This window comes from Chryseobacterium sp. MYb328, from assembly GCF_037572595.1.
Taxonomy (GTDB): Bacteria; Bacteroidota; Bacteroidia; order Flavobacteriales; family Weeksellaceae; genus Chryseobacterium; species Chryseobacterium pennae.
Map to the genome: position 1 here is coordinate 230687 of NZ_JBBGZQ010000002.1, position 57671 is coordinate 288357.

The 57671-nt window shown below is 34.6% G+C and carries 47 protein-coding genes and 1 pseudogene (1 of these 48 cut by a window edge); 13 read left to right on the forward strand and 35 right to left on the reverse strand.

Annotated features, from left to right (window positions below; genetic code table 11):
- From WH267_RS03110 to WH267_RS03140, 7 genes are all read right to left on the reverse strand, one after another.
- Positions 1-445 carry the 5' portion of a hypothetical protein gene (locus tag WH267_RS03110; RefSeq protein WP_340005585.1) on the reverse strand. It extends 170 nt beyond the left edge of the window, so 445 of the gene's 615 nt are visible here — the first part of the coding sequence; the start codon lies at positions 443-445; the stop codon falls past the left edge of the window.
- Entirely contained in the window at positions 430-1932 is a 1503-nt protein-coding gene (locus WH267_RS03115) for a hypothetical protein (RefSeq protein WP_340005587.1), read from the reverse strand. The genes WH267_RS03110 and WH267_RS03115 overlap by 16 nt, the downstream gene beginning before the upstream one ends.
- A gap of 20 nt (positions 1933-1952) precedes the next feature.
- On the reverse strand, positions 1953-2528 hold the full coding sequence (locus tag WH267_RS03120) for a hypothetical protein (protein ID WP_340005589.1): 576 nt from the start codon (positions 2526-2528) through the stop codon (positions 1953-1955).
- Positions 2509-4188 (reverse strand): PAAR-like protein, encoded by a 1680-nt coding sequence (locus WH267_RS03125; RefSeq protein ID WP_340005592.1) that lies wholly within the window; start codon positions 4186-4188, stop codon positions 2509-2511. The genes WH267_RS03120 and WH267_RS03125 overlap by 20 nt, the downstream gene beginning before the upstream one ends.
- Before the next feature lie 92 nt (positions 4189-4280).
- On the reverse strand, positions 4281-6164 hold the full coding sequence (locus tag WH267_RS03130; RefSeq protein ID WP_340005594.1) for a type VI secretion system Vgr family protein: 1884 nt from the start codon (positions 6162-6164) through the stop codon (positions 4281-4283).
- Between the two features lie 132 nt (positions 6165-6296).
- Positions 6297-6527: a hypothetical protein gene (locus WH267_RS03135; protein ID WP_340005596.1), complete on the reverse strand. Its 231-nt coding sequence runs from the start codon at positions 6525-6527 to the stop codon at positions 6297-6299.
- Positions 6520-6975, reverse strand: coding sequence for a hypothetical protein (locus tag WH267_RS03140; RefSeq protein WP_340005598.1), 456 nt, complete (start codon positions 6973-6975; stop codon positions 6520-6522). Before WH267_RS03140 ends, WH267_RS03135 begins: the two co-directional genes overlap by 8 nt.
- A 320-nt stretch (positions 6976-7295) precedes the next feature.
- On the opposite strand from WH267_RS03140, the gene WH267_RS03145 reads away from it, so the two are divergent.
- Positions 7296-7718, forward strand: coding sequence for a transposase (locus WH267_RS03145; RefSeq protein ID WP_340005599.1), 423 nt, complete (start codon positions 7296-7298; stop codon positions 7716-7718).
- A gap of 194 nt (positions 7719-7912) precedes the next feature.
- Here the strand turns inward: WH267_RS03145 and WH267_RS03150 are convergent, their stop codons facing one another.
- The 7 genes from WH267_RS03150 to WH267_RS03180 form a co-directional block, all read right to left on the reverse strand.
- Positions 7913-8392 (reverse strand): hypothetical protein, encoded by a 480-nt coding sequence (locus tag WH267_RS03150; RefSeq protein ID WP_340005602.1) that lies wholly within the window; start codon positions 8390-8392, stop codon positions 7913-7915.
- A gap of 545 nt (positions 8393-8937) precedes the next feature.
- Positions 8938-11334, reverse strand: coding sequence for a hypothetical protein (locus WH267_RS03155; RefSeq protein ID WP_340005604.1), 2397 nt, complete (start codon positions 11332-11334; stop codon positions 8938-8940).
- A 135-nt stretch (positions 11335-11469) separates the two neighbouring features.
- Entirely contained in the window at positions 11470-12078 is a 609-nt protein-coding gene (locus tag WH267_RS03160; protein WP_340005606.1) for a hypothetical protein, read from the reverse strand.
- 143 nt (positions 12079-12221) lie between these two features.
- Positions 12222-13112: a hypothetical protein gene (locus WH267_RS03165; protein WP_340005608.1), complete on the reverse strand. Its 891-nt coding sequence runs from the start codon at positions 13110-13112 to the stop codon at positions 12222-12224.
- 184 nt (positions 13113-13296) lie between these two features.
- Positions 13297-15693: a hypothetical protein gene (locus tag WH267_RS03170; protein WP_340005610.1), complete on the reverse strand. Its 2397-nt coding sequence runs from the start codon at positions 15691-15693 to the stop codon at positions 13297-13299.
- Positions 15694-15816: 123 nt separating this feature from the next.
- Positions 15817-16605 carry a PhzF family phenazine biosynthesis protein gene (locus WH267_RS03175; protein ID WP_340005612.1) on the reverse strand — a complete coding sequence of 263 codons (789 nt, stop codon included), beginning with the start codon at positions 16603-16605 and terminating at the stop codon, positions 15817-15819.
- Between the two features lie 682 nt (positions 16606-17287).
- Positions 17288-18346, reverse strand: coding sequence for a serine hydrolase domain-containing protein (locus WH267_RS03180; RefSeq protein ID WP_115970730.1), 1059 nt, complete (start codon positions 18344-18346; stop codon positions 17288-17290).
- Between the two features lie 336 nt (positions 18347-18682).
- On the opposite strand from WH267_RS03180, the gene WH267_RS03185 reads away from it, so the two are divergent.
- From WH267_RS03185 to WH267_RS03215, 7 genes are all read left to right on the forward strand, one after another.
- A complete protein-coding gene (locus WH267_RS03185) occupies positions 18683-19624 on the forward strand; it encodes an alpha/beta fold hydrolase (protein WP_340005614.1) in 942 nt (313 codons plus the stop codon).
- 733 nt (positions 19625-20357) lie between these two features.
- Positions 20358-21140, forward strand: a complete 783-nt coding sequence (locus tag WH267_RS03190; RefSeq protein ID WP_340005616.1) for a helix-turn-helix domain-containing protein — start codon at positions 20358-20360, stop codon at positions 21138-21140.
- 138 nt (positions 21141-21278) lie between these two features.
- Positions 21279-22739 (forward strand): serine hydrolase domain-containing protein, encoded by a 1461-nt coding sequence (locus WH267_RS03195; protein ID WP_340005618.1) that lies wholly within the window; start codon positions 21279-21281, stop codon positions 22737-22739.
- A gap of 43 nt (positions 22740-22782) precedes the next feature.
- Complete coding sequence (locus WH267_RS03200) at positions 22783-23481, forward strand: hypothetical protein (RefSeq protein ID WP_340005620.1); 699 nt, start codon at positions 22783-22785, stop codon at positions 23479-23481.
- 6 nt (positions 23482-23487) lie between these two features.
- On the forward strand, positions 23488-24201 hold the full coding sequence (locus WH267_RS03205; protein ID WP_340005621.1) for a DUF1266 domain-containing protein: 714 nt from the start codon (positions 23488-23490) through the stop codon (positions 24199-24201).
- Between the two features lie 60 nt (positions 24202-24261).
- Entirely contained in the window at positions 24262-25086 is an 825-nt protein-coding gene (locus WH267_RS03210; RefSeq protein WP_340005622.1) for a helix-turn-helix domain-containing protein, read from the forward strand.
- Positions 25087-25162: 76 nt separating this feature from the next.
- A complete protein-coding gene (locus WH267_RS03215; protein WP_340005624.1) occupies positions 25163-26461 on the forward strand; it encodes a serine hydrolase in 1299 nt (432 codons plus the stop codon).
- 414 nt (positions 26462-26875) lie between these two features.
- On the opposite strand, the gene WH267_RS03220 is transcribed toward WH267_RS03215, so the two are convergent.
- From WH267_RS03220 to WH267_RS03230, 3 genes are all read right to left on the reverse strand, one after another.
- Positions 26876-28168, reverse strand: a complete 1293-nt coding sequence (locus tag WH267_RS03220; protein ID WP_340005626.1) for a serine hydrolase — start codon at positions 28166-28168, stop codon at positions 26876-26878.
- A 122-nt stretch (positions 28169-28290) separates the two neighbouring features.
- The gene (locus WH267_RS03225; protein WP_340005629.1) at positions 28291-28431 is read right to left on the reverse strand and encodes a hypothetical protein; all 141 of its coding nucleotides are present in this window, start codon (positions 28429-28431) and stop codon (positions 28291-28293) included.
- 268 nt (positions 28432-28699) lie between these two features.
- Positions 28700-29836: a helix-turn-helix domain-containing protein gene (locus tag WH267_RS03230; protein WP_340005631.1), complete on the reverse strand. Its 1137-nt coding sequence runs from the start codon at positions 29834-29836 to the stop codon at positions 28700-28702.
- A gap of 214 nt (positions 29837-30050) precedes the next feature.
- On the opposite strand from WH267_RS03230, the gene WH267_RS03235 reads away from it, so the two are divergent.
- A complete protein-coding gene (locus tag WH267_RS03235) occupies positions 30051-30722 on the forward strand; it encodes a hypothetical protein (RefSeq protein ID WP_340005633.1) in 672 nt (223 codons plus the stop codon).
- 172 nt (positions 30723-30894) lie between these two features.
- Positions 30895-31809 carry a hypothetical protein gene (locus WH267_RS03240; RefSeq protein ID WP_340005635.1) on the forward strand — a complete coding sequence of 305 codons (915 nt, stop codon included), beginning with the start codon at positions 30895-30897 and terminating at the stop codon, positions 31807-31809.
- A gap of 427 nt (positions 31810-32236) precedes the next feature.
- Here the strand turns inward: WH267_RS03240 and WH267_RS03245 are convergent, their stop codons facing one another.
- Positions 32237-33199 (reverse strand): alpha/beta fold hydrolase, encoded by a 963-nt coding sequence (locus WH267_RS03245; protein ID WP_340005637.1) that lies wholly within the window; start codon positions 33197-33199, stop codon positions 32237-32239.
- Positions 33200-33493: 294 nt separating this feature from the next.
- On the opposite strand from WH267_RS03245, the gene WH267_RS03250 reads away from it, so the two are divergent.
- Entirely contained in the window at positions 33494-34612 is a 1119-nt protein-coding gene (locus WH267_RS03250; RefSeq protein WP_340005639.1) for a serine hydrolase domain-containing protein, read from the forward strand.
- 8 nt (positions 34613-34620) lie between these two features.
- Here the strand turns inward: WH267_RS03250 and WH267_RS03255 are convergent, their stop codons facing one another.
- The 12 genes and pseudogenes from WH267_RS03255 to WH267_RS03310 form a co-directional block, all read right to left on the reverse strand.
- Positions 34621-34767 carry a hypothetical protein gene (locus tag WH267_RS03255; protein WP_340005641.1) on the reverse strand — a complete coding sequence of 49 codons (147 nt, stop codon included), beginning with the start codon at positions 34765-34767 and terminating at the stop codon, positions 34621-34623.
- A gap of 156 nt (positions 34768-34923) precedes the next feature.
- Positions 34924-36410, reverse strand: a pseudogene (locus tag WH267_RS03260) (serine hydrolase domain-containing protein).
- 468 nt (positions 36411-36878) lie between these two features.
- Positions 36879-37376, reverse strand: a complete 498-nt coding sequence (locus WH267_RS03265; protein ID WP_340005643.1) for a tetratricopeptide repeat protein — start codon at positions 37374-37376, stop codon at positions 36879-36881.
- 96 nt (positions 37377-37472) lie between these two features.
- Positions 37473-38318: a serine hydrolase domain-containing protein gene (locus WH267_RS03270; protein ID WP_340005645.1), complete on the reverse strand. Its 846-nt coding sequence runs from the start codon at positions 38316-38318 to the stop codon at positions 37473-37475.
- Between the two features lie 300 nt (positions 38319-38618).
- Positions 38619-39671 (reverse strand): serine hydrolase domain-containing protein, encoded by a 1053-nt coding sequence (locus WH267_RS03275; protein ID WP_340005647.1) that lies wholly within the window; start codon positions 39669-39671, stop codon positions 38619-38621.
- A gap of 155 nt (positions 39672-39826) precedes the next feature.
- On the reverse strand, positions 39827-40951 hold the full coding sequence (locus WH267_RS03280; RefSeq protein ID WP_340005649.1) for a helix-turn-helix domain-containing protein: 1125 nt from the start codon (positions 40949-40951) through the stop codon (positions 39827-39829).
- A 363-nt stretch (positions 40952-41314) separates the two neighbouring features.
- Entirely contained in the window at positions 41315-42775 is a 1461-nt protein-coding gene (locus WH267_RS03285; RefSeq protein ID WP_340005651.1) for a hypothetical protein, read from the reverse strand.
- Positions 42776-42801: 26 nt separating this feature from the next.
- Positions 42802-43608, reverse strand: a complete 807-nt coding sequence (locus WH267_RS03290; protein ID WP_340005653.1) for a hypothetical protein — start codon at positions 43606-43608, stop codon at positions 42802-42804.
- Positions 43609-43687: 79 nt separating this feature from the next.
- Positions 43688-45244: a peroxidase, FMP-type gene (locus WH267_RS03295; protein ID WP_228438627.1), complete on the reverse strand. Its 1557-nt coding sequence runs from the start codon at positions 45242-45244 to the stop codon at positions 43688-43690.
- Between the two features lie 14 nt (positions 45245-45258).
- Positions 45259-46719 (reverse strand): ferritin-like domain-containing protein, encoded by a 1461-nt coding sequence (locus tag WH267_RS03300; RefSeq protein ID WP_115970747.1) that lies wholly within the window; start codon positions 46717-46719, stop codon positions 45259-45261.
- Positions 46720-46725: 6 nt separating this feature from the next.
- The gene (locus WH267_RS03305) at positions 46726-48789 is read right to left on the reverse strand and encodes a GMC family oxidoreductase (protein WP_340005657.1); all 2064 of its coding nucleotides are present in this window, start codon (positions 48787-48789) and stop codon (positions 46726-46728) included.
- Positions 48786-49232 carry a hypothetical protein gene (locus WH267_RS03310; protein ID WP_340005659.1) on the reverse strand — a complete coding sequence of 149 codons (447 nt, stop codon included), beginning with the start codon at positions 49230-49232 and terminating at the stop codon, positions 48786-48788. The genes WH267_RS03305 and WH267_RS03310 overlap by 4 nt, the downstream gene beginning before the upstream one ends.
- 462 nt (positions 49233-49694) lie before the next feature.
- Between WH267_RS03310 and WH267_RS03315 the strand changes: the two genes are divergently transcribed.
- On the forward strand, positions 49695-50615 hold the full coding sequence (locus WH267_RS03315) for a patatin-like phospholipase family protein (RefSeq protein WP_340005661.1): 921 nt from the start codon (positions 49695-49697) through the stop codon (positions 50613-50615).
- A gap of 122 nt (positions 50616-50737) precedes the next feature.
- Here WH267_RS03315 and WH267_RS03320 read toward each other — a convergent pair whose 3' ends face one another.
- The 4 genes from WH267_RS03320 to WH267_RS03335 form a co-directional block, all read right to left on the reverse strand.
- Positions 50738-51325: a hypothetical protein gene (locus WH267_RS03320; protein WP_340005663.1), complete on the reverse strand. Its 588-nt coding sequence runs from the start codon at positions 51323-51325 to the stop codon at positions 50738-50740.
- A 70-nt stretch (positions 51326-51395) separates the two neighbouring features.
- Positions 51396-53873 carry a tetratricopeptide repeat protein gene (locus WH267_RS03325; RefSeq protein ID WP_340005665.1) on the reverse strand — a complete coding sequence of 826 codons (2478 nt, stop codon included), beginning with the start codon at positions 53871-53873 and terminating at the stop codon, positions 51396-51398.
- A 79-nt stretch (positions 53874-53952) separates the two neighbouring features.
- Entirely contained in the window at positions 53953-54957 is a 1005-nt protein-coding gene (locus WH267_RS03330; RefSeq protein WP_340005667.1) for a hypothetical protein, read from the reverse strand.
- Positions 54958-55121: 164 nt separating this feature from the next.
- Positions 55122-55355 (reverse strand): helix-turn-helix domain-containing protein, encoded by a 234-nt coding sequence (locus tag WH267_RS03335; RefSeq protein ID WP_047486272.1) that lies wholly within the window; start codon positions 55353-55355, stop codon positions 55122-55124.
- A gap of 91 nt (positions 55356-55446) precedes the next feature.
- On the opposite strand from WH267_RS03335, the gene WH267_RS03340 reads away from it, so the two are divergent.
- Positions 55447-55992, forward strand: a complete 546-nt coding sequence (locus WH267_RS03340) for a hypothetical protein (RefSeq protein WP_340005675.1) — start codon at positions 55447-55449, stop codon at positions 55990-55992.
- Between the two features lie 322 nt (positions 55993-56314).
- Here WH267_RS03340 and WH267_RS03345 read toward each other — a convergent pair whose 3' ends face one another.
- Entirely contained in the window at positions 56315-57532 is a 1218-nt protein-coding gene (locus tag WH267_RS03345) for a hypothetical protein (RefSeq protein WP_340005677.1), read from the reverse strand.
- Between the last annotated feature and the right edge of the window lie 139 nt (positions 57533-57671).

Consider the following 57671-nt stretch of genomic DNA (forward strand, 5'->3'; position numbering starts at 1 on the left):
TAGCAGGATAATCCACATAGTCATCTTTGGCTATTTTATGATGATTAACAGTGGAACTCACTTTGCTTACCCCGGTAATAACAACATTATTTTTAATTTTTTTAATCTTAAAAACGTGCGAATCAGAAGTATTGAGACTATTGTATTTGATCGACAGATCTTTGGCAGACTGATCCAATATAAGCTCATAATCTTCCTGAAAGATGTTCTTGCTATCAATATTATTTAAAGAAACGGGTACTCTGAAGGTAAAATCCCTGCCATCTATTTTCACCGTTCTCAAAGCATAACAGCTGTCACACTTTATATCACTTGTCTGATTTATAAATCCTACTTTTTTCCTGTTCTGCAAAACCGCAATATTGTCATTGCTTCCTGAAATACTCTGGCAGCTGTTCAGCGAATAAAAAAGGAGGAAAAACAGGTATATTATTTGTTTACGCATTCTGTATCGTATTTAAAAAATTCTTTAGTCCACTTGGTGTAATTTTTTCTTTCCGCTATATTGGTTTGACCTCCATTAATAGCTTGTGTTACCTTCTCAACATCTGAGTCCGCCAATCCATTATCCATCGCAGCAATAGTATCGGTCTTATGAATGGTGGAAAACCAGCCGGCAGAATTAAAGGCATGGAATAAATTTTCAGAAATGTTTTTGGCATAAGTCTTTAAATCTTCATAAAAAGCTTCATCCAGACCTTTTTCCCGTGCTTTTGGTCTGTTTGTTACACATTCTCCAACGCCCTCATAGCCGGATCTGAACTTTATATAAGTGTCATAATGTTTAGTACCATTCACATAATCATAATAGGCCAGATAATTATAATCATGGGTTATCTGTTTCATTCCTCTTCCCTGGAAAGGAACACCGCCTTTATAATTGGCAGGAACAGAGTCCCGGCTTTCATAAGTATAGGTGAAACTGATGGTTTCTAAATACATCTGTCCCAGAAAATGAATTTTTCTTCTGCAGGTTTTAATGCTGAATTTCTTAAACATCGCATTCATTTCATCAGTAAACAGCTTTATCTTATCCCTGTTTTCAGAGATCTTTCCGCTGGTAATACCAATAGCCGTTATTTTTTCTTTGCCTCCATTAAAAAATGCATCTCTTTTCGATTTGTAATTCTGCTCATCTCTTAAATGGTAAATTAAATCGATCATTTCATCCACTGTGATATCTCTGTTACAGTAGCAAGGCGTTCCGGCAATTTCAAACCTTTCGCCGTCTTTATTTAAAAACTCATGGGTTTCATCCGGAAATATAATCTTATCCTGTGTATCTTTTACTTCAGCTTTAAAATATAAGAAAGCATTTACATCCGCTCTTTTTGCAAATTTTTCTACCAATTTCTTTACATCCTGATCACTTTTAGGACGTAGCGTTATTTCTTTAGAATACTCCAGCTTTCCGTTGATCGGGAATTCAATCGTGGTTTTTTCCGTATCACCATCCAAAAATTTTACAGGATTATCATATACGTTTTCCGGATTGGTTAATTTATTTTCATGGATTTCCACAGAGAGCTTTCCACTGAATCCCTGGCATTCTGCGACCACCCAGACTTTCTTTTTAATAACGCTTTTATCAAGTTTTTCGAAATTAAAAACAGGTTGGCCATCCTTCGTTTCCTGTACTTCTTCTTCCCAGGTAATTTTTACCGATTCTTTGGCTTTTAATTTTACCGAATCTTCTTTATCAGCCTGTATGTTTCTTCTTCCTTTTTGTTCATACTTCTTTTTGACATCAGATACCAGCCCGCCGCTTTTTACAGGATACGTTTCTTCTTTGGGTACCCAGGTCATTTTAGGAATCTTCTTAGCAAAATATATTTTCACCACATGTACCTCATGATCTTTCTGGCTTTGCTTATCATAAGCTATTTGACGGGGATTTGCTGTATAACTGTCTTTTTCTTGTTCGTCACTCATATCATTACATTTTGAGCTGATTAGTAAAAATCCTTTGAGTTTTTATACTTTGTTTTCAGGTCTTTGATCACTTTCGACTTTAATTGGGAAGGCAAATCTTTTAAGGTGACATTCAGATCATCTTTGATTTTGCAGGTATTGTCTTCTCCACAATAGTATTTGATATGATGCAGATACTTTTTATGCTTATAAAACGTAATGTATGAGACCTGTGTGTCATTATCCATATTTCCGCAATAGGTAAAAGGGATTAAGACAGCCTGATGTTTATCTATTGTAAAATTGGAGATATTTCCTGTTTTTAAATTGATTAAACCAGATTGTGCATACGGATAATTGTAAGTTACATTATCTGTATAATGTTTATTTTGAACCGTAGCATTGATGAGGGTTACCGCACCGTCAAACCTGTTTTTTTCAGCATTACAGGGGTTTATGACTTTTACGGTCAGTTTATTGGACACCGTTCCGTCTTTAAAATTTTTACTGACCATCAATGAATCCTGATAATATACTTTCAAACTGTCATGCACAGATTTTTGCCCGAACACAGGAACGAAGAAAAATAATATCAGACTAGTAACTAAGCTTTTCATTTTTTGTATAATAAATAGGTAATTCATCATCTTCAGTCTTTTTAGTGTATTCTGTAGGATACATGGATGAGGTTCTGTCTGAATAAGATCCTACACAAACTTTGTTTCCCTGATTTCCTCCGAGATAATATATGGTTTTACCGTCACTGCTTTTTCCAACAGCCATACTTACGTGATGTTTATTGGATAAAACACATATTGAACCCAGCAAAGGTTTATTCCCTGCGATCAGTTTTCCCCATACCGGATCATCAAATTCTTCTTTTTCCAATCCTTTTTTATCGGTTGGATTTTTCTTAAACCCTTGTCTGTATCTGGTCTTTTCTTCACCGTATGAATAAGCTCCCGGATCTAATTGGGCAGAATATCCGCTCTTGTTCAGACACCAGCCTACAAATGAGGCGCACCAGGAACTGTTACCCGTATCAGCACAGGCTTTGGGTTTATTTTGTCGGTTGATGGCGTGATATTCATCCACGATCTTGGAACAGTGGGTAGCTTCAGATATGCCAAGCTCCTGTTCTTCACGGGCTTTCACAATCCACGGCTGTTCAAAGTATTTGATTTTAAAATACTGACCGCCTTCATTTAAAAAAGTGTTTTTTAAACTGCCGCTTCCTTGTTTCCCCAGATATTCAACTTTGGGTTCATCAGAAGTTACTTCAATATAGACTGATGCTTCTTTATCAGGACTTGCAGCAATGAGTTTGGCTAAATTAAATGACAAATCATCAGCACGCTGATTGAGCATCAGCTTAACCACTGCTTTGTTTTTAAACTGACTTGCATTTTCTATCGTGGAGTCATTGGCCAGATTATCAACCTCTACTTCAAATTCAGTTTTTGCTTTTATGCCTGCATATTTTGAAGCATCTGTAATTTTTTCTACCTCTTTTAAGTCAATTAAACCTACCTCAGTATTGACGTCTGATAAGACTTTATTCTTACCACTTTTAACCTTAACTTTTATTTTCTTTCCTGTGAGTCCTTCAGTCTCAACGACTAAAGCAACCTGGTAACTCAATCCCCGTTCAGATATTTTTTCTGCAGTTATTTTAGTGGTATCCACTTTCTTTTTAACTGTAACTTTCTTGCCCAGTTTTTTGTTGAATACTTCTTCTTCTTTTTCAACAGCAGCTCCTTTCTCAGCAGTCCATTTTACGAAATAAGCATCAAGGATTTTAGGAGCATTACTATTCTGGATTTCACTTTTTATACTTTCCGCTTTCGGAATTGGAGATGGAGACGCAGAATTAAATTCAGGGTCACAATTAATATAAGACTCTTTTACCAAAACGGTTTGTTCCTGTATATTAGTGGTTCCTGGATTTTGCCATGGCGTTAATTTGATAACGCTCATACAGGGTGGGGGAGACATGTTTCTTGCCGGCCATTTGGGATGTCCGCAGGTTCCTTTAAACTGAAGGTTAACCATATTGTTCCCATCACCTACTGTCGCAAATGGCTGATCCTGAAGGTTGATATCGTTGGAGGTCACTTTCAGCTCTCCTGGCCCCTGAGCATAGGGACACTTCAGCGTAGCTCCGTTCATTACCATTTCTCTTTTTTCGGTAGGAGAAGGTTCGCTGGATTTTTTCTGTTGTTCTGCTCTTTTTTCAGAAAGCTTTTGATCGTGCGCTGAAGTTTTCTGATCTTCCATGTGTTACTATTTTGGATTGGATTCAATGGTTGAGGTTGTCATCATGTTCTTGAGGGTGCCAATGAAAATTGACTTTCATGCCTCATATAGATTTAACCCTTACTTACTTTAACGTCTTTTCCGCCCTGGAATACAGCCAGTGAAGTTCCTCTCAGTTTTAAATCACCTTTTGAAGTCTGTATATCAGCTTCTCCGGAAATGCTTTTAAATTTACTTCCAGTACTTTCTGTCTGATCCTGTTTTACGGTAACCGTTTTATTTTCAGAGGTCTGAGTATATCTTTTTGTTATAGATTCGGTATGATCATTTCCTATGTTGAGAGTGCTGTCCTGTCCAATTTTGGTGGTCATATTCCTTCCCACGGAAATATGCATATCTTCTCCTGCTGTAAAAGTCATATTCTTCGGTGCGGTAACATTGATATTGCCCTGGCCATCCATAAAATAAGTGTTTCCACTTGGATCTTTAATGGTAACACTTCTATCTGCATCATTCATTAATACCTTAATACCGCTTCTGGTCTGTATAGATTTCAGGTGATTGTCAAGTCCTCCGCCCAGACCTACCTGCCCATGGAACATTCCTCCCATGGCAAATGGGAAATCGGGGTTATGGTATTCAAATCCTACCATGACCTGATCACCAATTTCAGGAACGGCTACAAACCCTCTGTTTTGGGTAATTGCATCGGTTCCTCCTGCATCCGGGCTCATCATTCTGATAAAGTGAGTGGTATCATTTAACTGCCAGTCAAACCTTACCTGTATTCTTCCCTGATTCAATGGATCTACATTGGAGATCACAGTGGCTACCTGTGGTTCTGCTTTCGGCATTTCAAAATCAGGTTTTGGCATAAAGCCGGTTCCTTCAGCAATGGCTTCAAAGCTTCCTTTATAATATCCTCTTGCATCCACTTCATGGATTACTTCTGTAATCATCAGTGTTGTAAAATGAGACGTTTCATTGCTGTCGGTCTTTCTCATTGCCAAATCCGCTACACAACCAATATAAAGGAACGGAACGGTGGTCTTTCCCGAAACGGTAAAAACCTCTACTGCTTTACTTCCTCTTGCACTTTTCTGGGAATCATCCACATCAAGGAATACGTTGGGATTGATAGGAGTAGGAGTTAATGAACGGGTGGTAAAAATAGTATCATTCAGCTCATACGCTTTGGAAGATAATTCTCCCAAATGGTTTATTCTGTCATCAGCACCTACCATTTTGGTATGTCTGCTGCTGTTATAACCGAAATATTCAGGTTTGGTATGAACTGCTCTCAGCTCAACGTTTACATCAATAACGTTACTACCATATACCAGTAGGATAGGTTTCTCAGAAGGAGGAAGCTTTCCAAAATGAAGAACTTCACCATCATAATAAAACTGCTCGCCATAGGCTTCTGCAATCCTTGTCAGGTAATTGTAATGCGTTTCGTTATATTGTGCGCTGTAACTGATATAGCTTTTGTTCTGGGTATCTACCCTAAAGTCAAATTTACTTGTTCCTAAAGTCTCTTTGATAATCCGGTCTGCAATAATATTGGTATTTACAGACTGGTTGCCGCCGAAGCTTTGGGTATGAGGAGCTGCATCCATCAGAATCGTAGGGCTCATTCCTTTTAGGATAATATTTCCCAGACTCATTTTTTCCTGACTGAAGGCTACTTTGGTAATGATGCCCACAAATGTTCTTTCAGGGGTTTCATTTTCGTAATCTTTATATCTAAAAACAATGGTGATTCTTTTTCCTAAAAACTTTTGGGCCTGCTGAAGGTTGTGGTTTTGTACCTCCCCTAAAGAGTCATGAGCCAATACCAGTTCAAAATCATGGTGCTTTCTTGCACTCTGCTGCAAACGAAAGTGTTTAAAGTGATTGATAGTCTTGCCCTCAACCACAATTTCCAGCTTTACCACCCGGTTGATCCCCGAAATGTGGTTTTCTGAAACTTTCTCAGAATTTGAGGTGTTTTTCATAATATTTAGTGCATTTTTTTAGCGGTCTTATGTCACCGAAGTTAGATAAAAAAAATAGTATGAAATGTAAATTTTCGTTAAATCTGAAAAATTGTAGTAAAACTACGATTGTTTTATTTAAATGACTTTAAATTAGACGTTTGTAGAAAGTATTGGGAATTGAGGAGTTTTGGTCTGGAAACTAGGTTTTGGAGTATTGTTTTTGTTGGATTGAAATAGAATCTCCGAAGTCGGGAGACTTCGGAGAGTGGGAGTTCTGGTTTGGAAAGTAGGTTTTGGAGTACTGTTTTTGTTGGATTGAAATAGAATCTCCGAAGTTGGGAGACTTCGGAGAGTGGAGGCAAGAGAATTTTGTTTAAACATTTAGAGAATATTTATTATTCCACTCCTTTAAAGTATTTATAAACTTATCTACAATTTCATTTTCGGATGAAATTCCACTTCCATTATAATATTCGGATGATGATACAATCTCCATAGTAGCTTTATAGACTTTTACTTCAGCCTCATTGAAAAGCCTATTTTCTTGACCATATTTTTCTTTATTACTATAATGACACAATATTTCAATGAACTTTGTTATAGATTTAGCCAGTAAATTTTTAGCCGATTTGATATTTGTTTCACGTTTATATTGTTCGATTAATAAATCTAAATCAGATTGATTACTGGTGTTATCAATATCAGAAAGACCAATAGAATTTAAATCTTTAACTATTTTATTCATTTGATCTTCTGAAAAGAAACTTTTTAATTCATTGTTGTTATTTAATTTTTGTTTTAATAGTGTAGCTATGTTTCCTACTTGCATGGTATTAATTTTTTGTTCAGTTCGAAGATACAAATTAATCTGAATCCGCAATTACGGTTTTCTGTAGTAATATAACTATATCATATCCGTAAATTCTCCACTATATGTATTATTGTAACATATAGTTTTTTATGTGTCATAGTTACAAATCCTACAATCCAAGGATTATATTTCCCTCGCTGCCGCACGATTGTATCATGTGGTTTTATCTCAACCATTTTCTCACAAAGTTTTTATCTTTATAAAAGCATAATTGATGAGTCGTAATTACAAATTCCACAATCCTGAAGGATTATATTTCATAAGTTTTAGAGTAAAGAATGGAAATACATTCATGGTGCATTATGTCAAGCCATGTACACTTAATTTTCAGAAGTATAAATGGGCAGAAACCAGAAACTTTGATTGGTGATTTAAAAAGATTTATAAGCAAAGCAATTGTGACAGCAATTAAGGAAAATCCTACAGAAAGCAGAAAAGAGTTTTTATTAGATTTCTTCCTTAAAGAAGCTTCAAAAACTTCAAATGTAACTCAATATCAATTTTGGAGACATGATAATAAGCCTATTGAGTTGTGGAGTAATAGGTTGATTAACCAGAAGATTAACTATATACATCAAAATCCTGTGGAAGCAGGTCTAGTTTTTCGCGCGGAAGATTATGGATACAGCAGTGCTGTAGATTATTCTGACGAAAAAGGACTTTTAGATGATATTGTTGTTTTCAGAATGTTTGACTTGTAATACAGAAACCACACGATGCAATCGTGCAGTAGCAGCGAAAGACATTTTTTCTGAAACAAACAGATAAGCTTTGAGTAGATAAAATACTGTTGCTTTTGCGTGAAGAGGATTTGTTGGATATCCTTGTCAAGGTTTTAAACCTTGACAAGGATCAAGGATGTTATTTTTTTCGCTAACGTTTTTCTACAATATTCTTAGCGCACAAGATACCAGATTGCAGCAGCAATTCCGGCATAAGCAGTAACGGTAATAATATCAGCTATAGGCTGTGAAAAGCGTTTTTCTGCAATTTTATCAGCATTGATCTGATTCTTATGGAATTTCAGTGTTTTTTTAGCGTTATGAACCGGGTGTGCCACCAGACTGTCGCTTTCCCATCGGTCAACAATTACTTTATAGCTTTTGCCATCAACATCAATTCTAACATTTTTATTAGGAGCAAGTTTCTCCTGAATACTGGCCGGCGCAGCTGGCTGTTGTTGCGAGGGCAGGCTTTGGGCTTGAGGTTCAGCTATTGCACTTTTCGTTTGCATTAAAGCATTATTAGCAGGAGCCGAACTCTTTTTAGATTCTTGCTTATTGTCGGTAACAGGGGCTGCAGGCTTTTTTACCTGATAAGTATAGCAGCTTGTAAGAGAAAATAATATAATGATGAGATAAAGATTCTTTCGCATTAGCCAAATTTAAGAATTAAACGGAATATTTGGTATTTTCTTTTGAAAGATCCTGTTTTTTTGGAGAAGGGGTAATCCTTTGTTTATATTTTTAGAGCTTATATTACTTCTTTCGGTCTGTTATGATTGAATTCAATCTATCACTGGTTTGTGGCTCACTTGAATTGAAAGTAAGGGTAGGGAGTTTGAAGATAATAACCCAGAAACCACTGTTAGTTATGATTAGTAAAATTAGCGTACAACTAAACTATCATAAAAAACAAATAATTATTCTTTATCCCTTTATAAATTCCATCTTCTATCTTCCAGTCTCATTATTTATCTCTAGATGATTTCATTATACAATTGCAATATTTTGCTATATTCGTGTCTATTTCATTGTTGAACAGTGAGATAGATTTGACGTTCGGTTTTATGAAAAAAAGGAAATACAATTATGTGGCAATATTATATGATTCGATATCATTACAAATTAACGAGGCTTAATTTAAAATACTAAAAAAGCCTTTCAAGAAAACTGAAAGGCTTTTTAATATGTAGAAATATTATTTAAAGATTTGCTGATCATACAGTAGATGGTCGTCTTCATCAAAGCTTATGATCAATACTTTATATTGTTTTGCACTGTCATTATTGAAAAATTTGATTCTTGGCGGAACATAATCGCTGTCAAATAAATTAGGATTCCAGTATAAGGTTTCACGGGTATCCTTTTCAATTTTTGCATTGTCATCTATCATTTCAATAAGGAATTCTGAAGGTTTATCATAGCCTTTTATCATAGATGAATTGTTCTTTTGAAGAGCTGGCTTTTCATTACTTTTAGATTGCATATTACCTCTCATCGTATAAATGGCTACTGCTTCACCTACTAACCCTGCTCCTTTAATAATCTTTACCATAGCAATATTGTTTACGGGAAGGGAGGAAATCATTGAAGCATCAGTAGGAACTTCATCCAAATATATTTTAGCCGGCTGGTTACGAATGTAAGGGACATTATTCCCGGAACTGTCTTTTTGAAATGTTAAACCGGCAGCTTTTCCCTGAAGCCAGTCAAATATATTAGTGAATCCTGCAACATATTGGTTTTCATTGACGAAGTCAAATATGGTAGCATTTATAGAACTGAACATCCCGCTGGAGAGTTGTTTGTCCAATTCTTGTTTTGGGTCTTTCTTTTTTCCTACTAATTTTACCTGTTCAATTTCTACTTCGGAATTCTCTATTTTTTTATTGTTTTTCTGGGTATTGATGGCTTTGGAAATTGTTGCTGGAAGAGTCTTCTTGTCTCCGTTTTTTACCAGTTTATATTTTGTACCCGGGAAATTTCCATTAAACTGTACAGGGTTTACCAGTGGTTCTATTGTAACGAATATATTATCAGCATTGGATTCTTTACTCTTATCAGCATTTGCAAATACTGAAACCTCCAAAGGTTCATCGTTGTTGATATTATTCAAATAGATATATCCGTTTTGATCCGTTTTAACGGGAGTGACAGTGGGTTGGTTTTTACCTAGCCTCAATACTAAAATCACAGTGCTGTTGATCATAAGAGCATTGTCTTTAATAGGCTTTACTCTGTAAGAAAGAAATTTCTGAGAATTGGTATTATGAGCCGGTACATTTCCGCTAAGTACAGAATTCCAGTCAAATCTTTTCCAGTTTTCAGATATAAGCAGGGCATCCAATGCTTCACTATTGGCATTTTTAGAGAAATATTGTGCCGGGCTGTCTATCCTGGTCGTAAAATCCCCTGTTAACCAAAGTCCGCTCAGGATATTTTCCTCTTCAGGTTTATTGCTGCCATCATCCTCGCTTACTAAGACAGTATAGTTTTTAAAATAAGATTCCGGAGAAAGGTCAATACTGTTGAAAGATCTTGGGGTTTGTTTTATGCTCTGGCCTATAATTTCAGCCTTCTCAATCTTTAAATCATTGGGTTTTATAAAACAAAGTCTTTTGGCTACCAGGTTGTCCTGCTCATCAAAAATGGCTAATTGTAAAACTCCGTTAGCTCCGTTACTTATTTTGGTAGGAATAAGGCTTGATACTTCATTCGTTGATTGTTTAATCTGTGCTTTATAAGCAAGATGGTTATTAATTGTTCCTACAATTTTATAATCCTGAAGCTTTTGTTTTAGGTTAACCCCTTTTAAAGCATATTTAATTCCTTCTTTAGAACTGTTGATTTCTAAATGGAGACCATTGTCTGAAACTGACGGAAGGTCTATTGTTTTACTTTTTCCCGCATTATCCTGAATAATAGCCTGGTATTTTTTTCCTGAAGCCGGAGTTATAGTAAAGGATGCAACGTTTTTGTCAAAAGATTTAAAGGTTGCTAAAGATACATTGGGGCTTTGTGTATCTATTATTTTTCCGGTCCAGGTTTCCGGCAGAGAAGTATCGCTTGATAATCTTACGGCAAATTTCGTAGGCATTCCATTAATGAAAGTTCCACCTTCCGGAAAGGCTTTTGCAGACCAGTCAGAACTTTTAGAAACCACCAGTGATTCTGTGGAATTTGGATTGTAAACCGGAATCGTTTTAATAATCTGGTAATCCTCATTAAAACCGGTCATATAAGGCGTATAAGCTCTTACAAAGTACACCTGTTCAGGAAGGTCTTCTTTCAGTTGAAAATCCCCGCTGCCTTCACCATTGGTAAGAAGTACAGTTTTCCAGTCTATTAATTTTTTATCAGCATTGTAGAGTTCAACAAATAGAGTAGTGGATAATTCGGAACGGTTATACCCATCAAAGACAAAACTTTTAAACCACATTTTGTCGCCAGCTGCATATTGTAATTTATCGGTAAGTAAATATACTTTTTCGTGTTCGTAATTATCCTCAAGATTGGTTATTGCTTTTTCTAATTTAGTTTGTGCCAGTATAGGTTGCACCATTGAAATAAGCAATACGCAGAATATATTTTTCATAAAAGTCTTAGCGCATTTTAATTCAGTGCTAATTTAATCATTTAAAGACTTCAAAAATTGATATTGATCTCTTATTTCAGAAGAAAAGAACATAAAACTTCAAATTGAGTTTAAAAAAAGAGAAAACGTAAGATTCTAATACTGTTCCAGGTCAGAAAAACTTAAATCCTGTATTTTGGGCAAAGATTTGATTTTTAATTTCTTTTCCTTTTTGTTTAAGATTTTATCTGAACCTAATTCCTGGTCAAACTCTACTTTCGTTTGGGCTAATAAGTCGATTTCCGTTTCAGTAGTGGTGTTTTTGCCATCCCAGATGACCCGTGAAATTTTATTCAGTTCACAGTCATTCTGTTTACATTTGAATTCATAGCTGCTTTTCCGGTCATTAATATCTGTAAGCATTTTTAAATTACCTTCTTCAATGAAGAAGTCCGGGATCGGATTACCATTGTGTTCTCCTTTTTTATAGGTTGGGTATTGGCTTTCAATGAGTTTTGTAGAAGAAACTATAAGTTGAAGCTTTTTATCTGGCTGAGAAAGGAATATCTGTACTCTCAATGGTCTGGTATTATCCTTTAGATCCATTTCTACCATCACTTTGTCTGTGCGTTTATCATGATTCATATCTCCCAGTTCTTTTTGTACCAGGAAAGTGAAACTACCTTTATCAGCCGTGTTTTGGGAATATACGTTCACCTTTGCTAAAAGAAGAAATAAGCCAATATACAGGGATAGGTTTTTCATAATTTATTTTCTAGTATGAATGTATCAAATTTTTCAATACAAACCTTATCGGCTTATCTTTCTTTTATAACATGATCAAGTACAGACTCCTTCTAACCATTTATTCACTATGCTTCTTCTCAGATGCTGGATGGTATGAATTCTTATACTTCTATTAACGTATTTAAGCGCTTCCGTATCGCTTCCGGAAGTTTTTCCATATAGTCCTCATCCGCATATTCGCAGCCCTTTTCCTCATATCCCAAAGCGATTACCGAATCAATATCTGTATGTTGATTATCTTTCAGCAGGGATTCAAGCTTGCTGTAATCTTGTGTTTCTACCATGTTTTCCAGTTCAGGATATACTTCATGTTGACTGGAAAAATACAACCCCTTAGAGCGGCATTCTACCGAGAAAAATGTAGAAAGTGCATATTCCATATAAATAACAAAATCGCAGGCATGAGGTGCATCATATGAAGCGCTGTAATCATCACCAAAAGCTATTGATGGATTACCGTTGTACAAAGTTATGCAGGCGTCGTAGTAAAAGTTGAAGCCGTCAAAATAATTAAATAATACTCCGCTTTTATCCAGATCCTCTGCCCATGTGGTGTATCGGGGATCTCCAGACAGGTCGAAATTGATTGGATTTGCTAAGCCTTCTATTGGGAGGATGGATATCCAGCCCTCTTTAAAATCATCTTCATCTTTTGCTATCGGGAACTTGCTTTTATAGTTTTCTTCTCTTTCTTCCTCCTGAAAAATAACGGAATGCCAGGATATATGCAGGCCATTGCTGATCTTGTAGAACTCCCTCAGGTATTCATTGAAGGTAAATGGTTCTTGCGGGGCTTCGGTACCATGATTTTCGGTGACCTCTATTTGTTCTGCGTAAATTTTTGCCTCAGCGTCAGCGATCTGTTGTTCAGTTGCGCCGGGGGACTGAAGGAATTCGACACTCTTTACAAGATCATGGTTCTGTAATGCTTCAATCGTGTTTTTCAGTCTGCTGAAATAGCTTTCAGCCCACTCTTTGGGTTTGATGCTCATAAGTTTCTATGGTTTTAGTTATCATTTGAAATGCTGTAAAAGAAAGCAGATAATGCTGATCATTCTTTCGTACGGCAGTAAAGGGTATTAATTCCTGTAAAGATATTGTTTAAATTGAGATATGAAAACGTAAATTTTGAATGTTAAATAGTGGTCTCTTAAAGTGAGTTGTACAGAAAATATGCTATTTAAAAATATTGTTCTGATAAAGTAGGCGGTCATCTTCATCAAAGCTTATGATCGTTACTTTAAATTGTTTTGCCGTGTCATTATTGAAAAATTTGATTCTTGGCGGAGTATCATTGCTGCCCAATAAATTAGGATTCCAGTACAGGGTTTCACGGGTGTCTTTTTCAATTTTCACATTGTCATTAATCATTTCAACAGGGAATTCTGAAGGTTTGTCATAGCCTTTTACGATAGTAGAACTGATCTTTTGGTTCTTCTGATCCTGTTGAGTACTCTTAGAAGCCATACTGCCTCTCAGGGTGTAGATCAGTATAGAGTTATTAATCAATCCTGATTGTTTTATGACTTTTACCATAGCAATTTCGCTTACAGGAACAGACGTAATCATACCGGGCTCAACCTCTATTTCATCTAAATATAGCTTAGCCTTACCGCCACGGATATAGGGAACATTTTCTCCCACTTCATTTCTTTTAAACACAACACCGGCTACTCTCCCTTGCAGCCAGTCTAATATATCAAATGATCCTAAGATATGCTGCTCTTCGTTGACAAAGTCAAATATATTAGCATTCATGGTGTTGAACATTCCACTGGACAGTTGATTGTTTAGTTCCTTTGTAGGATATTTCTTTTTTCCGGTTAGTTTTACTTCAGCAATCTGAACATTATTATCCTGTTTTTTTTTGTTATTTTTCTGAGTGTTGATGGCTCTGGAAATAGAAACCGGAAGTTCCTTATTTTCAGTCTGAGTCACCAATTGATAAGCCGTGTTGGGAAGGGCACCATTAAACTTTGTGGGTTTAATCTGTGGTTCTACGGTGAAGGATAATTGATCAGCATTGGGTCTTTGATCTTTTTCAGGATTTAAAAATAATGAAACATTAAAGGGTTGATTGAAATTAATATTATCCAAATAAATATACCCGTTCTGATCTGTTTTTGATGCATTTATAATGGGTGGATTTTTACCTGATTTTAACGCTAAAGTTACCTCAGTGTTTTTTAACAGAGCATTATTCTTAAGAGGTTTTAACTTATAGGAGAGGAATTGCTGTGCGTTCGTTCTAAGAGTGGGAACAGGCCCGCTGAGTATTGAATTCCAGTCGAATCTTTTCCAGGTTTCAGAAATTAACAGAGCATCTAAAGCTTCATTATTCGCGTTGTTAGAAAAATATTGTGCAGGACAGTCTATTTTCGAAGTGAAATCTCCTGTTAGCCAAAGTCTGCTTAGAATATTTTCTTCTTCAGGTTTATTGCTGTCATCATCACTCACTAAAACCGTATAATTTTTAAAGTAAGAGTTCGGAGAAAGATCAATACTGTTGAGAGATCTGGAGGTTTGCCTGATGTTCTGGTCTGTGATTTCCGCTTTCTCAATACTTAAATTGTCGGATTTTATAAAGCAGAGCCTTTGGGCAATCAGTTTGTCCTGATCGTCAAAAATGGCTAATTGTAAAACGCCATTCGCGCCATTGCTTATTTTATTAGGAATAAGGCTTGAAACCACATTAGTCAGCGGGTTGATATCAGCTTTGTAGGCAAGCTGGTTATTGATGGTTCCTACAATCTTATAATTTTGAAGCGGTTTGGGTAAATTAATTCCTTTTAAAGTATATTTAATCCCTTCTTTAGCACTGTTAATTTCTACATGAAGCCCGCTGTCCGCAACTTGTGGAAGATCTATTGTATTGCTTTTTCCGGTATTATCTTGAACGATAACCTGATATTTTTTACCTGAAGCCGGAGTTAAGGTAAAAGAGGCTACATTTTTATCAAAAGATTTAAATGTAGTGATGGGAATATTGGGATTTTGAGTATCTATAACTTTTCCAGTCCAGCTTTCCGGGAAAGAAGAACTGCCGGATATTCTTACTGCAAATTTTGTAGGAGTACCGTTAATGAAAGTTCCGCCTTCCGGAAAAGCTTTTGCAGACCATTCTGAGTTTTTGGAAATCTCTAATGATTTAGGGGAATTTGGATTGTAAACCGGAAGAGTTTTAACGATCTGAAAGTCCTCATTAAAGTTGGTCATATAAGGGGTGTAAGCTCTTATAAAATAAACCTGCTCGGGAAGATCCTCTTTCAGTAGAAAATCACCGTTACCCTCACCATTGGTTAGAAGAATTGTTTTCCAGTCTATTAGTTTTTTATCAGCATCGTACAATTCTACAAATAGGGTAGTAGATAGTGTAGAACGGCTATAGCCTTCAAATACAAAGCTTTTAAACCATATTGGGTCACCGGCTGCATATTGAGACTTGTCTGTCAGTAAGTACACTTTTTCCTGAACATAATTATTCTCAAGATTGGTTATTGCTTTTTCCAATTTAGTTTGTGCCAGTACGGAGGGTACCATTGCAATAAGCAATACACAGAATATATTTTTCATAAAAATTTTACATCATTTTAATTCAGTGTTAATTTAATCATTTAAAAGCTTTAAAAATTGATATCTAATTTTTCTTCTGAAGAAAATAAGCTGAAATTGTAAATTTCAGCTTATACAGACTGATCATCCTATTGATAGATGTCCCACAGAATAAGTTCTGGCTTTACCTGCGACGATCACTCTTTCATTTTTGTTTTCACAATAGAGTTCGCCACCTCTTTCTGATAACTGGCGGGCGAAAAGGTTATCTTTTCCTAATCTTGATGCCCAGAACGGAATGAGCGAGCAGTGTGCAGAGCCGGTTACAGGATCTTCAAGAATTGATGACTGTGGTGTAAAATATCTTGAAACAAAATCACTGTCAGTACCAGCTGCAGTCACCACAACACCTCCCGGATCCAGATTGATAAGGTCAAAAACAGATCTTTCAACGGTAATCTTTTTGATATCTTCCTCAGAATCATATACCAACACATAGTCTCTTGATTTGAAGACCTCCTTAGGCTGTATATTGAGAGACCTGATGATATTATCCGGAAGAGTGGATGGTTCAGGCATTCTTGACGGGAAATCCATATAATAAACACCATCTTTTACATCAACAGTTAATTCACCGCTTTTAGTTTCAAAAATAATTCTGCTATGCTGGTAGTTTAAGATAGAAACCAGGCAATGAGCCGTAGCAAGGGTAGCATGACCACATAAGTCCATCTCAATCTCAGGAGTAAACCATCTCAGGTGAACGGTATTGCCATTATCAATAAAGAAGGCTGTTTCTGCAACAGCATTTTCACGGGCTATTTTTAAAAGTATTTCATCTGGTAACCAGTTTTTCAATGGGACAACACACGCAGGGTTTCCCTGGAAAATCTCTTCTGTAAATGCATCTATCTGATATAATTCTAACTTCATGATTGAGAAAATTTAGGTTTGTAATAAAGTATGATAAAAATAATTTTTGTTTGACGTTGGTTTTTTATGATTGCTTCTGCTTTTTAAACGCAGAAAACCCATCTGACAATTCACTTTTTTCTTTTGTTTTTAAAGAGAAGAGGGATGACTATTCAATGTTTTCAAGGCTGGTGATTTGCCTTTTCAGTTCTTTTTTTTATCCAGGAAATAAAAAATAATACCATCATTGGTTTTAATTTCGATCCGAAAATTTGTTCAAAGTATTTCTTACAGGTATATAGATCATCTATTTTATAAAAATACAAAAGTTTATAGAAATATTAGCTTTATCCGCAAAAAAGCAGCAGACTAAAGCGTTTCTGTAGTGATGTCTTTTCCAAAATAGCAGTCCATGTTTTTATAAAAATCTGCCCTACCTTATTGTAAATCTAACATCTATATTTAGACAGACGTTCGTAAAAAGGGGTAAGAAATATTCTTTAATACACGATAGAGATCAGTTCATTGATTATTAAATACAACAATAAGTGCCTATTTTCTGAATTGGCGCTTATTGCTGTTCATGTCTATTGTTTGGGGAGATTACTGATTCCTAGACTCATTTCTTTTAGAATTCCATTGAATTTATCTGATGTGAAAATTATTTTTGAGATTAATAATCTTCATCGTTTCTTTTGTTGCCTTATTTCAGCACCTTTTCATAAATTTTATTCAGTAAATCCTGTCTCATTTTTGAATTTCTTTGATTTAAAAGAATGATGATTCCCCAATTTTTTGCTCTGTTGTAACATATAATGGAAGATTGTCCCATAGAATCGCCAGATTTCAGGTAAATCGTATTCTGATCATCAGTACTGATGTTGGTACCCAGTCCCATTTCTCTTTTTTCATCTTTATAGCAGATCTTTTCGGTCAGTAATGCTGCTTCATATATTGGGTTTCCTTTGGTTAGCACTGCTTTCAGATAGGAGATCATATCAGCAGCATTTGATTTTACCAATCCTGCAGATGCAGTAATATTCCATTTGAAGAATTCCTGAGTTCCGCCATTAGGATTATAACCTGTCGTTCTATTTTTTACATTGAACTCTGTTGTAAAGGTATTGGTCATTTGCAAAGGATCAATTATTCTTTCATGAATGATGGCATCATAAGTTTTACCATATACCTTTTCCAAAATCTGTCCCAGCAAAGTATACCCAACCGTAGAATAACGATATTTTCCATAGTCAAGAAGCTCTCCGCAATTGTTGATGATTTCCGTCAATGTTTTTTCAGTGACATTGCTCACAGGCTGTTGTGGGTTCAGTTCTATCAGCTTACCAAAATCTATGTCAGGTAACCCCGATTGATGAGAGGCCAGATCTGAAATCTTTATTTTGTTCTTAAGGTTTTTTTGCAGTACATATCCTTTAGGCAGATAGCTGTCGATATAATCATCCAGTTTTAGCTTTTTCTCGATAGCTGCCTGTGCAATTAAATTCGAGGTCAGGATTTTAGTAATAGAAGCAATTTCAAATACAGAATTTTTATTGATGTCAACAGGGCTTTCTTTGCTCAGTTTTCCGTAAGCCGTATAAAATTCATCATCATTATGAATGAAACCAACACTGATGGCTACATCCGGATTTTTTTGATAATTGTCCCCAATGATTGAATCTATCTTTTTGGAAATATCTTGTCCAAAAGAAAAACTGCTGATGAATAACAGTACTGCAAAGAAGGTGAATGAAGTTTTCATTGTATCGTTGTTTTAAGGTTAAAAATTATTTCGATACAAAGATGTGGAAGACATTAAAGCTGTGCGACCGAATGAAAGTATTCGGACTCATTTGTTCCGGGAAAATGGGTTCGAATAGATTAATACAGGAGTACGGGTAATTACAACGTTTTGTTTTGTAATGTGTTATGTTTTTAAGATAGTGCATTTTCTGTATGTTTTTTTTAATTGTACATTAAAGTATATTGGCACCTGAAAATTCATTAATATTGTTTAAAGTATTCAGAATGCACATCGTGTGTATTTCTTAGTTAACAGTAATTTTAAAGCCTGACCCTTATACCAAATCAAAAAAAGATGAAATCTATAATAATATCTGTATGTATTACCTTTTTTTCAATAACGTTAGTTTTTTCTCAGACTTCTGAAAGAAAATTTGTATCCGTTAACAATAAACAAATAGCATATAAAACTTTTGGACTTGATGAAAGAAAAGCTAATGAACCCGTAGTCATCTTTGAAAGTGGTCTCGGTTCAGGAGGTGGAGGCTATGGAAGTTTGTTTCCTTTCATTCAAAAAAGTTTTGCAGGGATAGTGTATGACAGAAATGGAATTGGAGAGTCAGAAATTGATACATCTATAAAAACAGATGAAGATGTGATCAAAAGACTTCACGATTTGCTGGCAGCTTTAAAAATAAGTCCGCCTTATCTATTGGCAGGACACTCTATAGGTGGGCCGTTTATACGTTTGTATGCTTCAATGTATCCCAATGAAACGTGCGGCCTGTTTTTCATAGATCCCACAGATTTTATGCTTACTAAAGACGAAGACAGTAAGGTGAAAATAAATACATCAAGCTCCACTGGCTATCAGGAATTATTTATGATAAACCTTAAAAATATTATAAATGATCCCTTAACATCGGAAGGTTTTCGAAATGAGGCAAAGAGAGAGCTGAATGAAAGTTCACCGGAATTCTTTAAAAAATATAAATCCTTACAACCTCTTAAAGACATCCCTGTAACCGTAATGATTTCATACAACAAGCATATTGAGCATTATGAAACTGAAATGAACGAAAAACTGAAATTAGGGATCAATTTAATTCCGTGGTGGAAGGAGTTGGATGAATTAAGAATAAACCATTACGCAGAGATGATAAAAAATAACAGTAATAGCCGGCTTATCTTGTTGCCGCGTTACAGTCATGGAATCCACCAGCAAGATCCCAAAATTGTAGCAGAAGCTTTAATTGATACATACAAAAAGTGTCACACTTCCTTAAAAAACAAGTAGAAAGAATTGTTTTGTATCAGATTTTGGAGATTATACTGCTTCAAAACCAATCAGTAATAGTTATGATGTTTTTCTGACTTTTGTGAAGGAGAATCGGATGAGTGAGACTGTTTTAAACGTAAAGTGTAAAACGGATAATCTCGATTTTAAAAGTGTTTTAAATTTATATTGTTGAAAATCATTAATTTGTATCTTGTTCGCCTGTTAGGTAATCATTTAATATACTTTTGATGAAAAAAACTCAAACAAAAGTCAATCTAATTTTTATATTTGCACCTGTTGGATTCTTAACCTTAATAGGCTTTCGGAATTCCAGTGAAAATTTGAAAATAAAATAGCAATAAACAAATAAGAGTAAAGAATGGATAATATTAGTCTATTAATTGTTGTAAATATAATCTCTTTATTCATCTCGTTGTTTCTGGCATTTTTCCTGATTACCCTTAAAACAAAGTACAAAATAAGTAATTCTTTATTTGCTTTTTTTCTAATATTAAATGCAATAGATATTAGTGAGCCTTTGTTTAGCATGGTAACCGATGGTCCGTCCAACCTGGGAATGTTTAGGACCACTTTCGCTTTCCTGCAAATTCCTGTTTTTTATCTTTATGTAATATCAGTCTGTTACTCTGATTTTAAGATAAAACCAAAATATTTGCTGCATCTGCTCCCGTTTTTAATTGTTAATCTGGTTTTACTGCCCCGTTTTTATACTGTGGATGCAGCATCAAAAATGAGTTTTATTCAGAATCGTCAGAATATGATAGAGTTTCAGTTCATTCATATTTTAATACATCTGCAGATCGTTCTTTATATCATTGCAGTTTTTAGAATACTAAGAAAAACAAAGAAACTATATCTTGAAAACTACGCAGGAAAAAACATCAGTTCCTATAACTGGCTGTTCCAGTTTACCGTTGTACTGAGCATTTTATATGCGGTAGCTCTTTTAAAAAACATTTTTAAATTTTCTGACTATCAGCAGGTTTCTGAATTTATCAAGATCGGACTTTTCGTATCATCTCTTTTTATTTTCTGTTGGTATCTGTTCAAAGCGTTAAATAACCCTGATCTTTTTAGGAATATTGATTCAAAACTAAAACTTGTTTCTGAGCTCGTTTCAGAAGAAAAAAGCAGTAAGGAATCAATAGAAGATGAAAGAGAATATAATGAAGAGCTTTTGAAGCTAAAAAAATATATGGTTGAGAAAAGACCTTATCTAAACTCCTCGCTAACCATTCAGGATGTTTCCAGTGATATTGAAATTCCTGTCCGGGATTTATCTCTTTTAATCAATCATCAATTAGGACAGCATTTTTATGATTTCGTAAACGCCTATCGGATAGAAAGTGCTAAGGATATTTTAAAAGATACTTCAAAAAGTAAGGTAACTGTTTTAGAAATTCTATACGAAGTTGGTTTTAATTCAAAATCTTCCTTTAATACTGCTTTTAAAAAACACACGGGCAATACGCCGACTTCCTATCGCAAAAACCTGCAAGACAGTGTTTTGTAATTATTCGTACTCTTTTTTATAAAGATTCATACTTATTTTTTATACAAATCCGACCGATTACATTTACTCGGTCGCACAGCTTTAATGTCTTCCACATCTTTGTATCGAAATAATTTTTAACATAAAAAAATCGATACCATGAAAAGCTCCTTTTATTTACTAATTCTTATAGCGTTGCTTTCAAGCTGCCAAACAAGTAAAAAAGTTTTTTCGGAAAAAAGAGATTACAGCTTTCTTACTGATAGTTTAAATATTGAACCCCAATTAGAAAAGTATAAGCTTCCGGGATTTAGCCTTGTTGTTTTTGAAAATTATAAGATTGTATACTCAAGCCAGGTGGGAGTAAAATCAATGGATTCTAAAGAAAAGTTAGATGAAAACACGGCTTTTTCTACAGCATCTATTGCAAAACCAATCACCGCACTTCTTTGCCATATACTTGAAGAAAAAGGTTTAATTAATCTGAATGATCCAATAGATAAATACTTAAAGCGCTGGCATTTGCCAAAAAGTAAGTTTACTGAAAATAATAGCCCAACCTGGAAACAGTTTTTAAATCATACGGCTGGTACAAGTCAGGGTGGATTTGAAGATCATTATGAAGGAGAAACCATTCCAACGATCACGCAAAGCCTTTTGGGGCAGATTCCCAGATACGATAAGGAAATTGAATTTTTGTTCACACCGGGAACCAGCTTTGAATATAGCGGTGGCGGCTATGTAATCATCCAGATGGCATTAGAAGACACTTTGAATAAACCTATTGCAGAATTGGCACAAGAATATATCTTTTCCCCTCTTGGAATGAAAAATACCACAATGATTCAGCCTAACGAAAAAGGATTCCTAAAGAATGTAGCTTTTGTACATGATAAAGAAGGAAAAGTGATAAAAACAGGTCTACCCATCACGCCTCAGGTTGCCCCATCAGGGTTATGGTCTACTCCTACAGATTTAGCTAAGCTTTCCATTGAGATCCAAAATGCGTTACGCAATAAAAACAATAAGGTGATTTCTCATAAGGTAGCAAAAGAAGTAACAAAAGTGACTGCTTTGAAAAATGCGGTTGGAGGATGGAGCTATGGCTGGCAAAAATCTTTTGGATATAGTAATTATGACTGGTTCTCGTGTAATGGTTCCAATACTGGAGTTGGGGGGAACGTTTTGGCTTCTATGACAGATGGTAACGGGATGGTATATCTTGCCAATGGTGAAAAGCCGAATCGTTTTCCTGTCATGAATCATACCAGAACAAAGATTCTTACAGTAATGGATTGGAATAAAGAAACTCATGAAGATATTCAGGAACTTCCATTAAGCCTTAAAAAACAACTCATCGGAACCTATGACGATTTTCTGTATGGACAGGGAATGGAAACAAAAATTCTTGAAAAGAATAACCGCCTGTATGTAGAGTCTCCAATTTTGGAACATTTTAAAGGGAAAAATGAGTATGAATTACTCTATCTGAAAAATGGAACCTTCAGAATTGTAGATTATCCGAACCTGTTAAAGTTCGATTTCAGTAATGGAAAGGTAAACGCTGTCATTTTAACAAGAGATTCCCTGAAAACAGAAGTTAAGATGATTAAAAAATAAATCGAACAAATATTTAAAAAACAAAAACTTAAACCTAAAAAGTATGAACCCATTATTTTTAATTCCAGTCGTAGTAATAATTGCAGGTGTAGCTTTCATGATCATTATGAATAATAAACACAAAGCTGCAAAATCAGAAATTGATTTAGATTCTGAAAGAACTAAATATGACCAATACAAACAAGAGCTTCTGGCTCAGGATTTTTCAAAATTAAAACAGTGGATGGAAGGTAAGCCCATTGATGCTTTTACTTCTGCCTCTGTTCCCCAGTCAACAGCCAATAAAGTGCAGGACCTTGTAACTGATGGGATAAAAAATATAGCATTATCCACAATTGGTGTAAAGCTTAGAAGAATTGAAACCGATTGTTTTTGGGTGTTAAGTGGAAACGATATGCATTTTTTCAGCACCAATACCGTTGGCGAATTAGATGAACACATTGTATTTGATAATTTTAGAGTTGAAAAAGCAAGCCTTCAATATGGAGGTCTATTGAAATCACAACTGGGTGTTTATTCAAAATCATCAGAAGAATATTTACCAAAAACACATATTATCACCTTTGATATTGACGGAAGTTCATTATCTCTTGAAATTCACGATAGACTTAATTACAGAGTTGATCCGGAAGATATGCTTAATCTGAAAAAGCAATTGGAGACCAGAGTAAAATACCAGGTAGTTGGCGAAAAATTTGTGAAAATTTCACAGACGAAATTTCCTAACCTCAAAATGGCTTAATATAATATGGGAATTTTATCCAAATTTTTAAATTCATTTAAAAGCATACGGTTAAACGATAAAAATACAGTAAATGGTTATTTGTTAGACCATTTGCTCATAGGTTCAATGTATGCCGAACAACAATCGGCATACCTGAATTCTTATGAAACAGGAGTGAACAGATCTGATATTATAAAGTTAGTTGAAACATATTGGGGAATATCAGATCAGCATCAGGTGATAGAAACTCTCCAGAGTCTGCACAACAGAAATCAGGATGAAAACCTTGATATTGTATACAAAGCATTTGAAAATCCGGAAAACTATGTTGACATTTTAAGATCGAATCTACCAAATGAAGAAGAAGCTTTTGAGGATTATCTGGACCAATTCCGAAAACTGAGAAAAGTAGTTCCAGAGTTGATTGAGCAGAAATTTATTACAGACTTTTCTCAGTTAAAAAAAGTAAAAGATAGTGGTTGGAATTATGGAAGAAGTGTGTTTTTAGCACGCTGCTGTTATGAACTGGGGTATATTTCTGAAAAAGAGCTTGTAGAATATTTGGCAAAATCCCACAGAGAATTGAAAAAATATTGCAGTACCTGGAAAGAATATACAATAAGTTATATTTTTGGAAGGGCAATTTGGGGTGGTGGTAACAATAATGGAATGGTACAGATTGCAGATGATTTATTGAACAACAACAGAAGCCCACTCAAAAATAAAACATACCTCTGATTAGGAAAAAAGATATTGGTTGATTGAGCTGGATTTCCATACATTTAAAGGCTAAAAAGGATGACCATAAAAGTCTACAGACCCGAAAACCCCATACTGAAAAAGTATATTGAATGCTTTTATATTCTCGAGCAGACCTCTGAAGAATCCTCTGCGACTTATTTCACCTTTCCAAACATCTATACTATTGTTACTGCTAGTGAGAAAACAGAAACTCTGGCTACCAAAGACAAAATAATAACCAGATACTGCCTGTCCAATCCAATTGAAACAAATCTGGTAAGCAATTTTAATGAACCAGTATTGGTGAGCTATGAAGGCAAAATCAATGAAGTTACTACTTATTTCAAACCATTGGGGATTAATGCTTTTATACCCAATGATTTAAGAGGTTATGCAGAAGGAAGCTTTCCCGATTTTAGTCCATATGAGGATTATAAAGAAACCATGGCGACCATTCTTTCGATAAAAAACCCGGATGAAAAAATCAGGGCAGTAGAATTGTATTGGATTTCAAAATTTCGTCCGTTTGAGGATAGCCTGTTGAAAGAGGTGTTGGATGAAATGTTCGATACCAAGAACATCAGTCAGTCTATGACGAAACTGTCTTATACAACGGGCCGGTCCCGAACAACAATAAACAAGCATTTTGAGAAGCATATTTGTAAAACGCCCTCCCAGTTTAAAAAGATTATCAGATTCAGGGCAGCTATTCAAAGTCAGCTTGACGAGAAAAATAGAATTGGGCTGCCTTATAGTATAGATTATTTTGATCAGTCACACATGATCAGGGATTTTAAAAAATTGACAGGTTTTACCCCAAAAGTTTTTTTTTCAAAAACAACAACCCTTGAAAAAGATCTCATAAAATGGATGTTTATTTAGTGAGGTTTACAAAAATACAATGATGTCGGTTTATTAAGTAGTAACATTGTGGTCTAATAATATCATTCAATAGTTTATGAAGCTAATCCTAATCATACTGTTATTTCCATTTTTTATTTTCGGACAGAAAAATGGGTCAGCTAGTCTTGCGGAATATATGCAGGCCCAGGTTGAAATAAATAATTTTAGTGGAACCGTTCTTGTGACGAAAGAGGGTAAAGTTTTACTCAAAAAAGCTTACGGTTTGGCAGACTACGAGTGGAATATTAAAAACACCATAGATACTAAATTTCAGTTGGCCTCAGTTACCAAACAATTTACCGCCACAGCGATACTTCTATTGATTGAGAAAAAGAAGCTGTCTCTTGATGATAAACTGAGTAAATTTCTGCCGGATTACCCCAAGGCTGATAGTGTTACCATCCATATGCTGTTATCACATACCTCTGGCTTGGCTATGGGTTTTAAAGAAATAGCCTTAAGCTCGATGAATAAGGATTCTGCTTATGCCGAAATAAAGAAAATGCCTTATGAGTTCTCTCCCGGAACTAAAAGCGGATACAGTAATATCGGCTATTATCTATTGGCTAGGATCATTGAAAAAGTGTCAGGTGAGAAGTATGCTGTTTTCTTAAAGAAGAATATATTTGACAAAGCAGGGATGAATAATACAGGCGTCAGCAATAATGAGTCTATAGTTGAAAAGAAAGCAAAGGCTTACTATCACACAGAAAATGGACTTGTTCACAATCCTTATATCAACTGGGAAATTAATGTAGGGCATGATGGCGTTTATTCTACTGTTGAAGACCTGGCGTTATGGGATAAAGCTCTATATGGAACTGGTATTCTTTCCGCACAGATGAAAAAACTAATGTTTACGCCCTATGGTGATGAAAACTGGGGATATGGCTTCATTATCAATCCGTTTTACAATCACGGGCACCAGTTAATTGCTCATGACGGAGGTTTTTTTGGTACCATGACTTCCTTTAACCGATTTACGGATGATAAAATTTTTGTGACTGTACTTTCCAATAATGAATCATTTTCCTATATCATAAGTTATGGACTTTCTGCCATTGCATTGGGAAAAGAGGTTGAACTTCCTTACAAGCACCATCGAATTGAGATAAACACAAGCCTATATGATCAATATGTCGGTACATATGATACAATTACCATATTGAAAACTGACGGTAAACTTTATTTTAACAGTACAGAAATGGAACTCATTCCAGAGTCTAAAACCAAATTTTTTAGAGCGGATAATAATGACAGAACCATTGAATTTATTCCGGACAGTAAGGGCCTTTACAATTCTGTAATTCTAACAAAAGGCGGTGTAAAAGAAGTAATAAAGAGGAGTAAATAGTCTCATAATGGTTGAGATTTAATAGACTACAACTAGTATTTATGGTAACGGCATACTTAAATCCATCAGTCATATAAAACAAACATTTTTTATCAGAGAATTTCTAGTCCCCATATGGTAGAGATTCAGAGACCGTGATATTTTGTTGTAGTGATTCTGGTCATAAAAATTATGAATCAATAAATGTTAACCTGTTGATTATCATTGGTGTAAAATAAATATGCGCAAATTAGGACAATTTGCGCATATTGTTGTTTGTGACCAGGGTGAGTAAAACCTTTACCTTTTACCATCAATTGATGAAGAGCTGAACTGTCAAACAGAAGATCCGGAAGGTTTTTACGGCTACTACCTGGGAATGATCAGAAATAAATAATCCTGTAAGAATTACCATCCCAAATACTGAAAGTATAATTATTTTTTATTGGACAAAAAGGGGGTGATTTTCAAAATCATTTCCTTTGCATTCTTATTGGTTGAGTCCAGTTCTAATGATTTCTGATAATCGTCTTTTGATAATTGATATTCTTTTTTATTGAAATAGGCTTCGCCGCGGCTGTCATAAGTGTTGGCTGATCCGGGAAACTCAGAAACATTAAGACTGAAAATTTTAATGGCAGAATCTATATTTCCACTCCTTAATAATTCATAGCCTAGTTTATTAAGCTCACCTGGATTCTCAAAGCTATATTCATTTTTAGAATTTTTTTTGAGCACATAGTATGTTTCTATAGCTTTATTTACATTGCCGAGAGATTCCTTTCTGATCTCCTGATAAATAGATTTTTTAGGAATTTCGTACTCTTTTCCCAACATTAAGTTATGAATAATATATCCCAGATCCCAAACTCTATTTAGATTATTGGACACCAGAATTATCGTAATATTATTTTTAAAATCGTTTAAAAAGATGGATTCAAATTTATAAGAAACTCCGTTATGTCTTTGCAACTCATCTTTTTCTAAGTATCTGCCAAGTGATCCACCTTCTTCAGGTGCATACGGGTTATTCAACAAAGTTTGAAGGGATGTTTTGGAGATTAATCGATTGGAATTCAGTGCTTCAATCCATTTGTAGAGATCATTGGTATCTACCCAAAGCCATCCGCTGATAAATTTCAGTTCCGGGCATCGGACACGGTCCATATCATAACAGGATGTTCGGTTTTTATAACCCAATTTTGGTTCAAATACAGAATTGGTCATTTTCAGTGGTTTAACTATATTTTGAATGACAAATTCCTCAAATGATATTCCGGTTACTTTTTCAATGATTCTTCTTTGCAAAAATACATTACCATTATCATATCTGTAACTGGTTCCCGGTTCAAAGAGCAGACTGTCATTACTTCTCAAAATATTCCATGCCTCCGCATCATTTTCGGGTTTTAATCGTTCGATTGGAGGGATACCACTGGCATAATTAATCAGATGTCTGATGGTCACTTTTTCAGACCATTTCGGTAAGCCCAAATTAAATTTGGAGACCTTATCATCAAGATTAAGAAGACCACGTTCAACTAAAATCATGATAGCAACAGCATTAAATTCCTTTGCAATGGAACCAATATTAAATATTGACTTATCATTTAGGTTAGTTTGTCTTGTTTCATCAGTAAAACCAAATGATTTCTGATAGATGATTTTATGATTTTTAGCGATCAGGACATTTCCATTGAACAATCCTCTTTCATAGGATTTTGCCATTAAGGAATCAATTTTACTGACGTAGACAGAATTTTTTTCCGTTTTAATATTTCTGGAATTACAGCTAAATATGATTAACAAAACTAAAAAATAACTGATACTTCTTTCTGGATTAAGTGTTTTCATGTATGTTTAGTTTTGTTTGTTAAAATATTTTCGATTTTGTGAAGCATTTCTTTTGCGTTCTGATTGGTAGGTTCCGGTTCTAATTTGCAATCTTTCACGACAGCAATACTTACCGTATTTATTTCGTGAAAATCCATTCGCTCTTTTAAGGTCAATTTTTTGCTTTTGGTCTTGTTCCGGGAATTTAGATTATTTTCGAATGATTTGATTTTTTCGTTTACATTTTGTGCAAAAGTGGGGCGTGAAAAAATCAGGAAAAAGATAAGGCATGTTTTTTTCATTTTGAAAACTGTTGGGTTATCGTTTTATTTTAGATTTAATTATTTTCTGCAAATATGCCTTAAAGAACCTCAGGACGCGACCGATTAAAAAAAATCGAACTCATTTTTTGAAAATAATTTGATTTTACAAAGGCTGTTTTCTAAAATCTGTTGGAGTTTTTCCTGTATATTTTTTGAAAGAAGTATTAAACGAAGATTTAGAATTAAAACCAACCTGGTATAAGATTTCCAAAACAGTCAGTTCTTTTTGAGACGGATCTTTTAGGATTTGCATTGCCTTTTCAATTCGATATTCATTAACGAAATCGAAAAAGTGTTTATCCATATACAAATTAATCAAAGTAGATAAATCTTTAACGGACATTTTTACTTGCTCCGATAAGTCCTGAATAGTTAATGAGGAATCCAGATAGGGTTCTCTTTCAGCCATAAAGTTTTTTAAGAATTCGATTTGTTCATTTTTTTCCTCAACTATTAAAGGGCTGTTTTTTTGTTTTGGAACAACTTCTGTAATAGGTTTCAGATCAGAATTTACTCCTCGGAAAAACTCAGGATTGTTTAACGCAACAAATAGATACCAGCACGTACAAAATAAAAATGCAAACCCATCAAGCATTACAATCCAGGCCCGGATCTCACCCAGCCCAAAGATAAAAGTAACCAGCCATCTTATAAGGACTATAAAGTGTAAGACGTAATATAGAATTGTTATTTTGTAAAGGGCGTTAAGTTCAGAAATATTGGGGTTTGTATAATTCTCGAGATATACCGTTTTAGACTTTCTGATCACCAGAAATGAAGCAATAAAATAAACTTGAATCATCAATTCGAAAAGAAAGTAAAAAAATTGCATGAGAGGCATATCATTCATGCCATTTATAAAATCTATTTTCGAGGCTCTGTCTACAAAAAAAATTCCCCACATCAGATACAAACTGTAGGCAACAAAGGGAATTGTATGGAGTAAATGCTTAGGTTTTAATCGAAAGTTGGAGTAACAAACAGACAGTACATAGAGATAAAACGATGCGGGAACCAAATAAACAATACTCCAACGAAACGCCTCGAGGTTGATATAATTAACTGGAAATTCCCGCTGCAAAAACTTTAATGCATCTACAGCATTTGTAAAGAGAAAAAAAGCAAGAAGGTAGTTTCTTAGTTTATATTTTGTTTTAACAGTAAGTAAAAATAAGGCAAGAAGAAGCACTAAAAATATTCCTACAAATGCTGTTATTTCCAAAAAGCTGTATTTGTCCATGGTTTTTAAGAAGAGATACAAATGTAATTCTTATGAAATTAAAATAACAAACTATATATTTAAATATACTGCATCAAAAATAATATTCGTTTTATAATCAATCTGGTTTATTGGTATAAGAAATAAAATTAACATTTTTATAATATATAATCAGGCACATCCAAATATATAATGTCATAATTTCTCTATATTTAGAAGAAGTATATTAAAGACAATGCCGATAAGCCCAATACCTCCGGATGGAGGCATGTTATATAAAGAAACAGATATGGCTCAGTTTTTTCCTGAGCCATTAAATGCTATTACTGCTGTATTTTTTTTAGCCATAGCCATTTTTTGGACCCTTAAAATGAAAGGTAATTTTAAACAATATCCTTTTTTAACCTATTGTTTGGTTTTATTATATATTGGTGCCATAGGGGGAACTGTTTATCATTCATTCAGGCAATGGCCGGTATTTATTATGATGGATTGGCTGCCCATCATGTTGCTCTGTTTGTCTGCCGGATTTTATTTTATAGCGCAGAGCACCAAATGGTATTATGCTGTTGTAATGGTTATCGTATATGTACTGCTCATGTTTGCATTGATAAACTGGATTCTGATAGATAACCCTTCTCTTTTTATCAACCTGAATTATGCAATTATGGCTTCATTTGTAGTTTTCTCGGTATTGCGTTATTTAATCTACACCCAATGGAAAGCTGGTAAATGGGTAGGCTTTGCTGTATTGTCTTTTGTTTTTGCATTGACTTTCCGTATAGCGGATAAATGGGGATGGTTGAGTTTCGGAACCCACTTTTTATGGCATACTTTCGGGGCGGCAGCAACATTTTGCATGTTTAATTATATCAATCTTACGCGGAATACAATTAGAAAGACATAAGTGATTTTTATTTTTCTGCTGCACAAAGTCTCCAGACTTTGAGCTGATAAATAAGATCTTTGCCTTTGAATTTACGCCAAAATCAAGAGATTGCAGAAAGCCAGAGTACCCTTCATATGAATCAAATATTTTTTTAGAATCAGCGTTATAATCAGTAATAAACTATTTAATTATGAACATCAGATACTTTACCCTTCTACTGGGAATGTTTTGTACTCACCTTTTTGGACAGACTTCTGAAAAAATCACTTTTAAAGATACCCAGAACCATTATTTGAAATTAGTTCCGAAGGATAAAGCTGAAGGAATACTTGTTATCTTACCCGGTGGAGGTGAAAATGGCGAAAAAGTAATGAATCAGATTAATCTGGATGATCTGGCATTGGAAAAAAATCTTATCGTATTATTTCCAACCTGGGAAGAAGGGGATTTTGGATTTCATACAGAGCAGAAATTTTTGGACAGGATTGTAAAAGATACAGTGGAAAAGCATAAAATTTCCAAAGATAAAATATCAATTGGTGGACTTTCCGGCGGCGGAATGCTGGCTGTTACCTATGCTGAAAGGGCAATCCGGGATAAAGACACCTATTTTATACCCAATTCTGTATTCGCTCTTGATCTGCCGTTAGATTACGAAAATATGTATTACAGATTGCAGAGAGAGATCGAAAGAAACTACTCTGATATTGGAACTAATGAAGCTAAGTTTTTAACTGACGAAATGGTTGATGCCATCGGTACACCGGATAAAAACAGAGCCAATTATGTAAGAGAATCAATGTTTTCTTATCGTGAAAAAGATGGTGGCAATGCAAAATATCTTCTGAATATCCCTATTTTGATTTATACAGAACCGGGAATTATATGGCAGATGGAAAACAGGGGAAGGGATATTTACGACCTTAATGTGGCAGATATTACAGCGATGGTTAATCTGTTGCGAATAAAAGGTCACAAAAACGCTGATCTTGTCATCACCAATGATCGTGGAATTCGCCCGGACGGTACAAGACATCCTCATTCCTGGAGTATCATGGATTCTAAAGAGTGTTTAAACTGGATATTAAAACATATGAGGGCATAAAGCTGCCACAGCTGATTGAACGTTTCACAGGTATTCCGCTGCGCAAAGTCTCCGCTGCGCAAAGTCTCCTGACTTTGAGCCATGCAATTAAAAATGTTTTGTAAAATATGCTCCAAAGTCAGGAGACTTCGGAGAGCGGGTAGAACTGGTGAAAAAATAATGTTACCTATAAGAATATAGAATTAGATATTCTTTTGCGTAAAAAATGCCCCAAAAAAGTGTCTAACTTTTTGGGGGCAGTCCATAGCTGTTTTTTTTGTTTTGATTTCTGATGCACAAGATCATCAACGGCTACACATCAATTTATCGAAGGAATTTTAGATTTGTTTGTGGAATAAAGCCAAACAGATTGTTTAGACTGGTGGTTTTTCTCAGCCATTGTCTCCAACCTGTTTGGCTTTAAGGAAAATAGGTTTCTACTTCCTTGTTAGGCATTCTGTTGTTCTAACCATTTTAAAATTGCTTGGGTGGTTTCTTCTGGCTTTTCCTGTTGAATCCAATGGCCACAATCCAGACTCACAATATCCAGATTAGGGACAATGTTTTTTAGGTTTTCAGATTGGGGAATCGTGTCCTGTTCACCATATATCATAAGAGTCGGCTGATGAATGATTGGGGTTACGTCCGCCATTAAGTGCCAGTTTCTGTCAAGGTTTCTGTACCAGTTTATACTTCCTGTAAACCCTGATGATTCGAAAGCAGAAACAAATACAGACAGTTCGTTGTCTCGCATTAAAGGTTCTCCCTGTGGATTTTCTGCTCTTGAAAGATTGATCATTAGCATTCCGGGTTCTGGTGGTGCTGGAGGTATATTTTTGCGGAATATGTTACGGAAGAACTGAGAGGTGTTTTCATTCATTATAGCATCTGCTACTCCCGGCTGTCGATTGAAGTGAACAAAATAGAAGTCACCTCCAAATATAGCTTCCATAAATTCAAGCCATGGCTGTTCTCCACGCTCCTGATAAGGCAAAGCCAGATTTATTATTTTATTTACCCGATCAGGATGCAATAGTGCCAGATTCCAAACAACATTGGCTCCCCAATCGTGACCAACAAAAGTGGCATCTTCATATCCAAAGTGATCGAGTAGGGCAACCAGGTCACCTGTCAGGTGTGCAATATCATATTCAGTTACTTCGGACGGACAGGATGAGTTCCCATAACCTCTCTGATTGGGAATGATCACATGATACCCAGCTGCAACCAATGCTGAAACCTGATGACGCCAGGAAAAAGCATGTTCCGGAAAGCCGTGGCAGAGTACAATAGGTTTTCCAGCATTCTGTTTACCCGCTTCAAAGACTTCCAGCTCTACACCGTTAACTGAAATAAGAGTAGGGTTAGGAAAATGGGTTGACTTAAATACTGAGCTAATTTCGTTTGTCATTTTTATTCTTTTAAAGATTAATTAATAATGCAAACTTACACCAGTGATGTGACAGCAGTGTGTCAGTAGTCGAAAATAAATTAGATCATTTCCTTCTGCAAAGTCTCCCGACTTTGAGCTAATGAAAATAGGATTATTTCCTTTACACTTGCTCCAAAGTCATGAGCGACCAGACCCCAAACGAATATAAAAATATCAGGAAATAAGTACCAATTTATGCACTTTTAAGCTTTTGAAACCTCTTCTCATTTTTCTTATATGAATTTTGCATGTAAATAATTCAAATTACATGTTATGAAAAAGTTCATATTACTAGTTGTTGTTATTTTTATCACCTCATGCAGCAATGATGATTCAAACTCCTCAGCCGATAGAAAAGCACTGGTACAGCAAAAACTTGATAAAGCTTTGTCCAACTTCCCGGGCTTAAGCCTTAGTGTAAATACAGCTTCAGGGAATTATACCCTGGTTGCAGGAGACGCGTTAATTAATGAAAAGCCGATGGCTGCTTCTGCCCTTCACTATATGCAGAGTATTTCAAAAACCTTTACCGCAGTGGCTGTCTTAAAACTGAAAGAGGAGGGCAAAATTAATCTCGATGCCAGGGTAAACACCTATCTTCCTGATATTTGTAATCATCTGCCAAATGGAAATATCATTACGGTAAGGCAACTGCTTACGATGACATCAGGTCTTCCTGATTATTTAGATAACGATCAGTTTTTAAACGACGCTGTTACAGGGCCACTGCCTATGACGAGCGAACAGGTATTGAGCTATATATACAATCAAGCCGCAAAATTTGCACCCGGTACTTCATTTGGATATTGCAATATAAATTATCACTTGCTGGCTCTTATTATAGATAGGGTTACTCCAAACGGACATCGAAAGTATATTACGGACAAAATAATTAACACCATTGGACTTTCCAACACCTATTATATAGCGGGCTCGGCAAGCACTATGGCTCCTCAGGGGACGACGGCCAGCTATCTGGAAATAGATGGCGCTTTTACCGATATGAGCCACCTGCAGTTGGGTACGGTCCTTACGTTCATTGGTGATGACGGTATTGTAGCTTCTGTTCAGGATATCGCGGGATTTTACTACAGGTTGCTCCATGACAAAACGGTATTGTCACCAGCATCATTGGAAGAAATGAAGGTTGCGGTGAGTAATCAGGGTACTCCGATATATGGCTTAGGGCTGTATTTTTATAAAACCAATAGTGGCCTGCAAGCCATCGGCCACGAGGGTAGTGGGATCGGAGCCGGTGCCTATGCTTTTTATTTTCCTTCCAAAAATACCAGCGTCGTCCTGTGTACAAACGCGGGAACGCTTACCGATGCTATAAAAGAGAAACAGTTACGGACATTGTATGAGGAAATTACAGGGATATTGCTTGAGTAAAAACTAATTTAAACCGCTGCTTCATCAATATCGATACTGTCCAGAGTCTGCTGCGCAACGTCTTCTGATTTTGAGCTGGTCAATAAAATCATTTTCTTTAAGCTTGCTCCAAAGTCAGGAGACTTCGGACAACAAGGGGTTCTTATCATGCTCAATGAATGTACTTTATTTTTTGATAAGATTATTGATTTTGAGAATCATTTCTTTGGCATTTACCTCCAGAGATTTTTCGCAATTTTCTTTTGACAATTCAATTTGTTCATTATTAAAATAACCTTCACTGTGACTGTGATATAGTGGCTAAACTGTTTTTATTCTTGTACTTTTTTTAATAGATCATCATTCCATTTAAGTGCTGTAATTTTTCCTGATAGATCTTTTATAAAAGAGAGCTCATTATTTTTTTCGGTAACAAAAAAATTATCGTCACTGGTGAAATGCATTTTCCACATACAAGTACCCCAATATTCATTATCAGTTATACTTAAATAAATGCCATTATCTTTTTTAATAATGGACCAGATATAATGTCCACTGCCATATCTTCCCAAATAAGTTTGTAAATCAGTATCTTTAAGATAAATCTCTTTTTTAATTTCAGGTGTATAAGCATTATTCCAACTATATTCCTGGGCAACACTTCTGATAATTTCATCAAATAAAGCAGTATTGTAAGTGTTTGTCATAACCACAACGCCATTGCCTCCTTTCAGAGTGCCTATGTATTGGCTTACAAATCCTTCATCTACACCACCATGCTCAAAATTTTTAACTCCATTTTTATCAATGATAAATACTCCTAATGCCGATTTTTTATCAATGAAGGGGGTGAGCCTTAGTTCAGTCATATTTTTTGAAAGTACTTTTTCAGATTTCCCTTTTAAAGACAGTTGAGTTTCAATGACATATTTTGCTAAATCTGTTGGGTTTGTCCAAAGTCCGGCTGCAGCCTGTTCCGGATAAATATGGTATTTGCCTTTTACCGCTTTTCCATCATTATAATACCCTGTAGCTAATACATTGAGGTTAGATGATTTTGGAGGCTGAGTATAAGAACTATGAGTCATTCCCATTGGTTTTAGTACATTATTCCACATATATTCATCGTAGGGCCTGTTACATCTTCAATAATTAATTGCGAAATAGTGGTGCCACCACCGGAATATTCATATTTCAGAGAGGGTTCATACATGGAACGGATGGCTTCTGAATTAGCTGGTTTTTGACCATTTAATATTTGGACAAGGGTTGGTATTTTAGTTCCGTATTCATATCCGTCAAATCCATGTACAGTAATACCGCCAGTGTGGCTCAATAAATTGGCAATACTTATTTTTTTTCCCTTTGATAAAGAGTCGTAAGGAAATTTCCATCTTTTTAAGTAGTCATTGATATCGGCGTTGAGGTTTAATTTTCCTTCCTGAACCAATTTTAATATACCTATAGCATTGATGGATTTGCTATTTGAACCCGCCTGAAATAAAGTGTTTGTTGTTACGGGCTTTTGTTGCAGACTGTCAGCCCATCCGTAACCTTTCGCCCACTCAATTTTATAGTTTCTGATTACAGCAATACTTACTCCATTTGCATGATAGAATTTCATTCTTTCTTCCAATGTCCATCTTGTAGGATTATTTTCTATTTGTACCCAGCTGGAAAGATTATTCTCCACGTTTTTAATCCTTGCTTGGACTTCTTTTGAATATTCTTTTGATGATTGCCCATATACTGAAGATACCTGAGTACAGAAAAATAAGAGGATAAGGGCCGATTTACAATTTTTAATGTTTATTGTCATTTACTTATGGTAATAGTTATTGAATTCTTCATTTTGGGCAAAACTGCCTACACTGCCATTGTTAATGTACTATCATTGTGTGAAATATTTTTGTCTTGTGTAAATGATAGAAAAAAGAGAGTAAGCAGTGTCATTTTTATTTGTATTTAAAGAATTGATTCCATGGTTGTTTTTATTGGTCTGAGTTACTATTAAAACAACTGAAAAAAGAATTTTATTACATGGGAACATAAAATTTTAGAATGCGCTATGCTTTATTTTTTATTGAGTTTCAATTTTTAAAAATGTTTCTCATAGTATTTTCCTCTGTTGCGCGAAATATCCCGACTTTGCACTAATGAAAATAAGATGATTTTCTTTAACATTGTTCCAGAGCTGAAAGACTTCGGAGAGCGGGGACTTCGGAGAACAAGAAAGCCAGAAGACTTCAGACGGCAAGTGATTCCTATTACTTTCAATGAATGTGCTTTATTTTTTGATAAGATTATTGATTTTGAGAAGCATTTCTTTGGCATTTTCATTTTTGGGATTTAGTTCCAGAGATTTTTCATAATTTTCCTTTGATAATTCAAATTGCTTATTATTAAAATACCCTTCTGCCAAACTATCAAATGCATTGAATGATGCCGGATTTTCCTTTACATTGAGTTCAAATACTTTGATTGATTCATTTAAACGATCACTATTCATCAAGGTATAAGCAATGTTTAACAATGTATCTTCAAAATTTAATGTAGGATTTTTACTTTTTAATGCATGGTAGGTCTGTATTGCTTTTGTATAATCATTTTTGAAAAAAGCATTTGTTATTTCTTCTTCGGCCCATGCCTTTTTATCGATCAGTTTCTCATCAATAATGCCTGCGATATGGTCAACCACTTTTTCTTCAACATGAAAATATTTATATCCATTAGAAAGAAATATAATGGTTAAATCTTCATCTGTAAATTTTCTGAATGCAGTCATGTAACCGCCGGTAAACCCTAAAGAATGAATGGTATTTGTTGAGTATTCGCTCCAGCCGTAAAGAAACTTATCTTTTTTATTTTCAAACTCAAAGGGCTACCACATTAAGTTTTTTGTTTCCTGATTTAAAAGTTTGTTGGTATCCAGTCTTTCATTCCAGTTTATAAATTCCTGAAGGGTGAGATTTAAACCACTTCCTGAATTGTGAATTTTCCCATGATCAGCATTGAATCTTTCGTATCTTTTCTTTTTAAAATCAAACACATAGTGATTAACTCTTCCCAAGATAAATTCTGATGAATTGGCTGAAAAAACCACTCCTTTTTTTACATTCGGAAACTGGTTTTGCAAAACAAAATCTTCAAATGAAGAACCTGTTATTTTTTCAATAATTTTTGTGAGTAGACAATAATTGGTTTGATTGTAACTGTAATGATCGCCGATCTTAAACTCTATTGGTTTTTTGTACAATCTGATCCATTTTTCGTTTTCATCTAAAGAATAGGGAATATCTTCAAATTTTACAATATCCGGCAACCCGGAAGAATGGGTTACCAGATTTTTGATTTTTACATCCTGCCACTCTTTAGGTAAATCAGATAAATAGTTAGAAATTTTGTCCTCCAGGGAAATTTTATTTTTTTCGATAAGCTGAAAGATAGCAACCGCAGTAATTAATTTGGTGGTAGAATATAATCTGAAAATACTATTTCGATCTACGATTGTATTTTCTTCGATAGAACCTTTCCCATAATATCGCTGATAGATAATTTTTCCATTTTTAATAACGGCAACTGAAGCTCCGGGAATTTCATTAATTTCAATTGTTTCTTTTAGGTAATGATCTATTTTCTTTTGCAGGTCATTTCGGAATTCTTTTTTGTTTTGTGCAAACATATTGAGTGATAAAAAAAATAGGATGAGCAGTATCGTTTTTTTCATATATAAAGAATTGATTCTATGGTTATTTTATGGTGCTAATTTAATAGTAAAACAACTGAAAAAATGATATTATTACATAGGAGTATAAAATTCTAGAATGTGTTATGCTTTATTTTTTATTGAGTTTCAATTTTTAAAAATGTTTCTCATTGCATTTTCCTTTGTTGCGCGAAATCTCCCGGCTTTGAACTAATGAAAATAAGATGATTTTCTTTACAATTATTCCAGAGCTGGAAGACTTCGGAGAGCGGAAATTATTCATAAACTTTATGTTTTCCCCCAACAATGCTTTGATCGGTTTTATTCCTGGTTTTCATTGATGGAATCATACAGGTTATCCACCAATTTTTCTAAGATTTCTCCCGTTTCATTAAAGCTGGTGTTTGTCAATATGGATATTCCCATATTTTTTTTAGGATAAATCACAAACCAATTCTGCATCCCATATATCCCGCCGTGATGTCTGTAGATTAATTGATGATCGTTTTCTATAATATACCAATGATAACCTTCCCAAAAATCAGAACCTTCTTTATACAGTTTTTGATGAGATTCATTGACAATAGGATTTGACGGGTCAAGCTGCAATTTCATATACTTCACCAAATCAGTAGTTGTAGAATGTAAGCCTGAAATTCCACCCCATAATGTTCTGTTGAAATTGGGCATTAATTCGTTTTTATCATTATAACCTTTCACCAATCTTGTTTTGTCATCTTTATTGAGGGTAAACTTTGTCTGGTTCATTTTATTAGGTTTCAAAATAAATTCAGAGACCAGTTCCTCATAAGGTTTTTGATACACTTTTTCAAGGATGTAAGCGGTCAACTCTGGAGCTGTGTTTGAATAGAAATATTTTTCTCCAGGTTTTGTTTCGATTTTGATGAGTTTTAATCCTTCCAAAAAAGCCTCTTTATTTTCACTTCTTATCGGGAAATTAGGAAAGCCGCTTGTATGGGTGATGAGGTGTTTGATTTTAATAGGTTCACCTTTATATTCTAAATTGGGATAGGACCCATTAAGATAGATTCTGATATCATCCTCTACATTGAGTTTTTGATCAAGAACGGCTTTTGCGGCTATATATCCTGTAAAGGTTTTCGTTACAGAAGCTAATTCATAAAGAGTAGAATCGTTGGGTTTGTTTCCTTTTCCAATTGTTAGCTCTCCAAAATGTTTTATGGTAGATTTTCCGTCTTTAAGTACGGCAATAGAAACAGAATGAAATCTTTTGTCTTCTAAAAGCTGAAGTGCATTTTTAGTAATTGCATTTTCAATCTTTTGTTGATGGATGGGATGAGCATTTTTACAACCAAGTAGGGCAAAAAATAAAATAAGGGTTACATATTTCATGGTCAGAATTTTAATTTGAGATTGATAATCTGATGCAAATATCCTGTAAGAAATCCTGAAAAGAGTCCATCTAAAAAAGTCGGACTCATTTTGTTGATTAAAATGAGTCCGACTATCTGCAATTCAATGTCCGATTATTTACAAATAATTAAATATCAGTTGTTTCTAAATTCTGTTGGAGTTTGATTCGTATATTTTTTAAATGAGGTATGAAAAGAAGATTTTGAATTGAAACCTACTTCATATAGAATTTCTAACACGGTATATTTTTTTTTCGTGGGATCTTTCAGAAGGGTCATTGCTTTTTTTATGCGGTATTCATTCACAAAGTCAAAAAAGTGCTGATTGATGTGCTGATTAATGAGTACAGACAATTCACGAACAGGAATGTTCACCTGATCTGCCAATTCCTGAATTGTTAATGAAGGTTCTAAAAAAGGTTCTTTTTCAACCATGAATTTTTTAAGCTGTTCGATCTGAAGGCTTTTGGCATCATCCGTTTTATTTTCAGTTTCCAGCGTTTCAGCAAAATCTTTTGTCGGCTGTAGGGTAGAATCAATTCTTCGGAAAAGTTCAGGATGATTTAAAGCCTTTAAAATAAACCAGCACGCGGACAATAAAGACACTGTTCCTGCAATAATATTCAGCCAGATAAACAGATCTCTATGCTGTGTGTATCTTACGATGTTCTTAAAAATAATACATACATGAATGACTAAGAAAATCATGGTAAGCTGAGACAGCCATTTGTATAATAAAGTGTTTGGATTGGTATAGTTTTCAAGATAAATCTCTTTATATTTTTTAAGGATAAGGAATACAGCAATGATATAAAATAAATATTGCAGTTCCCCGATTCCCTGATAAAAAAACATTTCCGGAGAGTTCCACATTGTGGTAAAGAAATCTTCTTTAGCAGTACCTTCTGCAAGATAAAGCCTTGGTACTAGAATTAAATTGGCAGTAATAAAGGGAATAAGATGCAGTAAATGTTTTCTTTTTAAAGTGAAATCGGAATAGCAAACTGCATTTACGTACAGATAGAAAAGAGGCATTACCAATAAGTAGGCAGATATTTTGAAAGCTTTCAGATTATAGCTCTCCACAAAAAGATGCATAAAAAGTCCGCTGATGTCAATGGCATTTATGATAAGGAAAGCAGCAAATAATCTGTTTTCAAGTTTTCTTTCTGTTTTTACTGTTAACAAAAATACAGCAAGCAATAACGATACAAAAGCAGTAATCGCAGCAATAACTTCCAGAAAACTCAATTTATCCATGTAATCTTTTTGTAAAAATAAGATATAAGGAATAAAGAAATAGGATTGTTAATAATCATTTTTCAAATATTGTAGATTATTATTTTTTCATCTATAGTCCTCCAATTTTATGAATCCGCTTTTTGGTATTTATATTTTCTACTCCGCTGGCAAAGCCTCCTGACTTTGAGCTGGTAAATAAGATGATTCCCGTTATACGTGCTTCGAAGTCAGGAGACTTCGGAGAGGGGGGGCGGGGGAAATATCCATCATAGTAATGAGGGTAAAAAAAGAGACAACCATTAATAGTTGTCTCTTCAAGTGAGAAGATGATTATTTCTTCAAACACTTTTATACCTGATTTTTGCTAGCTGTTTTCAATGTTTATTCAGGATCTATCACTCCGTCTCTTGTGATAACCGGAAGTTGTTTTGTATTTTCAGAAGCAGAGATAACATCATCAAACTGAACTCTTTTGGACTGAATTTTTGAACTTGGAATTTGTTGTAAAATTTTCAGGTGATTCTGATAATTCCTTATCCCCATGGAAACCTGAAATGAGAAGTCAGACGTTTTGTAAGCTTTACCTTTGTAATTGATGGTTTGTACTCCACCTTTCACTTTTTGAAAGAACTCTTTAAACATCACTGTATCATAGGCCTTGTTAGAAAAATCTGCAAGATCCAGCGCATCATAATCAGAATTTAAAGCGGCACGGCTGTGACAGGAGATACAGGACGATCTTTGATTGTCAACCGGGCCATTCATTCTGCCTCCTATTCCAAGGTGTGTAACGTAGGCCTGATCCTGATTGTTTCCAGAATTGCTGTTTTTTAGCAATGAAGCATTGATGATATTTTCTTTGAGTTTTGTATTGATAAAATTGTTTGGGAATCTGTTGATGTCATTCATTTGATCCACGTCGTTATCCCAGCCTATTCCAACAGGATCAAGTTTTTCGTACCAGTCTTTTCCTTTCTTGGCATTATTATAGATAAAAGTACCAAAAGCCCATTGTGTATGTGAGGCTCTGGAATCTTTTACAGCAATATCCACCTGAAGCAATCTTACTTTTTTAACGACTTTCCCTTTGATATCTTTCTTTACTGTATTATCATAAATGTGTGCATCCCATTCCAAACTTCCTTTCAGAAAAGGAACTTCTTCAACAGGAGCATCTGTGAAAATAAGTTTAAAACAAACTGTTCCTTCTGGAAAATCAGACTTATTAATATCAGGAGATTGTCCTTTCCATACTTTTCCAAACGTGTACCCGCCAGGTTCGTTGTAGAAAGAAATAGCCCAGGTTTGTGAAGGTTTTTTTTGTAAATCATGTATTTGGCCAGGCTTAGAAGTGATTTCCTGAGTAAGCCCTCTTAATGCTTCTCTTCCTGCACCCACGTAGATAGAATCATGGCTTGTATTGACAATATATTGATCGTCATTATGCATCCATGGAGCGTGATACCATTTTCGGATGGTATTTTTTTGAACTTTAAAGTCATGGTCTGTATTTCCTTCAAAACAATATTTCAGAACAGTATCCATATAATTCTGATACTTATTTTTATCTGTAAAGTCTATATCCCGCCAAGGATATTTTACTTTAGTACTGTCATAAGTCTGCGGATAATCCTGGCTGAGTTCAAAAGTTTTTCCGGAAAAGCTATCAGGTACTTTATAAAAAGTATTGTAATCCGGGAAACGTTCGTTATCATTCGAAAAAAGCTGTTGGGTAGCAGATAGTAACTGGCTGTCAGAGAGTTTTTTATTCTCTTTACAAGCTATTGCGGTAAGCAATAGCAGCATAGAGCTACAGATTGCTCTTGTTTTTGTGATTTTCATAGGTCTTCAGTGGTTTTTTGGTTTAATTAAATATAATAAGACCTTGTCTGAATCGCTGCAGGAGCCGACATACTTGTACGAACTGCAAAAGCCGGAGTATCACCAATAAGGATTTCCATATCTTCTCTCATTTTATTTTTTGAACTTCCGTAAGACATTTTTACAAAGTCTTTACTTTTTTTCAGATCTAAAAAATAAAGGTTGGTAGGTTGTAGAATATTCCAACGGCAGCCGATAAGCTTTTTGTCGTATTGTCCATACTCTGTGATAGGAGAGAAGGCGGATATTTCCGGAATTAGATCTGTAACATCAGCCTTACAAGTGAAAATGAATTCGCTGCTTTTGTTAGGATCATTACAGGTTACCGTCCAGGTATTTTGTCCGGGAACATTTAATGAGGGAAGGTTGGTCGTAAAGGTGGTTTTAAATTTCGGTTCTCCAAACAGCTCGATACCTGCTTTTATTGCCATGTCTGCATCACAGGGAACGTGCACTCTTTTATGGCCCATTAATTTGGTCTGTTCTTCACCACGCAGGTATTGTTTGGCAGTTACAAAAGCGACATTGTTTTTTTGAGATTTAGGATAAGAAACGATATTTAATTCGATTTCCTGTGTGGTACTCGCTCCGTTGGGAAATTGACCGGTATAGTTTTGGAAGTTAAAACTTACCAAAGCTTTTCCGTTAAAATCGGCAGCAATTAATCCGGTATTTTCCAGATATTTTATAACTTTTTCTCTTTCAACGAGAAACGCAACTTCAATATTGAATAATGTTGCATAATAGAAAGGTAAGCCAAATCCTTCAGGGATTGGAGGTAATTGATTATTCATGGTTTTAGGTTTTAGTTTTTTTTAATATAATTCTACGAGGCGTTTTATGACCCCGTAGAATCTTTGTTGACTTTGGGTTTTAACCTTTGTTGTGATAAGGACATCCTGGAGGAGGAGCGATGCCATTTTCAGTAACGGAAGCAGGCATGGTCATGCTCATTCCTGAAGGAGCATCGAAGAACTGTTCTTCAATGATTTTTCTCTGATCATCAGGAATATCCTCCATTTTACGAAGTGTATTGACTTGAATATGAGGCCAGCTTGTTGTTCCGCCATCATTTCCGAAATCGAATTCAAAGAATATGATCTGTTCATACTGCAGCTGAAGAATTTCTTTTCCATCTTCAATCACCGTTTCGATCCATAAACGAAAATCGACTTCTACAGTCGGAACAAAACGGTTGACAAAAGGAACATTTAAAATTCCACCCTGTGCTCCGGTTTTCATTTTTGAAGATAATTGAATAAGAACATAATTAGCCACTTTTTGTCCACTCAATGTATCTCTTAATCGCATATCAGGTCTTACACAATAAGGATACAATTGATCTGCAAGGATTCTCTGGGTATAGATTTTGTTGGAGCCGCGGTCATTATCATCAGTTAGCGTTTCATGAACCCAACCAGGAGCCGGTTTATCTAAGTTAATAGGGTCTGTTACACTGGCACCTGCACCTCCCATTGTGGGTGAAATGGAAAGATGTTCCGGCTGCCATGCTGCATCTCCGTAAGGGAATTGTGGAGCCCCATTAATTAAATAATCTAAACCGCTCGGAGCGATATCTCCCAATAAAGTAATTGTACTTCCGTGAGGGATAACTCCGCTTCTTGAGATCGAATAATCCGGAATAAAATAAGGTCCTGTAATTCCATCCAGAGGTTTGATTTCCTGAGCAGGAATAATTTCATAATATTTTTGTCCTTCTTTTAACTGGCTTAAAAGAATATAGGAAGAGTTACCGTTTTCATCTCTTACCTCAACCAGCGGTTCATTTCTGTATTCGCCTGTGTATCCGTATTTTTGAGCATCGCTTTCAGAACGGGCATGAATTCCTCGATCTTTTTTAATGGTTTCCTCAGTTGCTGCGTAATTATAAACGTCGCTTAGCCAAAGATACATCCCGTTTTCTTCATGAATTCCTGCATATTGCAATTCTGACTGACCTTCTACCTTATTGACACTTTTAATCGTTTGATCATACTTTACAGCACCACAAAACAATTCAGTGGCCCCACCTCGGTTACGTACGCCACCCGGAACAATTTCGAATGTTAGTTTTTCAATATATTCTTCTGTATCAAAACTGAATTTTCCAGGAATTGTACCGGGATTCGTCCCTGGAGAAGGCATAATTGTGGTGTGAATTCCGCTTCCTAAAGATGGTCTTTTAATATGATCATTGTAATTGGCGTTGTAGCTTACCCAGGTTCCGTTTAGGGCAGCCAGAATACCGTAATCAACATTATTTGCAATATCGTTTAGTTGATCTTCTCTGAAAGGTCGTACAGGATCATCAATTAATAATTTTGAATAACCCTTCATCAATTGTTCTAAATACCCTTTCTGTTCTTCCGGCGAAGTTGTTAATACTCGCGCATTAAGATCTTGAATGATCTCTTGTTTTCTTTTTAACATGGTATATTGGTGTATTAGTTTGAAGGATATTCGAAAGTAGGTCCTGCATTATATTGGGAATCTAACGGTTGGCTCATCAATCCGATGGCCTGTTCTTTCAGTGCATACATATACATGATAGATTTTGGCAGTTCTTCAGCATGTCCTTCCACCGCAGCCTGAATAGCATCTAATAATTTTTTATAAGTAGCATTAAATGCTTTTCCTTGCTCAAATAGTACCGGATTTGATTGATAGTCGGATATTTTAGGATTCGGTTTCATCGGATAAGCGGCGCTCCAGTCTACAGGAAGCGGTTTTCCGACAGGTGGAGTGGCTACAGGCATCATCCCTTTTTCATCAATGAAAGGTCTATAATCACCGCCAACATAAAAATGTTCATGGAAAACTTCTTTAAATCTGAAATAATGTGCCAATTCTGCTCCTTCTTCAAACTGTGAGGCATCTACATCAAAAATAGAATCATCAGCTCCTTCACCTTGTCCTTTAATTTCCTGGAAAACAAGAATCACTCCTTCCAAAGCATCAACAGGATGTAATTTTCCGCCACTTCCGTAATACTGTTCCGGACGGATCTGTTTGGCTGGGTTTCCAGTGAAGATTCCCCCTTTATTGAGTTCTTCAAAATTCTGTGGCAGTTTTTTATTTTTTTCATAATAAGCAATGATTTGGAAAACCACGATATAAAAGAATAAAACGTCATAATATTCTCCAATGGTATGAACATTTTTCATCATAAAATCTTTCATGTTTTCCAATGTCCAGAAGTTATTTTCCTGAGCCACACTTCTTGAAAATGAACTTGAGGTTTCAATTTGAGGAATATATTTCGGAGCTTTTACCGTAGGATTAGTTGGGCTTTCAATCGCAATAAAAGTCGAAATACTGTTGGGTGAGAATGTTTCCAGCCCTACGTAGAAATCAACATTCATCGGAAGTTTCATCGGATAGGTAGGGTAATTCTGAGACTGGTTGACTGATGGCTGAATATTGACAGCATTCATCACATTACAAACCATAATCATGTGAAGCATCTCTTCTACCGCAACACTTCTGATGATTTGTGAAGCTAAAACATTGGTTCCGTCTTTAATGGAGTACAAAGCGGTAAGATAGGGCGGAATTGTAGAATGTTCAATCAGAATGGCTGTTTGCAAAAGGTCCTGTAAAATCGGACGGTAATCTAAGCCAGCCAATCCTTGTTTAGAAATCTCTTCAGTGTGTCCACCAAATTGAGACTGCAGATAAGTATTAAATTCCTTAATCTGATTATTTAAAAGGAAGTTTGTCAGCGTTTTGCTGTGGTGCTTCAATCCTTCAGTCCAGTCATGTTTGCCTATTTTAGAATCAAATAATAATGATTGTAAAGAGATTGCTTCTTCAGTGATGGTATTTTGGGCGAAAGAATTTCTTGAAAAGGTACTATTTTCAATATTTTCCTGAGGTTCTGTTTTATTGATAAGTTGTTGTCTCATTTCTTTTTATTTTAAAATTGTTTCCAAATCTTTCAAAATGGATTCTACTGAGCGAATCGTGAATGCTGATAAAGTTAAAGTTGGGTTCGAAGTTCCCAGAGTGGTCATATTTCCTGCTCCTACAATATATAAGTTCGGATGATCCCAGGCTTTACAGTAGCTATTCGTTACAGAATCTGAGGCATCGTGACCCATTCTGTGAGTTCCCACGATGTGACCTGCTCCGTTATAGGAATATCTGACATCTTTATACATGAAAGTATTGTTATCTTTTGCACTGTATTCCGTACAATCTTTAATACCAAGTTTTTCAAACATCTGGTTGGAAGCCAGTTTTGCCTGTTCCATCGCTCTTTTTTCGTAATCTGTTAATTCATAGTGAATAACAGGGCGTGGAATTCCCAGGACATCTAAATATTCATTGTTAATGGTTACTCTGTTGTCTGGATTAGGTAACTGTTCAATTTCAAAATGGAATAAAACCTGCCTCGAAAGATCTTTAGCCAAAGCTTCTTTTAGTTCTTTACCAAAAAGTCCTCCTTTCAGACATTTTGAAAGATCAGATCCGGGAGAGAAAGTAGGCCAGCTCCATCCCCAATTGTCAAGAGGAGAAATCCACGCGGAAAATTCGCTTCTAAATTTCCCGTCACGGAAAGACGAAATATTGGTGGTAGAACCTGGACCTCTGTAAGGATATACGGGTTTAGGAAATAGTCCCCAAGTGAGCATTACCATGTGGTCCATCAGATTTCTTCCCACCTGATCGCTATTGTTGGCAACCGTTTTTTCAATGGGCTGTCCGTCCTTCATAGCGGTATATTTTGAATTTAAAAGGATTTTAGGATTTTCAAAGGCATTGGCAGCAAGAATTACAATAGAATTGCTGGTGTCAATAACCTCTTCAACAAAATCTGTTTTTTCCTTAGAAATATATCTTCTTAAATGAACTTTTGAGATTCTATCCTGATTGTGCTGATCTACACTTACTTTGTAAACCACACTCTGTGCCTGAACCTGAATGTAAGGATTTCTTTGGAGATTTTTGTTTTTATTGACTTTATACAGTGCTTTTTTCAATGTTTTTAAAGCGTTGTATTTTGCCTGAACCGGACAAATTGGAACACATGAAGCATTTCCTTCACAACGTTCTCCCTGATAAGGATTCCAGACTGCGCCCAGAGCCTTATATTCTTCATTTTCTATGTTGTTTAAGGATAATTTATACCCTGATTCTGAATGATTTGCTTTAATTAATTTTGCTGTTCCATAAGCCGCGTTGGGTGTAGAATTTCTTCCTTGTGGTGAAGGAACCAGCGTCAGTGGAATGCTTCCGGAATCTAACTGAACAGAAGTTCCTTCCAGTCCTTTGATAATTTGCTGATCCATATAACTTTGAGGGATTTCATCCATTGGAAAAACATAATCTTTACCATAATATTCTTCTCTACTTTCTTCAATAGGATATTTTTGGGCAGCAACGCTTCCTGAAACCCCAATTTCAAATTCTGCCATCTCATAATAAGGCTTCAGGGTCTTATAGTCGATTGGCCAATCCATTGCTTTGTTGTATTTTTCCTTTAATTTAAAATCATTGGGAAGCATTCTTGGTGTTGTTCCCAGCCAGTGAAGGGTAGTTCCGCCTCCAACCCGGATGGCATCACTTGCAAAAGGCATCGGACCAAACTGTACCAAATATCCTTTTTTTTCAGGGAATGGGGGAATGATCTTCTGCATATCCAAAACATTGGGAGAAGGAGCCTGCTTAAGATCCGGATACGGTGAATTGGGAACTTTTGCACCTTCCATATAATATTTACGGATGTAATCGTTGTAATTGACCATTGAAGATGCGGAGTCTAATTCAAGTCCGGCTTCCAATCCTGCCTCATACATTAAAATAGATAACTCTTTATAGGCTTTTGAGTCGTTCATTTCGGAACGGTGGATCATTTTTTTTGCATCCGTATCAAAAACGTGATCTGTTAAAAGTTTGGCAATTAAAGATCCGGCGATTCCCGTTCCTACAATGATGACGTCTTTTTTTGGCTGTGGTTTTTCTGTCTGATTCATGAGTTGCTGTTTACAGGTTTAATACTCCAAGATTTAAAGCCCGGCTGTTTCGCTCCTGGCGGGTGAGCCTGCATGATGTTCCATACCAATCCTTCTTTGTAAGAGAGATCGTTTACATAAGCACCTTCCCAGGTTCCCAGGTACCAGAGGGTGATCACGTCTTGTGCAATTTTTTTAGTGGAGGGGTTAGATAGAATTTGAGTAGAAATTGCAGCAGACAGTTGATCCGGAGTTTGGGAACTTTCAATAGCGTTTTTAGAAATATTCAAAAACTCGATGAAAGTGGCTTTTTCAATCTTACCAAGAATATGCTTGTAATAAGTTTCGGCTAAACCTGTAGATTGTAATTCATTTTCGGTAAATCCCGTTAGCGGGGCTGAAATTGTCATGAATACACCGTAGTAGTAATCATCGACGTTGAGGATTTTGGTGTTGATAATCATTGAATAAAATTTGGTGTTAAAAAGTCAGTTTTTTATTGATTAAAGAAGACTCAATACAATTGGAAAAAATAAAATAGTAGCATGTTTTGTTCTTACTCATGCAATTGTAAGAAGCCATAATTTGTTTTTAGTGATATCCATGGTTATGAGTTTTATTAATCCAAAATTATTCATTTGACAGTGATTTCGATTACGTATTTCTACGTAAAAATTTGATTCATGTGGTATTTAGAATTGTTATAAAAAAGAGATTATGAATGCTTTTTTGATAATTTAGATATTGAAAGCGATAATCATAATTTTTTCAGTATTGGCAATATGACAGAAGATTTAATTTCCATACATGGAATAGTCAGGTGAATGTATGCTTTGGGGTATTCAATCTCGTAGTGGGTTGAATGTATTATGACTCACATATTTGATTTATTATTACATTAGTACTACGTTAATTTTTAATCAATTATGAAAGCATTGGTCATTTCAGGAGGAGGGAGCAAAGGGGCTTTTGCAGGCGGGGTAGCAGAACATCTTATAGAACATAATAAAAACGACTATGAACTCTTTGTAGGGACTTCAACCGGAAGTCTTCTGATTCCCTTTCTGGCTCTTGGAGATATCCAAAGAATTAAAAAGTTGTATACCACCATCGAGCAGTCCGATATTTTTACGGTTTGTCCGTTTAAAATAACGAAGAAGAACGGTAAAGTAAAAATAGGGATCAACCATCTGGGGATTATCAGGCAGTTTATAAAAAAACAAAAGACATTAGGAGACAGTACCAACCTCAGAAATCTTATCCGCAATAGCTTTACAAAGCGGGATTTTGAAAAAATAAAAGAGCTGAAAAAAGAAATTGTAGTGACAGTAGCCAACCTTACAACGCAGCAAATAGAGTATAAGTCTTCTAATGAACACAGTTATGAGGATTTCTGCGACTGGATCTGGGCTTCATCCAATATGGTTCCTTTGATGAGCTTATGCCGGAAAAACGGAAATGAATATGCTGACGGAGGCTTTGGAAACCTTATCCCTTTACAGTACGCCCTGGAAAAAGGAGCATCAATCATAGATACCATTGTATTGCGGCTGGAAAAAACTTCATACAATAATCCACCTCTCCAGAATGTATTGGATGTTTTTGCCCGTACTACAGATTTCATGCTGAATCAGATTGCCAGTGACGATCTTATTATTTCACAGTTGGAAGCGGCAACCACCAATGTACACATCAATTTCTTTTTTATCAACAGGATACTTACCACCCATTCATTTATATTTGATAAAGAGGAGATGACGAAATGGTGGCAGGAAGGACTGGAGCTTTTCCAAACCACCGAATGCAAAAGCTTATTGTTAAAAGCGAAGCCTGCAGACCTTATTTAAGTTCTGAAGAAGGGAAGACGCAAAACCGTAGAGTAGGGCTTAAAAATCCCAACGAAAGCTGGGATTTTTTTGATATGTAAAGTAATGAGACTTATGAGAATAGCGGTATAAAATATTTACAACTAACATTTTAAAGACCTAATCTTACTAATGAAATTTTCAATAGAATAAAATGTTTTTTTCATATTCATTAATAAATTAAGGTCTTCAGAAAGATCGACTTTTTCAAAATATTTGTAGTATTCTAAAAAATTTGGATTAATATGAGCTGAAACATTATTTCTTATATCTTCAATTCTACCATGTGACAAAATTATTTTTTTTGAATCTCTTATAAGATCTATTATTAGTTTAAACTCATCTTCAAGTTCGGGGAAATCTAAACTTATTTTTCTTAGTGTTAGATTTAGCTTATCTAGTGCAATTTTGGTTTCATAAAGAATTAATAAACCTCTTTTAATATTATGAATTTTTTCAAGATCATTGAGAGAATAGTAAATCGACTTAAATACTAAACAAAGTTCAAATTGAGATAATACTAATATATATTGAAAATTAGCAAATTCTGTTTCAAAATCTTTGGCTAATTCAATTCCGTTTTTATTTAATATTCCATAGACAATATCATATGAAGTTAATATTTTACTCATTAACTGCAAATGCTCACTGGTGTGTTTAATATCATTGTTTAAATTAGTAATATCTATCATTAAATTATAGTTAGGTATTATGATTTATTGTAAAATTAGAAAACAAGAATATGGTCGATTAATTAGTTATTTAAACTTTTTTTAAGATTTCTAGAGTACTGAAAAAACATATATCAGATTTACCTTTATTAAGTTCATCTTTTAGCTCTCGCCCGGGATGAATGAAATTTCTATAAACTCTTGATAAGTTTGTTAAATGAAAGAAATCTTTCCCAAAATAATTGTTTTCCTCAATAAAGGAAATTAAATCATGGAGAGTACAATCATAAATATTTTTATTGATTGTTCTTCCACTTTGAGAATACGTAACATTTCTTATTTTTTTTCTTTCTAAATAAAATGTTAATATTAACTCAACAAAAGATCCAGATAGTACAACTGTAGATTTTATATTTCCTACTAGATAGTTTAAAACTAGTTCATCAAAATCTCTAAAAACTAATTCCTTATATTTTTTATTGAATTTAGACATTTTATCTTTTAAAATAAAATACTCAATTTCATCTAACCTTGACATGTTTAATTTGGCAAAGCCATCAGTCCATTTTATTGGAATATCTTTTTCATAAATCAATTGTCTTTGTTTAATTAATTCTCCTTGTATATAAGGATTTATCCTATAAATAGGAATATTATAATTATCAAAATTATTAGTATGTAAAATATAATTTTTGGAAATCCAAATTTCTTTTAGCTTTAAAGCATTTACAATATTAGTTTTTATTAGAGATGGAAAATATTCATTCTGTATAGGAATTTCTCCATCTTTAAAATTTTCTTCTTTTTTTATGTTATTTAGAAAATTATTTAATGAGTCTAAACTGAAATAATCTTCATTTTTAATTAATAACAATGACTTTTTGAATGAACTATTGATGTAATCTTCATTGCTCTTTTCTTTTGAAAGTTTTTCAAAAACTTTTTTTTTGTTTTTTAAATTTCGTTCATATAACTCTTTACTCCCAGCTACTTTTATTGCCTCTTCATACATTTGGACAGCTTTTTCAACATACAAAATATCTGTTTTATTACTATAAATGTTACCTAAGTTATTTAATATAGCTCCTGTTTTTTTACTCTTATAAAGATATTCATATATTTCCTGAGCTTCTTGTATTTTATTAATTTCATTATAAGAATATGCAATTTCAAACCATTTATCTGCTTCATTTAATTGGTGATAATTGAAATTATCTTTCAAACTAATTATTTGTGAGTATCTTTTGTTAGTAAACAATGTATCAATAATAGATGCTAAATAAGAAGGATCAAAACTTGTGTTAAATTTTTGGTATTCTTCTAAATCATGCAAAAGTAATTGAAGGTTTTCATCATTGAATATAATTTGCTCAATATAGGTTTCTCCTAGTTTTTCGTATAAAATATCAAATGTATAATTATCATTAGATAAAATTTCTCGTAATAAATTATGCTGGCTATCAGAATCTTGATTATGGAGTTGCAAGATGTACTGCAACCAAGAAACTTTAGTTTTAAAGTCTAAATTTTTACTCTTGTTTTTTAATTGTGTTAGAAGAGATATATTTTTTCTTTCATACAATTCTACTGCGGTGTCAGTATAAGTATTATCTAAATTGAATATAAACTCAAACTCAAGATAGCTTAAATTTTCAGGTAAAAATGTAAGAGAATTAATGAAATTTATTATTTCTGAATTTCTTTTTAAATATCCTAAACTTGCAATAATACCAAATGCACATACCCAGAAGTTGTGATTTGTATATTCGGTGTTAAGATTATTATCAATAATGATATCAAAAGATTTTTTAAAATAATTATAAGCAGATAACCAATCTTTTTTCTTATAATATATTTTACCCAAACTATAATTTAAACCAATTAAAACATAATTTGCATCTCCTTTGTAATTTTTTAATGCAATTTCACAATTTGTAAGAGAGTTATTGAATTCAAAATCTTCATAGTACATTTTTGAGAGTTGGTAATGAAGAATAGGATACTTGTAAACTTCACAGTTTTTCTCCAAAAAAATATATGCTTCTTTTCTTTTATTTATTTGGATTAAACTTTTAGAATATTCAATAAGAAACTCCGCATCATTTTCAAACTTCTCTATAGATTTTTTAAGAATATGACATTTCCTATAATAATCTTTTCTAGAGAGATAAATCAATTTTTGAACAGTTTCTCGAGGATAATTTTCATTTTCAAAAGATCTCTCATAATTATAAATTGATTTTTCATAATCATAAATTTGATTAATTTTTTTTGTATTAGTATCCCAGTCCCAATCATATTCAGTCCCATATATTTCCCCAAGCCAATAGTAGACTAAACCAAGCACCTTTTTTTCTGTGTCTTTTTCTAAAACTTTTTCAAAGCAATTCACGGCTTCTTTATATTGCTTCCCAGTATGTCTTATTATGCCTAGAATATAATATCCAGTAAATTTATTAGGAAATTTTTCAATTATTTCATTGCAGATTTTTTCAACTTTTTTGTAATCATTATTATCATAAAAACCCCAAGCTTTATTCCTTAATTCTTCAAATATATTTTCATTCATGATATTTAATTTTTATCAAAAATAATTATTATATATGCAATGTATTTGCGCAATTGTCTAGGTTTTCTTGAAAAAAAAATTAATTTGGTTTATACCATAAATAAAGATTATGTTCAATCTTTATTCTTTGTAAATCATTTTTAATTTTGGTTAATTGTGCTGTATCATAAATTGGGTAAAATGATTGAATTCTATTTATTTGAACATTTCCTTTTCCTTTTATTTGTTTATATCTTTTTTGAACCCATAATTGATATGTAATACCCTCATATTCAAAAATAATATTGTCTGTTTTATTTATATCAATTAAATGTTTATTATCTATTTTAGTCAATATATTTTTTAAATCTAAGTGTAATTCTTTAGGTAAAAAGTTTTTATAATGATACGTTTTTGCTTTATTGCCTTTTATTGGTTCTGCATAATGCCTGCTTGTAATGTGAATTAAAGAATAAGAAGTAAATTCGATTATTGAACCAGAAAAATTTATTTCAAAGTCTTCTGGATTATAATTTTCCATTACTGACTTAGCCAAATGATAAATAAATTTTGATTGAAGGATGATTTTATCTTTCTGTAATCTATAACGATCTTGATTAGCCTTAATTTTTCTTACCCAATTAGGTATTTTTATTTCAAGAGTTTTCAAATCTTGTTTTGTTTCTGTTGAAAGTTCTTGTAAAATTTGATCTTTATGATTCGTAATTTGAATTTCTTTAAGCCAATTATCAGATATATTTTGTAACTTTTTCATATCTTTAAGCTGTTCGTCCATTTCAACTTTTACAACTTTTCCTCTTTTGGCTTTAAAAAAAGGGCCTGCCAAATCATTGTGGAAATATGTTAAATAAAGCTCATGGAAGATAAAATCATTACAAAATTTAAAATTTTCAGGCTCACCGTCATCAGGGTTATATGATAATTTTATTGATAAACATAAAAATTCTTTTTCCCTCTCTAGTAAGTTCTCTCCTTTTTCTGCTCTATTTTTTAAGTCTTCAAATATTTTTCTGGTTCTAACTTGTTCTTCAGGTGAATCATCTTTAAAGTCAAGTTCCTCAATAGTATATCTTTTTTTTGCCATATAATATAAAAATTATCACTTATTATCAAATATATAGAATATATTGAAATAAAGTTTTACGGCTTCCCGTAAACACCATTTTAAAATCTTGAATCAGTATTTTCACGGAATTTCTTAAAGATTTCGAAAATTTTGTCACAAAAAAATCCCAACTCTCGTCAGGATTATTCATTTATAAGTTTAAAGAAATCAGATAAACTAATTTTTCTTGCTTCACATATTTTAAAAAGTGTTTCAACTGGTATTCTGTAAGTTTCTTCACTTTTAATTTTTCTAATAGTGCTTTCTTCTACACCATGATTTTTGGCAAAAGAATTTTGTGACTTGCCTTCTTGAAGCCAAGGTATCAACCATTTTTTTGTAATGTATAAACAAATTTTCTCGTTTATATCTGTCATAGGACAAATGAAATAATTAAATAGTAAAAAATTACGGTCGATCGACCGTAATTGAATTTCTTTTATTACATTTATAAAAAAATACAACCTCATGAAAAAAATAAAAACACATTTCGATACCCGCTTTCGGGCAGATAACAAGCACTCCGGGTTGCAGCTGATGGAAAACTTCTTCCATTTCAATGAGCTGGATGATTCCAAAGAAATGCTCAGCAACATAATGAATTATGCGGTAAAGAGGAATAGCTGGATCAATGAAGATCCGGCGGTCATCTTCCAGTTTCATCAATCGATGAGGTCGTTGATCCGGGCAGGATATCTCATGATGCTGAAGGAAAGAAAATGGACTGTCGACACTCAATCGGAGAAGATTTCCCCGTGGGTTCTTGGACTGCTTTCAGAGAAAGAATACCGGAATCCGCTGCTGGTTTTCAAAAAAGCATTCAGAGAATACAGCCTCAGAGAATTTGATTATTTTCTGTCCGGAATTGTCTATTTCTCAATGGGTGTCTATGAAAATCTACCGGAAAGGAATATCGTGATGCCTTACATCCATACGGTTAAAATGCTGGATGCGGCACACCTTATCATTCAAAGAAGGAGAGAAAAGAAAGTAACTAACATCAATGAAGGATAAGAGGGTTGTGTATACATTATTGGTTCAGATGATTAATGTATTGATGAAGTATTTTTTTAGACGCAAAGTTTTAGCTTCATTTGCCTATTTTCAGGGAGCCAAGGATAGAATCAACTTTGTTGATTCGTTGAAGCGTGTGGATAAGCATATTGTTTCATTAGGGAAAAAGTCGCTCCTTACAATAAAGCAGAATTACTCATATACTTTGCGTTTATCAAATAATTTCAAATATGATTTTACATCTATACATCTATCGTAAACATCGTAGATAAATAAAAAAATGCCCCTTTTTTCAGGGGCATTCTATTTTAGAGGTATTATATTATTGTGCTCTTACTTGCTCGATCTTGATGTATATTTTAGAAAGGTTGGGCTGGGCACTGCCTGAAGTAGGGGCTCCTGCCATAATGGTTGCGGTATAAGCGGTTTTTGAAGAAGCATTACTGTCTATCCATGTATATCTTCTATGTTCAGGTCCGCCACTGGCTCCATCTATAATCCCTACATTCCCCCAATAAGCGCTTCCTACTGCCCCTGTGCCTTGAGGAAACCACGTAGCTGATGCATCTCCCATACCACCCCATACTCCTGAAGTAATATTGTTGGTTGTTACCGCTGCGCCAATATAACCACCATATTCGGTGTTATAATTCCAATATAGGTTAACGGTAGCTCCTGTATTATTATATAATTGTACATTAGGAATTGCTGCGGTTGTACCACTTGTGGTATCAAATATTACCCTGATCGAATACTTACCATCTGGGGTCGTTAAAGGAAAAGTATAGGCTTGTTTCCCGTTGGAATCGGTTGTGAGGGTCGAATATCCCATCGCAGCAAGGTCTGAAATGTCTGCACGGCTGGTATTTCCCACGGTAGCAGTACAGTTTTGTCCTGCTGTTAAGAAAGGAATTGCGGTGCTGTTCATAGGAAGAGTCATATTATTACCAGTGGTAGGAGTTCCGGTCACTGAGAATACCAATTCGCCATCACCAAACTCTAAAGTTCCGGGTCTTAGCTGGAAGGTTAATCCATTCACTGTAAAAGGAGCACCTGAATTATATGAACCTCCGTTTCCCTGGGTATAGGTAACTCTAAGGTTTCCGTTGAAAGGAGTACCGGCGGTATAGGTAGAGGGATTTAAGTAGGCTGTATTACATTGTAATGCTGAAATCACTGGAGTGCTGGTATTTGTAGCCTGTGTAAGTCTTTGCCATACTGTTCCGTCAAAATAATAATAGCCCATAGCAGTAACATTGATACGTTGTCCTGTAGCATCGCCACCAGTTACATCTGTAATATAAATTAATGCTCCTTGCTGATTGCTGTTATAGGTAGCCGTATTTACAGTAAGCTCAGCTCTTGTAAGCCTCGGAGCCTGCAATCCGAATGTTTGTGTGTTATCCGTAATCACTCCTGAACCATCTCTTTTAGCAGATACATCTACTGTTGTTTTGGGTACATTGGTATTGAAACCTACTTGGGCAAATGCGAATCCAGAGATAAGAATAGCACTGAATTGTGTAAATTTTGTTTTCATGTTGGGTGTTATTTTGGGTAAGTCAAATATAACTTTTTTTTAATGAAAAAATAAAAAAAAACCTTTATAGTTGAATAAAATTAATTAATACGTAATATTATATTAGAATGTGTAGATTTTAAATGGTTTTATAATGATT

Excerpts from the sequence above, each read along its gene's own strand:
- WH267_RS03115 (WP_340005587.1), bottom strand. The coding sequence starts at position 1,932 with ATGAGTGACGAACAAGAAAAAGACAGTTATACAGCAAATCCCCGTCAA.
- WH267_RS03120 (WP_340005589.1), bottom strand. The coding sequence starts at position 2,528 with ATGAAAAGCTTAGTTACTAGTCTGATATTATTTTTCTTCGTTCCTGTG.
- WH267_RS03125 (WP_340005592.1), bottom strand. The coding sequence starts at position 4,188 with ATGGAAGATCAGAAAACTTCAGCGCACGATCAAAAGCTTTCTGAAAAA.
- WH267_RS03130 (WP_340005594.1), bottom strand. The coding sequence starts at position 6,164 with ATGAAAAACACCTCAAATTCTGAGAAAGTTTCAGAAAACCACATTTCG.
- WH267_RS03135 (WP_340005596.1), bottom strand. The coding sequence starts at position 6,527 with ATGTTTAAACAAAATTCTCTTGCCTCCACTCTCCGAAGTCTCCCAACT.
- WH267_RS03140 (WP_340005598.1), bottom strand. The coding sequence starts at position 6,975 with ATGCAAGTAGGAAACATAGCTACACTATTAAAACAAAAATTAAATAAC.
- WH267_RS03145 (WP_340005599.1), top strand. The coding sequence starts at position 7,296 with ATGGAAATACATTCATGGTGCATTATGTCAAGCCATGTACACTTAATT.
- WH267_RS03150 (WP_340005602.1), bottom strand. The coding sequence starts at position 8,392 with ATGCGAAAGAATCTTTATCTCATCATTATATTATTTTCTCTTACAAGC.
- WH267_RS03155 (WP_340005604.1), bottom strand. The coding sequence starts at position 11,334 with ATGAAAAATATATTCTGCGTATTGCTTATTTCAATGGTGCAACCTATA.
- WH267_RS03160 (WP_340005606.1), bottom strand. The coding sequence starts at position 12,078 with ATGAAAAACCTATCCCTGTATATTGGCTTATTTCTTCTTTTAGCAAAG.
- WH267_RS03165 (WP_340005608.1), bottom strand. The coding sequence starts at position 13,112 with ATGAGCATCAAACCCAAAGAGTGGGCTGAAAGCTATTTCAGCAGACTG.
- WH267_RS03170 (WP_340005610.1), bottom strand. The coding sequence starts at position 15,693 with ATGAAAAATATATTCTGTGTATTGCTTATTGCAATGGTACCCTCCGTA.
- WH267_RS03175 (WP_340005612.1), bottom strand. The coding sequence starts at position 16,605 with ATGAAGTTAGAATTATATCAGATAGATGCATTTACAGAAGAGATTTTC.
- WH267_RS03180 (WP_115970730.1), bottom strand. The coding sequence starts at position 18,346 with ATGAAAACTTCATTCACCTTCTTTGCAGTACTGTTATTCATCAGCAGT.
- WH267_RS03185 (WP_340005614.1), top strand. The coding sequence starts at position 18,683 with ATGAAATCTATAATAATATCTGTATGTATTACCTTTTTTTCAATAACG.
- WH267_RS03190 (WP_340005616.1), top strand. The coding sequence starts at position 20,358 with ATGAGTTTTATTCAGAATCGTCAGAATATGATAGAGTTTCAGTTCATT.
- WH267_RS03195 (WP_340005618.1), top strand. The coding sequence starts at position 21,279 with ATGAAAAGCTCCTTTTATTTACTAATTCTTATAGCGTTGCTTTCAAGC.
- WH267_RS03200 (WP_340005620.1), top strand. The coding sequence starts at position 22,783 with ATGAACCCATTATTTTTAATTCCAGTCGTAGTAATAATTGCAGGTGTA.
- WH267_RS03205 (WP_340005621.1), top strand. The coding sequence starts at position 23,488 with ATGGGAATTTTATCCAAATTTTTAAATTCATTTAAAAGCATACGGTTA.
- WH267_RS03210 (WP_340005622.1), top strand. The coding sequence starts at position 24,262 with ATGACCATAAAAGTCTACAGACCCGAAAACCCCATACTGAAAAAGTAT.
- WH267_RS03215 (WP_340005624.1), top strand. The coding sequence starts at position 25,163 with ATGAAGCTAATCCTAATCATACTGTTATTTCCATTTTTTATTTTCGGA.
- WH267_RS03220 (WP_340005626.1), bottom strand. The coding sequence starts at position 28,168 with ATGGCAAAATCCTATGAAAGAGGATTGTTCAATGGAAATGTCCTGATC.
- WH267_RS03225 (WP_340005629.1), bottom strand. The coding sequence starts at position 28,431 with ATGGATTTTCACGAAATAAATACGGTAAGTATTGCTGTCGTGAAAGAT.
- WH267_RS03230 (WP_340005631.1), bottom strand. The coding sequence starts at position 29,836 with ATGGACAAATACAGCTTTTTGGAAATAACAGCATTTGTAGGAATATTT.
- WH267_RS03235 (WP_340005633.1), top strand. The coding sequence starts at position 30,051 with ATGCCGATAAGCCCAATACCTCCGGATGGAGGCATGTTATATAAAGAA.
- WH267_RS03240 (WP_340005635.1), top strand. The coding sequence starts at position 30,895 with ATGAACATCAGATACTTTACCCTTCTACTGGGAATGTTTTGTACTCAC.
- WH267_RS03245 (WP_340005637.1), bottom strand. The coding sequence starts at position 33,199 with ATGACAAACGAAATTAGCTCAGTATTTAAGTCAACCCATTTTCCTAAC.
- WH267_RS03250 (WP_340005639.1), top strand. The coding sequence starts at position 33,494 with ATGAAAAAGTTCATATTACTAGTTGTTGTTATTTTTATCACCTCATGC.
- WH267_RS03265 (WP_340005643.1), bottom strand. The coding sequence starts at position 37,376 with ATGACTGCATTCAGAAAATTTACAGATGAAGATTTAACCATTATATTT.
- WH267_RS03270 (WP_340005645.1), bottom strand. The coding sequence starts at position 38,318 with ATGAAAAAAACGATACTGCTCATCCTATTTTTTTTATCACTCAATATG.
- WH267_RS03275 (WP_340005647.1), bottom strand. The coding sequence starts at position 39,671 with ATGAAATATGTAACCCTTATTTTATTTTTTGCCCTACTTGGTTGTAAA.
- WH267_RS03280 (WP_340005649.1), bottom strand. The coding sequence starts at position 40,951 with ATGGATAAATTGAGTTTTCTGGAAGTTATTGCTGCGATTACTGCTTTT.
- WH267_RS03285 (WP_340005651.1), bottom strand. The coding sequence starts at position 42,775 with ATGAAAATCACAAAAACAAGAGCAATCTGTAGCTCTATGCTGCTATTG.
- WH267_RS03290 (WP_340005653.1), bottom strand. The coding sequence starts at position 43,608 with ATGAATAATCAATTACCTCCAATCCCTGAAGGATTTGGCTTACCTTTC.
- WH267_RS03295 (WP_228438627.1), bottom strand. The coding sequence starts at position 45,244 with ATGTTAAAAAGAAAACAAGAGATCATTCAAGATCTTAATGCGCGAGTA.
- WH267_RS03300 (WP_115970747.1), bottom strand. The coding sequence starts at position 46,719 with ATGAGACAACAACTTATCAATAAAACAGAACCTCAGGAAAATATTGAA.
- WH267_RS03305 (WP_340005657.1), bottom strand. The coding sequence starts at position 48,789 with ATGAATCAGACAGAAAAACCACAGCCAAAAAAAGACGTCATCATTGTA.
- WH267_RS03310 (WP_340005659.1), bottom strand. The coding sequence starts at position 49,232 with ATGATTATCAACACCAAAATCCTCAACGTCGATGATTACTACTACGGT.
- WH267_RS03315 (WP_340005661.1), top strand. The coding sequence starts at position 49,695 with ATGAAAGCATTGGTCATTTCAGGAGGAGGGAGCAAAGGGGCTTTTGCA.
- WH267_RS03320 (WP_340005663.1), bottom strand. The coding sequence starts at position 51,325 with ATGATAGATATTACTAATTTAAACAATGATATTAAACACACCAGTGAG.
- WH267_RS03325 (WP_340005665.1), bottom strand. The coding sequence starts at position 53,873 with ATGAATGAAAATATATTTGAAGAATTAAGGAATAAAGCTTGGGGTTTT.
- WH267_RS03330 (WP_340005667.1), bottom strand. The coding sequence starts at position 54,957 with ATGGCAAAAAAAAGATATACTATTGAGGAACTTGACTTTAAAGATGAT.
- WH267_RS03335 (WP_047486272.1), bottom strand. The coding sequence starts at position 55,355 with ATGACAGATATAAACGAGAAAATTTGTTTATACATTACAAAAAAATGG.
- WH267_RS03340 (WP_340005675.1), top strand. The coding sequence starts at position 55,447 with ATGAAAAAAATAAAAACACATTTCGATACCCGCTTTCGGGCAGATAAC.
- WH267_RS03345 (WP_340005677.1), bottom strand. The coding sequence starts at position 57,532 with ATGAAAACAAAATTTACACAATTCAGTGCTATTCTTATCTCTGGATTC.